General features: G+C 74.8%; 52 protein-coding genes and 1 other RNA gene (2 of these 53 cut by a window edge). 22 read left to right on the top strand and 31 right to left on the bottom strand.

Annotated features, from left to right (window positions below):
* The 4 genes from BM093_RS08540 to BM093_RS08555 all read right to left on the bottom strand — a co-directional run.
* A protein-coding gene (locus BM093_RS08540) for an ABC-F family ATP-binding cassette domain-containing protein (RefSeq protein WP_093339938.1) crosses the window boundary here: on the bottom strand, window positions 1-78 show its 5' end (the start). It extends 1,497 nt beyond the left edge of the window; only the first 78 of its 1,575 coding nucleotides appear in the window; it begins with the start codon at window positions 76-78; its stop codon lies off the left edge, out of view.
* 378 nt (window positions 79-456) lie between these two features.
* Window positions 457-1,371 (bottom strand): pseudouridine-5'-phosphate glycosidase, encoded by a 915-nt coding sequence (locus BM093_RS08545; RefSeq protein ID WP_093339941.1) that lies wholly within the window; start codon window positions 1,369-1,371, stop codon window positions 457-459.
* A 75-nt stretch (window positions 1,372-1,446) separates the two neighbouring features.
* A complete protein-coding gene (locus BM093_RS08550; protein WP_245773398.1) occupies window positions 1,447-2,115 on the bottom strand; it encodes an HAD family hydrolase in 669 nt (222 codons plus the stop codon).
* A gap of 105 nt (window positions 2,116-2,220) precedes the next feature.
* On the bottom strand, window positions 2,221-2,754 hold the full coding sequence (locus BM093_RS08555) for a GNAT family N-acetyltransferase (RefSeq protein WP_093339947.1): 534 nt from the start codon (window positions 2,752-2,754) through the stop codon (window positions 2,221-2,223).
* Window positions 2,755-2,876: 122 nt separating this feature from the next.
* Between BM093_RS08555 and BM093_RS08560 the strand changes: the two genes are divergently transcribed.
* Window positions 2,877-4,094, top strand: coding sequence for a cytochrome P450 (locus BM093_RS08560; protein ID WP_245773388.1), 1,218 nt, complete (start codon window positions 2,877-2,879; stop codon window positions 4,092-4,094).
* A gap of 16 nt (window positions 4,095-4,110) precedes the next feature.
* Window positions 4,111-4,740 (top strand): TetR/AcrR family transcriptional regulator, encoded by a 630-nt coding sequence (locus BM093_RS08565; RefSeq protein WP_093339950.1) that lies wholly within the window; start codon window positions 4,111-4,113, stop codon window positions 4,738-4,740.
* A 124-nt stretch (window positions 4,741-4,864) separates the two neighbouring features.
* Here the strand turns inward: BM093_RS08565 and BM093_RS08570 are convergent, their stop codons facing one another.
* Window positions 4,865-5,941, bottom strand: a complete 1,077-nt coding sequence (locus tag BM093_RS08570) for an ABC transporter substrate-binding protein (protein WP_093340145.1) — start codon at window positions 5,939-5,941, stop codon at window positions 4,865-4,867.
* A 109-nt stretch (window positions 5,942-6,050) separates the two neighbouring features.
* Window positions 6,051-8,015 carry a molecular chaperone HtpG gene (gene htpG / locus BM093_RS08575; RefSeq protein ID WP_093339952.1) on the bottom strand — a complete coding sequence of 655 codons (1,965 nt, stop codon included), beginning with the start codon at window positions 8,013-8,015 and terminating at the stop codon, window positions 6,051-6,053.
* A 178-nt stretch (window positions 8,016-8,193) separates the two neighbouring features.
* Between htpG and BM093_RS08580 the strand changes: the two genes are divergently transcribed.
* Both BM093_RS08580 and secD read left to right on the top strand, forming a co-directional pair.
* Window positions 8,194-8,568, top strand: a complete 375-nt coding sequence (locus tag BM093_RS08580; RefSeq protein WP_093339955.1) for a hypothetical protein — start codon at window positions 8,194-8,196, stop codon at window positions 8,566-8,568.
* 125 nt (window positions 8,569-8,693) lie between these two features.
* A complete protein-coding gene (gene secD, locus BM093_RS08585) occupies window positions 8,694-11,009 on the top strand; it encodes a protein translocase subunit SecD (protein ID WP_093339958.1) in 2,316 nt (771 codons plus the stop codon).
* Between the two features lie 152 nt (window positions 11,010-11,161).
* Here the strand turns inward: secD and BM093_RS08590 are convergent, their stop codons facing one another.
* Window positions 11,162-11,809, bottom strand: a complete 648-nt coding sequence (locus BM093_RS08590) for a hypothetical protein (RefSeq protein ID WP_425439125.1) — start codon at window positions 11,807-11,809, stop codon at window positions 11,162-11,164.
* Between the two features lie 137 nt (window positions 11,810-11,946).
* Here BM093_RS08590 and BM093_RS08600 point away from each other — a divergent pair, with 137 nt between their 5' ends.
* On the top strand, window positions 11,947-12,360 hold the full coding sequence (locus BM093_RS08600; RefSeq protein ID WP_093339961.1) for a VOC family protein: 414 nt from the start codon (window positions 11,947-11,949) through the stop codon (window positions 12,358-12,360).
* Between the two features lie 121 nt (window positions 12,361-12,481).
* The gene (locus BM093_RS08605) at window positions 12,482-13,405 is read left to right on the top strand and encodes an alpha/beta hydrolase (protein WP_093339964.1); all 924 of its coding nucleotides are present in this window, start codon (window positions 12,482-12,484) and stop codon (window positions 13,403-13,405) included.
* Window positions 13,406-13,477: 72 nt separating this feature from the next.
* Here BM093_RS08605 and rox read toward each other — a convergent pair whose 3' ends face one another.
* The 4 genes from rox to BM093_RS08625 form a co-directional block, all read right to left on the bottom strand.
* Window positions 13,478-15,049, bottom strand: coding sequence for a rifampin monooxygenase (gene rox, locus BM093_RS08610; protein ID WP_093339969.1), 1,572 nt, complete (start codon window positions 15,047-15,049; stop codon window positions 13,478-13,480).
* Window positions 15,050-15,246: 197 nt separating this feature from the next.
* Window positions 15,247-15,657: RNase P RNA component class A (gene rnpB, locus BM093_RS08615), an RNA gene on the bottom strand.
* A 199-nt stretch (window positions 15,658-15,856) separates the two neighbouring features.
* The gene (locus tag BM093_RS08620) at window positions 15,857-17,311 is read right to left on the bottom strand and encodes a protein adenylyltransferase SelO (protein ID WP_093339973.1); all 1,455 of its coding nucleotides are present in this window, start codon (window positions 17,309-17,311) and stop codon (window positions 15,857-15,859) included.
* Between the two features lie 9 nt (window positions 17,312-17,320).
* On the bottom strand, window positions 17,321-18,364 hold the full coding sequence (locus tag BM093_RS08625; RefSeq protein ID WP_245773389.1) for an AraC family transcriptional regulator: 1,044 nt from the start codon (window positions 18,362-18,364) through the stop codon (window positions 17,321-17,323).
* Window positions 18,365-18,624: 260 nt separating this feature from the next.
* Here BM093_RS08625 and BM093_RS08630 point away from each other — a divergent pair, with 260 nt between their 5' ends.
* On the top strand, window positions 18,625-20,115 hold the full coding sequence (locus BM093_RS08630) for an aldehyde dehydrogenase (RefSeq protein ID WP_093339982.1): 1,491 nt from the start codon (window positions 18,625-18,627) through the stop codon (window positions 20,113-20,115).
* 29 nt (window positions 20,116-20,144) lie between these two features.
* On the top strand, window positions 20,145-21,323 hold the full coding sequence (locus BM093_RS08635) for an LLM class flavin-dependent oxidoreductase (protein WP_093339987.1): 1,179 nt from the start codon (window positions 20,145-20,147) through the stop codon (window positions 21,321-21,323).
* A gap of 66 nt (window positions 21,324-21,389) precedes the next feature.
* Here the strand turns inward: BM093_RS08635 and BM093_RS08640 are convergent, their stop codons facing one another.
* Window positions 21,390-21,974: an NADPH-dependent FMN reductase gene (locus BM093_RS08640; protein ID WP_093339991.1), complete on the bottom strand. Its 585-nt coding sequence runs from the start codon at window positions 21,972-21,974 to the stop codon at window positions 21,390-21,392.
* Between the two features lie 149 nt (window positions 21,975-22,123).
* Here BM093_RS08640 and BM093_RS08645 point away from each other — a divergent pair, with 149 nt between their 5' ends.
* A complete protein-coding gene (locus tag BM093_RS08645; protein WP_093339996.1) occupies window positions 22,124-25,360 on the top strand; it encodes an ATP-binding protein in 3,237 nt (1,078 codons plus the stop codon).
* 193 nt (window positions 25,361-25,553) lie between these two features.
* Here the strand turns inward: BM093_RS08645 and BM093_RS08650 are convergent, their stop codons facing one another.
* Entirely contained in the window at window positions 25,554-26,516 is a 963-nt protein-coding gene (locus tag BM093_RS08650; RefSeq protein WP_177238346.1) for a bile acid:sodium symporter family protein, read from the bottom strand.
* 94 nt (window positions 26,517-26,610) lie between these two features.
* Here BM093_RS08650 and BM093_RS36565 point away from each other — a divergent pair, with 94 nt between their 5' ends.
* Window positions 26,611-27,375 carry a sulfite exporter TauE/SafE family protein gene (locus BM093_RS36565; protein ID WP_245773390.1) on the top strand — a complete coding sequence of 255 codons (765 nt, stop codon included), beginning with the start codon at window positions 26,611-26,613 and terminating at the stop codon, window positions 27,373-27,375.
* On the top strand, window positions 27,372-28,865 hold the full coding sequence (locus tag BM093_RS08655; RefSeq protein ID WP_245773391.1) for an SLC13 family permease: 1,494 nt from the start codon (window positions 27,372-27,374) through the stop codon (window positions 28,863-28,865). Before BM093_RS36565 ends, BM093_RS08655 begins: the two co-directional genes overlap by 4 nt.
* 415 nt (window positions 28,866-29,280) lie before the next feature.
* Here BM093_RS08655 and BM093_RS08665 read toward each other — a convergent pair whose 3' ends face one another.
* Window positions 29,281-29,466 (bottom strand): hypothetical protein, encoded by a 186-nt coding sequence (locus BM093_RS08665; RefSeq protein WP_093340008.1) that lies wholly within the window; start codon window positions 29,464-29,466, stop codon window positions 29,281-29,283.
* 198 nt (window positions 29,467-29,664) lie between these two features.
* Window positions 29,665-30,765, bottom strand: a complete 1,101-nt coding sequence (locus BM093_RS08670; protein WP_177238340.1) for a serine hydrolase domain-containing protein — start codon at window positions 30,763-30,765, stop codon at window positions 29,665-29,667.
* Between the two features lie 154 nt (window positions 30,766-30,919).
* Here BM093_RS08670 and BM093_RS08675 point away from each other — a divergent pair, with 154 nt between their 5' ends.
* The 3 genes from BM093_RS08675 to BM093_RS08685 are packed head-to-tail and all read left to right on the top strand — an operon-like array spanning window position 30,920 to window position 33,203.
* On the top strand, window positions 30,920-31,414 hold the full coding sequence (locus BM093_RS08675) for a DedA family protein (RefSeq protein ID WP_425439126.1): 495 nt from the start codon (window positions 30,920-30,922) through the stop codon (window positions 31,412-31,414).
* The gene (locus tag BM093_RS08680) at window positions 31,411-32,565 is read left to right on the top strand and encodes a sensor histidine kinase (protein WP_093340010.1); all 1,155 of its coding nucleotides are present in this window, start codon (window positions 31,411-31,413) and stop codon (window positions 32,563-32,565) included. The genes BM093_RS08675 and BM093_RS08680 overlap by 4 nt, the downstream gene beginning before the upstream one ends.
* The gene (locus BM093_RS08685) at window positions 32,556-33,203 is read left to right on the top strand and encodes a response regulator transcription factor (RefSeq protein WP_093340012.1); all 648 of its coding nucleotides are present in this window, start codon (window positions 32,556-32,558) and stop codon (window positions 33,201-33,203) included. The genes BM093_RS08680 and BM093_RS08685 overlap by 10 nt, the downstream gene beginning before the upstream one ends.
* Before the next feature lie 25 nt (window positions 33,204-33,228).
* Here the strand turns inward: BM093_RS08685 and BM093_RS08690 are convergent, their stop codons facing one another.
* The 4 genes from BM093_RS08690 to cobC are packed head-to-tail and all read right to left on the bottom strand — an operon-like array spanning window position 33,229 to window position 37,422.
* Window positions 33,229-34,425, bottom strand: a complete 1,197-nt coding sequence (locus tag BM093_RS08690) for a bifunctional RNase H/acid phosphatase (protein WP_218162713.1) — start codon at window positions 34,423-34,425, stop codon at window positions 33,229-33,231.
* A gap of 2 nt (window positions 34,426-34,427) precedes the next feature.
* Window positions 34,428-35,153: a zinc ribbon domain-containing protein gene (locus tag BM093_RS08695; RefSeq protein ID WP_093340017.1), complete on the bottom strand. Its 726-nt coding sequence runs from the start codon at window positions 35,151-35,153 to the stop codon at window positions 34,428-34,430.
* Window positions 35,150-36,328 (bottom strand): Nif3-like dinuclear metal center hexameric protein, encoded by a 1,179-nt coding sequence (locus BM093_RS08700; RefSeq protein WP_093340020.1) that lies wholly within the window; start codon window positions 36,326-36,328, stop codon window positions 35,150-35,152. The genes BM093_RS08695 and BM093_RS08700 overlap by 4 nt, the downstream gene beginning before the upstream one ends.
* Window positions 36,325-37,422 (bottom strand): Rv2231c family histidinol phosphate aminotransferase CobC, encoded by a 1,098-nt coding sequence (gene cobC / locus BM093_RS08705; RefSeq protein ID WP_093340023.1) that lies wholly within the window; start codon window positions 37,420-37,422, stop codon window positions 36,325-36,327. The genes BM093_RS08700 and cobC overlap by 4 nt, the downstream gene beginning before the upstream one ends.
* A 217-nt stretch (window positions 37,423-37,639) precedes the next feature.
* On the opposite strand from cobC, the gene BM093_RS08710 reads away from it, so the two are divergent.
* Window positions 37,640-38,041 carry a low molecular weight protein-tyrosine-phosphatase gene (locus BM093_RS08710; RefSeq protein WP_245773400.1) on the top strand — a complete coding sequence of 134 codons (402 nt, stop codon included), beginning with the start codon at window positions 37,640-37,642 and terminating at the stop codon, window positions 38,039-38,041.
* 12 nt (window positions 38,042-38,053) lie between these two features.
* On the top strand, window positions 38,054-38,911 hold the full coding sequence (locus tag BM093_RS08715; RefSeq protein ID WP_093340030.1) for a fructosamine kinase family protein: 858 nt from the start codon (window positions 38,054-38,056) through the stop codon (window positions 38,909-38,911).
* Window positions 38,912-38,932: 21 nt separating this feature from the next.
* Here the strand turns inward: BM093_RS08715 and BM093_RS08720 are convergent, their stop codons facing one another.
* A complete protein-coding gene (locus BM093_RS08720; RefSeq protein WP_093340033.1) occupies window positions 38,933-40,210 on the bottom strand; it encodes an SAM-dependent methyltransferase in 1,278 nt (425 codons plus the stop codon).
* Between the two features lie 29 nt (window positions 40,211-40,239).
* Window positions 40,240-41,640 carry an FAD-binding oxidoreductase gene (locus BM093_RS08725; RefSeq protein WP_093340036.1) on the bottom strand — a complete coding sequence of 467 codons (1,401 nt, stop codon included), beginning with the start codon at window positions 41,638-41,640 and terminating at the stop codon, window positions 40,240-40,242.
* 110 nt (window positions 41,641-41,750) lie between these two features.
* Here BM093_RS08725 and BM093_RS08730 point away from each other — a divergent pair, with 110 nt between their 5' ends.
* Window positions 41,751-42,455 carry a dienelactone hydrolase family protein gene (locus BM093_RS08730; RefSeq protein ID WP_093340039.1) on the top strand — a complete coding sequence of 235 codons (705 nt, stop codon included), beginning with the start codon at window positions 41,751-41,753 and terminating at the stop codon, window positions 42,453-42,455.
* Between the two features lie 315 nt (window positions 42,456-42,770).
* Here BM093_RS08730 and BM093_RS08735 read toward each other — a convergent pair whose 3' ends face one another.
* From BM093_RS08735 to BM093_RS08760, 6 genes are all read right to left on the bottom strand, one after another.
* The gene (locus BM093_RS08735; protein WP_093340041.1) at window positions 42,771-43,751 is read right to left on the bottom strand and encodes an aldo/keto reductase; all 981 of its coding nucleotides are present in this window, start codon (window positions 43,749-43,751) and stop codon (window positions 42,771-42,773) included.
* 85 nt (window positions 43,752-43,836) lie between these two features.
* Complete coding sequence (locus tag BM093_RS08740; RefSeq protein ID WP_245773401.1) at window positions 43,837-45,318, bottom strand: AbgT family transporter; 1,482 nt, start codon at window positions 45,316-45,318, stop codon at window positions 43,837-43,839.
* Between the two features lie 71 nt (window positions 45,319-45,389).
* Window positions 45,390-46,751 carry a CE1 family esterase gene (locus tag BM093_RS08745; protein WP_177238341.1) on the bottom strand — a complete coding sequence of 454 codons (1,362 nt, stop codon included), beginning with the start codon at window positions 46,749-46,751 and terminating at the stop codon, window positions 45,390-45,392.
* A gap of 186 nt (window positions 46,752-46,937) precedes the next feature.
* Entirely contained in the window at window positions 46,938-47,699 is a 762-nt protein-coding gene (locus BM093_RS08750) for a creatininase family protein (protein ID WP_245773392.1), read from the bottom strand.
* Window positions 47,696-48,358, bottom strand: coding sequence for a FadR/GntR family transcriptional regulator (locus tag BM093_RS08755; protein ID WP_093340047.1), 663 nt, complete (start codon window positions 48,356-48,358; stop codon window positions 47,696-47,698). The genes BM093_RS08750 and BM093_RS08755 overlap by 4 nt, the downstream gene beginning before the upstream one ends.
* A gap of 135 nt (window positions 48,359-48,493) precedes the next feature.
* A complete protein-coding gene (locus BM093_RS08760; protein WP_093340049.1) occupies window positions 48,494-49,609 on the bottom strand; it encodes an alpha/beta hydrolase in 1,116 nt (371 codons plus the stop codon).
* 84 nt (window positions 49,610-49,693) lie between these two features.
* Between BM093_RS08760 and BM093_RS08765 the strand changes: the two genes are divergently transcribed.
* Complete coding sequence (locus BM093_RS08765; RefSeq protein WP_093340158.1) at window positions 49,694-50,839, top strand: acyl-CoA dehydrogenase family protein; 1,146 nt, start codon at window positions 49,694-49,696, stop codon at window positions 50,837-50,839.
* Window positions 50,840-50,881: 42 nt separating this feature from the next.
* Here BM093_RS08765 and BM093_RS08770 read toward each other — a convergent pair whose 3' ends face one another.
* From BM093_RS08770 to BM093_RS08785, 4 genes are all read right to left on the bottom strand, one after another.
* Complete coding sequence (locus BM093_RS08770) at window positions 50,882-52,093, bottom strand: trans-sulfuration enzyme family protein (protein WP_245773393.1); 1,212 nt, start codon at window positions 52,091-52,093, stop codon at window positions 50,882-50,884.
* A gap of 83 nt (window positions 52,094-52,176) precedes the next feature.
* Window positions 52,177-53,109, bottom strand: coding sequence for an ABC transporter ATP-binding protein (locus tag BM093_RS08775; RefSeq protein WP_093340052.1), 933 nt, complete (start codon window positions 53,107-53,109; stop codon window positions 52,177-52,179).
* A complete protein-coding gene (locus BM093_RS08780; protein ID WP_093340054.1) occupies window positions 53,106-54,269 on the bottom strand; it encodes a FecCD family ABC transporter permease in 1,164 nt (387 codons plus the stop codon). Before BM093_RS08780 ends, BM093_RS08775 begins: the two co-directional genes overlap by 4 nt.
* Window positions 54,266-55,312 (bottom strand): FecCD family ABC transporter permease, encoded by a 1,047-nt coding sequence (locus BM093_RS08785; RefSeq protein ID WP_218162715.1) that lies wholly within the window; start codon window positions 55,310-55,312, stop codon window positions 54,266-54,268. The genes BM093_RS08780 and BM093_RS08785 overlap by 4 nt, the downstream gene beginning before the upstream one ends.
* A 142-nt stretch (window positions 55,313-55,454) precedes the next feature.
* Between BM093_RS08785 and BM093_RS08790 the strand changes: the two genes are divergently transcribed.
* The 4 genes from BM093_RS08790 to BM093_RS08805 all read left to right on the top strand — a co-directional run.
* Window positions 55,455-56,159, top strand: coding sequence for a dihydrofolate reductase family protein (locus tag BM093_RS08790; RefSeq protein ID WP_245773394.1), 705 nt, complete (start codon window positions 55,455-55,457; stop codon window positions 56,157-56,159).
* Window positions 56,160-56,290: 131 nt separating this feature from the next.
* A complete protein-coding gene (locus BM093_RS08795) occupies window positions 56,291-56,773 on the top strand; it encodes an Asp23/Gls24 family envelope stress response protein (protein ID WP_093340059.1) in 483 nt (160 codons plus the stop codon).
* A 2-nt stretch (window positions 56,774-56,775) separates the two neighbouring features.
* Entirely contained in the window at window positions 56,776-57,222 is a 447-nt protein-coding gene (locus BM093_RS08800) for a hypothetical protein (RefSeq protein WP_245773395.1), read from the top strand.
* A 21-nt stretch (window positions 57,223-57,243) separates the two neighbouring features.
* Window positions 57,244-57,316, top strand: the 5' end (the start) of a protein-coding gene (locus tag BM093_RS08805) for a hypothetical protein (RefSeq protein ID WP_093340061.1). It continues 263 nt past the right edge of the window; only the first 73 of its 336 coding nucleotides appear in the window; the start codon lies at window positions 57,244-57,246; its stop codon lies off the right edge, out of view.

The following is a 57,316-nucleotide window of genomic DNA, read 5'->3' on the forward strand; positions in this document are numbered from 1 at the left end:
GGTGTCGAGCCCGCGGAACGCGGGACGCCCGTCGGGCCAGGTGAAGGACAGGTTCGTCACGGTGACGGCTGCTGACACGGATCCTCCGGGAGGGAACGGGTACCCGGGGATCGACCGACGACGGGATCCGGCCACGGGCACCACGGGCGGGGCGGCTGGGTACGGCTTGCGGCGGGTGCGGCCGGGCGTGCGGCGGCGGGCCTGCGGCGAGCGCGATGTCAGGCAAACGCGGCGTCAGGCCAACGCGATGTCGGGCAACGCGGCGTCAGGCACGCGCGGTCAGCGGCGGATCAGCATGATGCGGGCACCGTACGGCGCGACGACCGCAGCGGCAACGGAATTGCCGCCGGCCCGGCGGCGCGCTCGTCGACACCGGGCCCGTGGGTGCGGGTCACCGCCCGGGCGGGCGGCGGGACCGCCGGCTGCCGGCCGCGGCGCTCACTCCGGGAGCGGTGATCACTCCGTGAGTGCCGCGGCGATCCGGGCGCCGAGTGCCACGTTGTTGCGATAGACCGCCACGTTGACCTCGAGGCTGCGGTCCCCGGTCGCGTCCCGGACCCGCTGCAGCAGGAACGGCGTCGTGTCCTGACCGGTGACACCGGTCTCCGCCAGCGCGGCCAGCGCGGTGGACAGTGCCGCGTCGTGCTCGTCCGGCGCCAGCTGCTCGGCGACCGGGACCGGGTTGGCCACCAGCAGCGCCGAGGGCAGGCCCAGATGGCGGGCGTGCCGCCAGGCGGCGGCGACCTGTTCCGGGGTCTCCACCCGCTGGGTCACCGGGTGCCCGGAGTCGGCGACGTAGAAGCCGGGGAAGGCGTCGGTCCGGTAGCCGGCGACGGAGATGCCGAGCGTCTCCATCCGTTCCAGGGTGGCCGGGATGTCGAGCACCGACTTCACCCCGGCGCTGACGACCACGACCGGCAGCCGGGCCAGCGCGGTGAGGTCGGCGGACTCGTCCCGGGACCGGTCGGCGGGCGGGCCCGTCCCGGCACCGCGGTGCACGCCGCCGAGCCCGCCGGTGGCGAAGACCCGGATCCCGGCCCGGTGGGCGAGGTGCGCGGTGGCGGCCACCGTCGTGCCCCCGCTGGCCCGGGCCGCACAGGCGACCGGGAGGTCGCGGGCGCTGAGCTTGACCACGTCCGGGTCGGACGCGAGCCGCTCGAGCTCCGCCGCGGACAGCCCGACCACGGCCTCGCCGTCGACCACCCCGATCGTCGCCGGGACGACCCCGAGGGACCGGGCGAGCTCCTCGGCCCCGGTGGCGACGTGCAGGTTGCGCGGGCGCGGCAGGCCGTGCGTGATGATCGTGGACTCGCACGCGAGGACTGCACGGCCCTGCGCGAGTGCCCGCGAGACCTCGTCGCCGACCCTCATCGACCACCCGTCCTCACGCCGCCCGTTTCCCCCACCGACGTGAGCGTAACGCCGCCGCCGGGAACCACCACCCGCTCAGCTGGGCAGGCCCAGCAGGGCCGGCAGGTCGGCCACCGAGTCGATGACCGCGTCGGCCCCGGCCGCGCGCAGCCGCGGCTCACCGTGCGCACCCCCGCGCACCCCGACCGCGAGCGCCACCCCGGCCCGCACCGCGGCGTGGATGCCCGCGGTGGCGTCGCCGGCGACCGCGATCCGGCACGTCGGCGCGCCGGCCCGCCGCGCGGCGGTCTCGAGCAGGTCCGGGTCGGGCAGGCCGCGGCCGTCGACGTCGGCCGGTGACAGCCGCACGTCCACCCGGGTGCCGAAGCCCAGGACCGCGATCAACCGGTCCCGCAGCTCCGGGTCGAACCCGCAGGTCAGCGCGATCCCCAGGCCGGCGTCGCGCAGCGCGTCGAGCGCCCCGTACACACCGGGCACCGGCCGCACCCGACCCTGGGCAGCGGCGGTCGTGAGGTACTCCGCGAACGCGGTGTGCGCGCGCCGGGCGCGGTACATGTCGCCGTCGAGCAGCTCGCCGAACACGGTGAGCGTCGACCGGTCCATGGTGGCGCGGGCCTGCCGGTCCAGCGCGGGGTACCGCGGACCGTCGGTCCGGACCCGGGCGGCACGCAGCCCCTGGCGCAGCGCGGCGAGCACCAGACCGTCGTCGGCCATCGTGGTGCCCGCGAGATCGAGGACCACCATCTCCACACCGGAACTCCAGTACCCGCGGATGTCGGTGGCCCGTCGGCGACCTGTCCGGTGGGTGAACCGCGCCGGTCGTTCCGGCGAAGGATCCCGGGCGGCCGGTCACCACAGCTCGCCGTCGCGCCAGTCGCAGACCAGCGGGAGCCCCGGATCGAGCCGGGCGCCCGCGGCGAGCACGAGCACGCTGCCCTGCTGATCGGGCGTGTCGACGACCCCGTGCGGGGTCAGCGCTGCGAGCGGCCCGGTCCAGGTCCGCCAGCCGAGCCTGCGGTACAGGCGTGCCGCCGGGCCGTCGGCCCCGAGCGCACCCAGCCGGAACCCCCCGCGGACCAGGTGCCCGACCGTCGTCATGACCTCGGCTCCGAGCCCGCGGCCCTGCGCCGACGGGTGCACCGCGACCGCCTCGACGTAGCCGGTCCGCAGCGCGGCACCGGCGTGCACGATCCGCCGCCCGACGACGGCCGCGTGCCCGACCGGCGCGTCCGGTGGCCCGGCCAGCACGTGCAGGCCGCCGAGGGCGTGGTCCCAGGCGTGCTCGTCGAACCCGGTGAACGCGGCGTCGAGCAGCGCGCGGAGCCCGCGCCTGCCCTCGCACCCGAGGTCGGCGGTCGGCAGGACGCGGAGTTCGGTGCGCACGCCGACGATCCTGCTACGGCCGGTGGTGGCGCCGCCCGGCCGGATGGAATGGAGAGCGCCCTATCGTTTCTTCGAGTAACGTCGAGGTGGACGCGCATCCGCGACCCGGAGGGCCCACCACCGTGACCGAGACCCCCGCCCGTCCCGCACCGCTGCCGCTGCACATGCGCCGGGACCGCTTCACCCCCGATCCCGAGCTCGACCGCTTCCGCGAGGCCGGGGACGTCCCGCTGGTGCGCGGCGCCTTCGGCACCCACGCCTACCTGGTGACCCGCCACGACGACGTCCGCGAGGTCCTCGGCGACGCGGACACGTTCTCCAACGCCGCGGGCGTCCGGATCCGCCGGCCCGAGGGGCCGCAGCTCTCCGACGCCGAGCTCGCCGAGATGCGTGCCGGGAACCTGCTGGCCCACGACCCGCCCGAGCACACCCGGCTGCGGCGGCTGCTGACCCCGGAGTTCACCCAGCGCCGGATGGCCCGGCTGGAGCCCCGGATCACCGAGATCGTCGAGGACCGGCTGGACGCCCTGGAGCAGGCCGGCCCGGGCGCGGACCTGGTGCAGGAGTTCGCGCTGCCGGTGCCCTCCCTGGTGATCTGCGAGCTCCTCGGTGTCCCCTACGCCGACCGGGACGAGTTCGCCGAGCGGTCGTCGCGGCTGCTGGACCTGTCGCTGCCCACCGACGAGCGACTGGCGCTGTCCCGGCAGAGCCGCGCGTACATGTCGCGGCTGGTCGACGGCGCCCTCGCCGAGCCCGGCGAGGACATCCTCGGGATGCTGGTTCGCGAGCACGCCGGGGACCTGACCCACGCCGAGCTGGTCGGCATCGCCTCGCTGCTGCTCATCGCCGGGCACGAGACCACGTCCAACATGCTGTCCCTCGGCACGCTCGCCCTGCTGGAGCACCCGGAGCAGGCCGCGCTCGTCCGGGACGACCCCGAGGCCGCCCGGCCCGCGGTCGAGGAGCTGCTGCGCTGGCTGACCATCGTCCACACCGGGGTGGTGCGGGTGGCGACCCGCGACACCGAGATCCGCGGCGTCGCGATCCCGCGGGACGGGCTGGTCCTGTGCTCGCTGCCGGCCGCGAACCGGGACCCGGGCGCCGGGGTCGAGGACCCCGCCCGGCTCGACGTCCGCCGCGGCGCGGCCGGGCACGTCGCGTTCGGGCACGGCGTGCACCACTGCCTGGGTGCGCCGCTGGCCCGGCGGGAGATGACGACCGCGTTCCCGGCGCTGCTGCGCCGGTTCCCGGCCCTCGCCGTCGACGGCGAGTCACCGCCGTCGGCGTTCCGGGCGTACCACTTCGTCTACGGCATGCACTCCCTGCCCGTGACCTGGTGAGCGCTACCGTTGCGCGATGAGCACCGCGCCCGGACCCGGCCCGGCCCGGCCGTTGCGCGCCGACGCCGCGCGCAACCACCGTCGTCTGGTGGAGGCCGCCGCGACGGCGTTCGAGACCGACGGCCCGGACATCGCGCTGGAGGAGATCGCGCGCCGGGCCGGGGTCGGCGTCGCCACCCTCTACCGCCGGTTCCGGACCCGGGACCTGCTGGTCCGCGCGGTGCTCGAGGCGGTGTTCGAGGCCGAGGTCGAACCGACCGCCGCGGCAGGCGACGGGGACCCGTGGTCCGACCTCGCCGGATCGCTGTCCCGCGCGGTCGAGGCGATCGCCGGGCGCCGCACCATCCTCACGCTGGCCCGCGAGGCGGGAGCGTTCGACGTCGAGTCGGTCCAGCGCTACGGCCGGGTCCTGAACCGGTTGCTCGACCGCGCCCGCGAGGCCGGAGCGGTCCGGCCGGAGCTGACCTCCCGCGACCTGTCCGCGGTGCTGGTCATGGCGCTGGCGGTCGCCGAGGGCGCCGAGGACGCCCGCGACACGACCGGCGAGGAGCGACAGCGCTTCGTCGCGCTGCTGCTGGACGGCCTGCGTCCGGGGCACCCGCCGCTGCCCGGCCCGGCCCAGCCGGCACCGCCGCCGGGCCCGTAGCCGCCCGGCCCTTCCGCCCGCCGCGCGGACGGGTTACGGTCTCAGCCGTCCGCTCGGCAACGGCGCCGGGCGGATGCTCGGCGTTCACCCCGCCGCTACCCCGATCCCGGTACGCGCCCGCCGGTCAGCCCATCCGGTCGGGGTGCAACCGGGCCGCCAGGGCCGCCACCGCGTCGGCGTTCCGGATCCCGGGGCTGACCTCGGCGAACGTCGTCGTGTACACCCGCCCGTCGCGCACCGCGGGCACCGTCGCGAGCGCCGGGTCGGTCCGCAGCTGCTGCGCCAGCGGCTCGGCCGCCTCCGGCCCCGTGTCCGCCCCGCAGCAGGCCGGGACGACGATGACGTCCGGCCGGGCCGCGATCAGCCCCTCGGCCGAGACGGTCCGCTGCCGGCCCGGGATCGTGTCGAACGCCTGGACGCCCCCGGCCGCCTCGATGATCGTGGTCGCGACGTCACCGGTGCCGAACACCCGCAGCTCCCCGGTGTCCGACGGGGCGTTGAGCATCGCCACCCGCGGCCGCTCGGTCACGCCGCCGAGGCGGCGCGCGACGTCGTCGAGGGTGGCCTGCATACCGGAGTTGATCTCCGCGGCCCGGTCCTCGGCCCCGAGGAGGCGCCCCAGGTCGGTGAGGTCGCGCTGCACGCCCTCGAACGTCACGTCGACGGCGCCGAGGGACTCCTGGGTGCCCCCGTCGGTGGTGGGGCAGTACGAGCTGAACAGGAACGAGTCGGCGCCCGCGTCGGCCAGGTCGGCACGGGTGCCGAGGCCCTCCCGGGTGAAGGCCCCGGTGAACCCGGAGACGACCAGGTCCGGTGCGAGCCGCAGCACCTCCTCGCGCGAGGGGTACTCGTCGGGCCAGTAGACGGGGCGGTCCTGCTCGGGGTGGAAGTCGGCGGCGAGCCCGGGCGGCAGCGGGTTGTCCAGGTAGGCGGCGCCGACGAGCCGGTCCCCCGCCCCCAGGGCGAGCACCGCCTCGATCCCGTTCTGGAACATGGCGACGATCCGCTCGGGGCGCTCCACCGGGACCTCGATGTCGCAGTTGAGCAGCGTCGCCGGGTCGGCCCCCTCCGGTGCGGTGCTGTCGGGGGCGGTGCCGTCCGGGGCGGGGGCCCCGGCACCGCATCCGGTGAGCAGGGTCAGGACGAGCAGCACCGCGGCCGGGACCACGGCACGCGAGAGGGCGGGACGGGAGCGGGGCACCCGCACACGATAGCCCCGACCCCCGTCCGATTCGACACCTGTTCAGTCGTTCACCAGTACGCGCCGGCCAGGGGGTCCCCGCAGCGCGGCGCCGCCCCGGCCGGGCGGATCACAGCGTCCGCTGCAAGCGCCCCGCCAGCAGCCCGACGAACCGGGACGGGTCGCCGAGCTCGCCGCCCTCAGCGAGCAGCGCCATGCCGTGCAGCAGCTCCGCGGTCTCGGCCAGCTCGGCGTTCGTCTCCGCGCCCTCGCCGGACTGCGCGTCCCGCAGCCCGGTGACCAGCGGGTGCGACGGGTTCAGCTCCAGGATCCGCTGCACCTTCGGCGGCTCCTGCCCCATCGCCCGGTACATCTTCTCCAGGGTCGGGGTCATGTCGAACTCGTCGCCGACCAGCACGGCCGGGGAGGTCGTGAGCCGCGAGGACAGCCGGACCTCCTTGACGTCGTCACCGAGCACCCCGGCCATCCACTCGCAGAGCCCGGCGAACTCGGTCTTCCGCTCCTCGGCCTGCTCCTTCTCTTCGTCGGTCTGGAGGTCGACCTGGCCCTTGGCGATCGAACGGAACGGGGTGCCGTCGAAGCCCTCCACGGCGTCCACCCACACCTCGTCGACCGGGTCGGTGAGCAGCAGGACCTCGTAGCCCTTGTCCCGGAACGCCTCCATGTGCGGCGAGGCCTCGATCGCGGCAGGCGAGTCGCCGGTCATGTAGTAGATCGCGTCCTGGCCCTCGCGCATGCGCTCGGTGTAGGCCGCGAGCGAGGTCGTCTCGGCACCCTCGGAGTCGTGCGTGGACCGGAACGCGGACACGCCGAGGATCGTCTCCCGGTTGTCCGGGTCGGAGAGCAGGCCCTCCTTGAGCGCGCGGCCGAACTGCTCCCAGAACGTCGTGTACTTCTCCGGCTGCTCGTCACGCATTGTGCCGATCGTGGAGAGCACCTTGCGCACCAGCCGGCGGCGGATCGCGGAGATCTGCCGGTCCTGCTGGAGGATCTCCCGCGAGACGTTCAGCGACAGGTCGGCGGCGTCGACGACCCCCTTGACGAAGCGCAGGTACTCGGGGACGAGCGCCTCGCAGTCGTCCATGATGAACACGCGCCGCACGTAGAGCTGCACGCCGCGGCGGGCGTCGCGCATGTACAGGTCCATCGGCGCGATCTGCGGCAGGAACAGCAGCGCCTGGTACTCGAAGGTGCCCTCGGCGGCGAGCCGGATGGTCTCCAGCGGCTCCTGCCAGTCGTGGCTGACGTGCCGGTAGAACTCGGCGTACTCCTCCTCGGTCACGTCCTTCTGGGGCCGGGCCCAGAGCGCCTTCATCGAGTTGAGGGTCTCCGGCGCAGCGGCCTGGGCCGCGGTGTCGTCGGCGGAGTTCTCAGCGGCATCCTCGATGGTGTCCCCGGCCTCGGCGGCGTCCTCGGCGGGCGCCTCGGCGGGCATCCGGATCGGCCAGGTGATGAAGTCGGAGTAGGTCTTCACGATCCGCCGCAGCACGGTCCGGTCGGCGTAGTCGTGCATCTGGTCCTCGGCGTCGGACGCCTTGAGGTGCAGCGTGACGGCGGTGCCCTGCGGTGCGTCGGCGACCGGCTCGATCGTGTAGGAGCCCTCGCCGTCCGAGGTCCAGTGCACGCCCTCGCCGGTCCCGGCCTTGCGGGTGGTCAGCTCGACCCGGTCGGCGACCATGAACGAGGAGTAGAAGCCGATGCCGAACTGCCCGATCAGCTCCTGGGCGTGCTCCGAGTCGCCGGCCTCCTTCAGCCGGGCGAGCAGGTCCGCGGTTCCGGACTTCGCGATCGTGCCGATGAGCTCCACGACCTCGTCGCGGGTCATGCCGATGCCGTTGTCGCGGATGGTGAGCGTACGGCCCTCGGCGTCCGGGACCAGCTCGACGTGCAGGTCGGACGCGTCGGCGTCGAGATCCTTGTCCTGATACGCGGCGAGCCGGACCTTGTCCAGCGCGTCCGACGCGTTCGAGATCAACTCGCGCAGGAACACGTCCTTGTTCGAGTAGATCGAGTGGATCATCAGGCGGAGCAGCTGGCGCGCCTCGGCCTGGAACTCGATCGTCTCCGTGGTCACGGGTCCTCCCCCTGTGGCGTACGTGCGTGTGGCCTCGGTGATTCTGCCGTGCCCCGGAGACGCCCCCGGCGCCCCCCGGCACCGTCCGGGCACGCCGGACCGGGCCGCTGCGCCCCGGGGCGCGCCGGTACCGTCGAGGACGAAACGCAGCTTCCCCCCGAACCGGACGGAACCGGACGTGAGCCCGACCCGCAGCCCCGCCGCACGCCTCGTCGCGCTGCTCGCGCTGTGCTTGGTCGCGGTGCTCGCCCCGGTCACCGGCCCGCCCGCGGAGCACCCGGCCCCGGTGCCGGCGTCGGTCGGCGACGACGGGACACCCGCCGTCGCCGGGCCGGCGGGCACGCTGCCCGGCCGGCTCGCCGCCGGTGGGCCGCTCCCCGGCGGCGACACCCCGGCCGGGCATCCCGGTCCGCTGCTCGACGCCCTGCTGCCCGCGCTGCCCGGTGTCGTCACGACCGGCCCGTCCGGGACGGCGGTGGTCCGCAGCGCGACCGCGGGACTCGACCCGGGGCACGGCTCCCCCACCGACCCGCGCGGACCCCCGCGGGCTTGAGCCCCCGGTGACCGGTGCGACCGCGGGTCCTGCACCCGCACCCACCGTCCGGTACCGGGCCGGCTCCGCAGCCCGCCCCTGCCCGCCGTCCCGGCTCCCCGGGACGCTCTCCCCCGAGGAACCCCGTGCCCCAACGCCCCGTCCTGTGGCGAGCACTCATCGCGCTGGCCGTGCTCGTCGCGTCCGGCCTCGTCGCGCTCACCACCGCCCCCACCCTCGGCCTGGACCTGCGCGGCGGCACCCAGATCGTGCTCGAGACCCGCGACACCGAGGAGGTGGCCGCCGACGCCGAGGCGACCGACCGCGTCCTCGAGGTGCTCCGCGGCCGTGTCGACGCGCTCGGTGTCGCCGAACCGTCGCTGACCCGCTCCGGCGAGAACCGGATCATCGTCGAGCTGCCCGGCCTGACCGACCCGACCGAGGCCGCCGACACCCTCGGCCGCACCGCCCAGCTGACCATGCACCCCGTGCTCGGCGCGGCCCCGGTGGGCGGCGGCTCCCCGCAGGCGCAGCCGACCGTCGACGAGGCCGGGCAGCCGCTGGTCCTCGCGCCGCCCGCGCTGCAGGGCGACATGATCAGCTCCGCGATGTCGGCGCCGAACCCGCAGGGGGTCGGCCACATCGTCGACGTGAGCTTCGACGGTGAGGGCCCCGCCCGCTGGCAGGCGCTCACCGGCCAGGCCGCCTGCGCGCCGCCCGGGGACCCGCAGCGCCGGGTCGCGATCGTCCTCGACGACCAGGTGATCTCCTCGCCGCAGGTCGACCCGCCCATCCAGTGCCAGATCGGGATGGTCGGCGGCCAGACCCAGATCACCGGCAACTTCTCCCCCGAGCAGGCCCAGGAGCTGGCCGTGCTCATCGAGGGCGGCGCCCTGCCGGTCCCGGTCGAGATCATCGAGCAGCGGACCGTCGGCCCGACGCTCGGTGCCGACGCGATCGAGGCCAGCGCACTCGCCGCGATCATCGGCTCGGCCCTGGCCGGGGTGTTCCTGATCGTCGTCTACCGGCTGGTCGGCCTGGTCGCGGTCGTCGCGCTCGGCGGCTACGCGATCACCGCCTACGCGGTGCAGACGGGACTCGGCGCGACCCTCACCCTGCCCGGACTGGCGGCGTTCGTGCTCGCGGTCGGCATGGCCGTCGACGCCAACGTGCTCATCGCGGAACGATCGCGCGAGGAGTACGCGGCACGACCACGCCTGGAGCGTGCCTCCGAGAACGGTTACCGGCACTCGCTGTCCGCGGTCGGTGACGCCGCGGTCACCTCGCTGCTGGCGGCGGTGCTGCTGTTCGGGCTGGCGTCCGGCCCGGTACGCGGGTTCGGTGTCACGCTGGTCATCGGTGTGCTCGTGTCGCTGTTCTCGGCGCTGGTGCTCTCGCGGCTGCTGACCCTCGCCGTGCTGCGGATCCCCGCGGTGCGCAAGCGCCCCGCGATCACCGGTATCGCCGCGATCGGCCCGATCCGCACCCGGCTCGAGGCCCTCGACCCCGGGTTCCTGAAGAGGTCCGCGCGGATCCTGGTCGTCGCGGGGGTGGTCGTCGCGGTCGCGCTCGGCGGGCTGCTCGTGCGCGGCCTCGAGCTCGGTGTCGAGTTCACCGGCGGGCGGCTGGTGGAGTTCACGACGACGAACCCGGTCTCGGCCGAGCAGGCCCGGGACGCGGTCGGCGCCGCCGGCTACCCGGAGCTTCAGGTCACCACCACCGGTGACGGCGCGGTCTCGCTGCGCGCCGGCGAGCTCGACGACGCCGCGGTCGGCGCGCTGCGCGAGGCCGTCGGCGCCGCGGGCGGCGGCGCGGAGGTGCTGCGGGACGAGATGATCGGCCCGAGCCTGGGTGCCGAGCTCGCCCGCGGCGGGCTCATCGCCCTCGGTGTCGCCCTGCTCGCCCAGTTCGCCTACCTGGCGTACCGGTTCCGCTGGACGCTCGGCGCGGGCGCGGTCGCCGCGCTGTTCGCCAACATCGCGGTGGTCGTCGGGGTGTTCGCCTGGACCGGGCGGACCGCCGACGGGGTCTTCCTCGCCGCACTGCTCACCGTTATCGGCTACTCGGTCAACGACACGGTGGTGGTGTTCGACCGGGTGCGCGAGCACTGGGCCCGGAACGCGAAGGTGCCGTTCCACCGGGTGGTCGGTTCGGCCGTGCTCTCCACGCTGCCGCGGACGGTGAACACCGGTGTGTCCACGCTGGTGATCCTCACGATGCTGCTGTTCGTGGGCGGTGCGACGCTGGCCGACTTCGCGCTCGCGCTGATCGTCGGCATCGTGGTCGGCACGATCTCGACGATCGTCGTCGCCGGGCCGGTGGCGATCCTGCTCGAGCAGCGGTGGACCGGGACGCCCCGTCAGGTGGGCCGGGCGAAGCAGCCGGTCGGCAAGGCCGGGCGCCGGCACCCGTCGCGCGCGGACCGGGCCCGCACCCGCCCCTCCGACGGCGCCGTGGTCTGACTGCAATGTCATGGCCTGCGAAGCCACGACCTGGGACGTCACGGCCTGGGACGTCACGGCCTGGGACGTCACGGCCGTGACACCCCGGAGGCGTGCGGCGCGGGCTCCCTCCTGCCCGCGCCGCACGCCCCGGCCCGCCGCGGCCGACCGGGTCACGAGTCCCCGGAGCGGTCGCCGCGCTCCAGTCGCTGCCCGCAGCGCTCGATGGCGGAGCGGATCATGTGCCCGTAGCCGTCGTCGCCGAGGGCGTCGCTGCGCTGCCGCGCCAGCTCCAGCTGCCGGCCCGCCTCGGCGTCGTGACCGAGCCTGCGGTGCACGTCGGCCAGGTTGAGGTGCAGTGACGGGTAGAAGCCCGCGATCTGCAGCGATGCGTGATGGGCCCGGACCCGTTCGTCGGTCACCTCGTCCGCCGCGGCCAGCGCCCGCCCGTCCCAGCGCAGCTCCTCGAGCGGATCGTCCTGTACGTCGGCCGCGTAGTGCGCGAGCACGCAGCGGTGGAACGGGTCGCCGGCCCCGGTGATCCGTTCCCAGAGCGCGGCGAACCGCTCCCGGGCGGCGACCCGCTCGCCGCCCCGCCCGGCCTCCACCGCGGCGGTGATCTCGGCGAGCACCGGGTCGGGGTCGGCGACGGGCGGGTTCGGGTCGGTCGTGGCGGCGTCGGTGGCGGCCGGGTCCGTGGCGGCGGGGCCCGTGGCGGCCGGGTCGGAGGCGGTCGAGCCGGTGGCGGTCGAGGCGGGCGGGGTCGAGTCGATCGAGGTCGGGTCGGGCGGGGTCGGGTCGGTGGCGGTCGAGTCGGTCATGGCAACTCCCGGGGGTCGGCGGCGCGGCCGATGATGGACCGCACCCCCGACACTTTCCGGGCTCCCGGCCGGCCCGATCCGCGCGCCCACCGCGAACCAGGACCGGACCTGTCCGCGAGGCCCGGCAGGCTCACCGCATGCCTCCCACGCTGCAGATCGCCTTCGACGCCACCGACCCGCACGCGCTCGCCCGGTTCTGGGCCGCCGCGCTCGGCTACGAGGTCGAGGACCACACCGAGATCGTCACCGGCCTGCTGGCCGCCGGGCACCTCACCGAGGAGGAGGCGGTGACCGACGGCGACCGGCGTTCCTTCCGCGACGTCGCCACCTGCCGCGGACCGGGCCCGCGGATCTTCGTGCAGCGGGTGCCGGAGCCGAAGGCGGCGAAGAACCGGGTGCACCTCGACCTGCAGGTCGGCCCGGACGACGCGCCGGGGGAGGTCGAGCGGCTCGTCGCGCTGGGCGCCGAGGTGCTGTGGGTGACCTCCGACCGCGGCCCGGCCACCACCACCCTGCGCGACCCCGAGGGGAACGAGTTCTGCGTGAGCTGATCGCGGCCGGACGGGGGTCGATTTCGGCCCGGGATCTCGTATCCTCGGCCGCGAAGGATCATCGTGTGAGGGCCGTCACGGCCCCGATCCGATCCCCGTCGGCCCGACCCCGGAGGCAGCGTTGCCCGTCCACCCCGAAGCCCAAGCCCTGCTCGCCGGTCTCGCCGAGGCCGGCATGCCCCCGTTCCCGCAGATGACCGTGCCCGCCGCGCGGGCGGCGACGAAGGGTTTCCTCGACCTGCAGGGCGAGCCGGAGCCGATCGCGGTCGAGGACCGCCGGGTGGACGGCCCGGCGAGCCGGATCCCGGTGCGGATCTACACGCCCGACGGCGACGGGCCGCGCCCGCTGGTCGTCTACTTCCACGGCGGTGGCTGGGTGATCGGCGACCTCGAGATCGTCGACCGGCCGCTGCGCACGATCGCGAACCGCTCCGGCGCCGTCGTCGTGTCGGTCGACTACCGCCTCGCACCCGAGCACATCGCCCCGGCCGCGTTCGACGACTGCTACGCCGCCACCGAGTGGGCCGCCGCGAACGCCGCGGAACTGGGCGCCGACCCGGCGCGCCTGGTCGTCGCCGGTGACTCGGCGGGCGGGCACCTCGCCGCCTCGGTCGCGCAGGCCGCGAAGGACCGCGGCGGTCCGGCGATCGCCGCCCAGGTGCTGCTGTTCCCGGTGACGAACTTCGACTTCTCCACGGCGAGCTACACCGACAACGCCGAGGGCTACCTGCTCACCCGCGGCGCGATGGAGTGGTTCTGGGCGCACTACCTGGGCGCGCAGTCCGACGACCAGGACTACCTGTGCCCGGGCCGCCGCGAGGACTGCTCCGGGCTGCCGCCCGCCTACGTCGCGACGGCCGAGTACGACCCGCTGCGCGACGAGGGCGAGGCCTACGCCGGGAAGCTGAGCGCCGCCGGCGTGCCGGTCACCAGCACGCGGTTCGACGGGATGCTGCACGACTTCCTGTGGACCCTCGGGGCCACGCCGTCGGGCGCCCCGATCCTCGACGGGATCGTCGACGCGATCGGCCGGGCCGGGTCCTGACGACGACCCGGTGATCGCCGGCCGTGGAGCGCCCCGCGTCCGCGGTGCCCCACGACCGGCGATCACTCCGGCTCAGGACCGCCCGGCCACGGCCCGCAGTTCGGTCGGAGAGGCCACGGCCGACGAGGCGGCGGCGGACGAGGCCGCAGCGGGCGAGGCCGCGGTGGACGAGACTGGGGTGGACGAGACTGCGGCGGGCGCGGCCGTACCGAACCACCGGCGCAGCCGGTCCTCCAGCTCCTGCTGATCCTCCCCGGCCCACACCACGTGCCCGTCCGGGCGCAGCAGCACGGCGGGCACGGCCGGCTCGGTGCCACCCTCGACGGCCTGGTTGACGACGTGGTCGACGACCTGGTCGACCCGGTCCGCCCAGCCGGCCACCGACAGGCTGCCGGTCCGGTCCAGCAGCAGCCCGCGGCCGTCGTGCATGCGCTCGTAGAGGCGCCCGCGCCCCAGCGGCACGTCCCGCAACCGCCGGCCGACCAGGTCGTGGTCGTCGCCGAGGTCGTAGCGGATCCCGATCGCGGTGATCTTCTCGGTCAGGTGCCGGTTCACGTCCTCGAAGGCCACCAGCTCGGTCATCAGCCGCCGCACCGCCCGGGCACCCGGTTCGAGCGACATCAGCTCGGTCTGCGCACGGGTGTTGTCCAGCACGGCGCCGGCCACCGGGCGCCGCTCGGCCTCGTAGCTGTCCAGCAGGCCCTCCGGGGCCCAGCCGTGCAGCTCGGCGGCCAGCTTCCAGCCCAGGTTGAACGCGTCCTGGACGCCCAGGTTGAGCCCCTGCCCGCCGACGGGCGGATGGACGTGCGCGGCGTCGCCCGCCAGCAGCGCCCGCCCGGACCGGTAGCGGGCGGCGAGCCGGGTGGCGTCACCGAACCGGGAGAGCCAGCGCGGCGAGTGCACGCCGAAGTCGGTGCCGGCGACCCGGCGCAGCTGCTCCCGGAACTCGTCGAGCGTCGGCGGGACCGAGCGGTCCGGAGCGAGCCCAGCGGCGGGCACGACGACGCGCCACACCCCGTCCCCGAGCGGGCCGAGCCCGAACCGTGTGACGGTCCGGCGGACCTCGGTCACCACGGCGGTCACCGTCTCCGGGTCCGCGGTGGCCCGCATCTCGCCGAGCAGCGTCTCGGCCCGGCTGGGTTCGCCGGGGAACCCGATACCCAGCAGCCTGCGGACGGTGCTGCGCCCGCCGTCGCAGCCGACCAGGAACCGCGCGCGCAGCTGCGCGCCGCCGGCGAGGTCGACGGTCACCCCGTCGTCGTCCTGGTCCAGGCCGGTCAGCTCGTGGCCACGACGGACCTCGGCACCGAGCTCGGCCGCGCACTCGGCCAGCAGCCGGTCGATCACCGGTTGCGGGATGCCGAGCACGTAGCCGTGCGCGGTGTCGAGGCCTTCGGGCGGCGGTGCCGGGAGGGCAGCGAAGAAGCCGCCGAGCGGGTGCCGGTTCCCGTGCGCGAGGAACCGCTCCAGCAGACCGCGCTGGTCCATCACCTCGATGCTGCGGGCGTGCAGCCCGAGCGCACGCACCACCTCGGTCGGCTCGGGCTCCTTGTCGAGCACGACCACCCGCACCCCGTGCAGGCGCAGCTCGCGGGCCAGCATCAGGCCGGTCGGCCCGGCACCCGCGATGACGACGTCGATCATGAACCCCCCACTCACCGACACTCCGGACGACCGGCCGGAGCCGGTCACGGCGGGAGATTCTGCGGCGCCACCGGGGTCTTGCCACAAGCCCCGGGGTCGGCTATAGCTTGAAGGTGGCGGGAGGAGTCTCCCCCACGAGATCTGGGAACGAGCGCCGGGCCCATGAGCGCCGAGTCAACGAGCGCCGGGAACGGGTGCGGACGAGCCGGTCTGTAAGCCGGATCCTGTTCCCGGGCACCTCACGGTGCACCGTTCGGCGACCATCCATCTCGGCCTGCCGTCGCCGGCAGGCTCCAGCGGTCCACCCGCAGGCTCGGGCGGGCAGCCCTCGAACGCCTGCGCAGCCGCACGCGTGTGCGGCCTCTCGACCTTGCTCCGGGTGGGGTTTACCGAGCCACCCCGGTCACCCGGGGTGCTGGTGGTCTCTTACACCACCGTTTCACCCTCACCGCCGATCCGGGGATCGGAGGCGGTCTGTTCTCTGTGGCACTGTCCCGCGGGTCGCCCCGGGTTGCCGTTGGCAACCACCCTGCCCTGTGGAGTCCGGACTTTCCTCGACGGGCCCCGGATCGGAACCCGGTTCCCGACGCGGCCGCCCGACCGACTCGTCCGCGTCACCGAGCATAGCCGCCGGCCGTGCCGCGCCGGCGCACGACTCCCCCACCGAGATGCACACCAGCGCGAATTGTCGATCACCACACGACGCTGGGCTGCATCTCGGCGAGGCGAGCGGGCGCGGCGGTGCGGGCGGGCGCGGCGGTGCGGTGCGGGCGCGGCGGTGCGGGAGGGTGGGCGGGCGTGCGGGGCTCAGGTCCCGCAGAACGTCATGAACGGCGGCGCGTCCGGCCCGGCCGGCTGCGCGTAGCGCTCGTACCCCTCGCGCTCGTCGTAGGGGTGGGCGAGCACCTGCAGCATCCACTGCACCGGCTCCAGGTCGCCGTCGACGACGGCCGCGCCGAGTGCCGCCTCGACGAGGTGGTTGCGCGGCACGTAGACCGGGTTGACCCGGTCCATCTCCTCGGGCGACGGGCCGGCCGCCCGCCAGGACGAGAGCCACTCGTCCAGTGCGGACGGGTCACCGACCAGCTCGCGCACCGGGCCGGCGTCGCCGCGGGCCGCGTCCGACAGCCGCCGGAAGAACAGCGTGTGGTCCGGCTTCTGCGCCTCGAGCAGCGCGAACAGGTCGGTGAGCAGCGGGCCGGCGTCCAGCCCCGCCGGCAGGCCGAGCTTGGCGCGGTACCCGTCGTCGCGGGCCGTGAGGTACTCCTCGGCGAACCCCTGCAGCACCTCGGTGGCCAGCCGGATCGCCTCGTCCTGGTCGTCGGCCAGCAGCGGGATCAGCGCTTCCCCGAAGCGGGCCAGGTTCCACTGGGCGATGCCGGGCTGGTTGCCGTAGGCGTAGCGACCGCCCTCGTCGATCGAGCTGTAGACGGTGGCCGGGTCGTGCGCGTCGAGGAACGCGCACGGGCCGTAGTCGATCGTCTCGCCGGAGATCGTCATGTTGTCGGTGTTCATCACGCCGTGCACGAACCCGAGGTGCATCCACTGCGCGATCAGCCTGGCCTGGACCCCGACGACGCGGCGGTAGAGCTCCAGGTACGGGTGGTCCGCACCGGCGCAGTCCGGGTGGTGCCGGGCGATCGCGTGGTCGGCCAGCCGGCGCAGCACGTCGGGGTCGCCGGTCGCGGCCGCGAACTGGAACGTCCCCACCCTCAGGTGGCTCGACGCCGTCCGCGCCAGCACCGCCCCCGGCTCCGGACCACGCTCACGCATCACGTGCTCGCCGGTCCCGACCACGGCGAGCGAGCGGGTGCTCGGCACCCCGAGCGCGTGCATCGCCTCGGAGACCAGGTACTCGCGCAGCATCGGCCCGAGCGGCGCCTTCCCGTCGCCACCGCGGGCGAACGGCGTCCGCCCGGACCCCTTCAGGTGCAGGTCGCGGCGCCGGCCGTCCGGGGTGACGAGCTCGCCGACGAGCAGCGCACGGCCGTCCCCGAGCCGGGGTGAGTAGTTGCCGAACTGGTGGCCGGCGTAGGCCTGCGCGACGGTCGTCGCGGACTCGGGCACCGCCGTCCCGGTGAGCAGGCCGAGCCCCTCGGGCGAGCGCAGCATCGCCGGGTCCAGGCCCAGCTCGCGAGCCAGCGCCTCGTTGAGCAGCACCAGCCGCGGTTCGGGCGCGGGCGCCGCCTCCCACGGCAGGTACAGGCCGTCCAGATCACGGGCGAAGGTGTTCTCGAACGTGATCTCCGTGGCTGCCGTCATGCCCCCAGGCTACGAGCCGGACGCCGATGGGGCCGGGCCGCGGCCGCGCAGGGTCTCGCGCGGCAGCTCCCCGAACCGCTCCCGGTACTGCTGGGCGAACCGGCTCTGGTGGAAGAAGCCCCAGCGCAGCGCCACGTCGGTGACCCGCACGGTGGCCGGGTCGCAGCGCAGCAGCTCCGCCCGCACCCGGTCCAGCCGGATCCGCCGCAGGTGGTTCATCGGCGACTCCCCCAGCTCCTGCTGGAAGGCCGCGTGCAGGGTCCGGATGCTCATGCACCCCACCCGGGCCAGCTCCTGCGGGGTGAGCGGGGTGTCGGCGTGCTGCTCCATGTACTCCAGGACCGGGCCGAGCCGCCCCGCCCGCACCGGGTCCGGCGGCGCGGCCAGCGCGTCGCTGTAGCGGTGGCGCCCCGCGTGCAGCAGCTGGGTCATCACGAACGCCTCGAGCTGCTCGCGGGCGATCGGCATCTCGGCAAGCCCGCCCGGGCGGTCGAGCTCGCGCGCCAGGAACTCGACCGACGCCAGCAGGGTCCGGCCCGCCGGGGTGGTGAGGTCGACGCCGTAGTCGAACTCGACGATGTCGTGGACCGGGCGGTTGAGCTGCTCGCTCAGGTGGGTCTCCAGGCTGCTGCGCGGGATCTTGAGGATCAGCTGTTCGGCGTCCGGCGTCCAGCGCACGGTGTTCTGCTGGTCGGGCAGCAGGACGATGCCCGACCGGCCCGCGGCCGTCCGGGCGCGTCCGCCGTCGGTGCGCTCGGCGCGGGTCTCACCGGCCACGGTCAGGTTGACGTGGTAGTTCTCCTCCGTCGCCGGCATGACCAGCTGCGCCGCCGACCGGTAGGTCAGGTAGCCGACCGTGAACACGCGGTCCGACGTGGCGTTCAGGGTCATCGCCACCCGGTCGTCCGCGGCGGTCAGCTCGTGGTCGAGGTAGATCCGGGTGACGGCGTCGCGGGCCTCCTCCAGCGACCGCGTGCCGAGCACCGGGTAGCGGGCCAGCGTCGGCACGTCGTGCGGAACCGCCCTGTCGTCGAGCCGGGTACGCGTCACCACCGACACCTCCTCGTGCCCCGCCGGTCCCGTCGTCGATCTCCAGCTTATGGCCGTCGTCACCGCCCCTACCAGCCGCAGAGTGCAGCGCGCCATCCGCGCAGTGCAGGTCCGGTGCACCTCCGCGCCCCACGCACGGAACGGCTGTCCCGCTGCCGTCGACGGATATCGGGTCCGTCGACGCCGTCCCTAGCGTCTCGCCGCAGCCGGGGCGCACCGCCCACGACGGGTCACAGACGGAAGAGCCGAGGACAGGAGAGCCGATGACAGGACAGTCGACAGGGGCGCTGGAGGAGTTCGGGATGTTCATCGGCGGGCGGTCGGTGGGCGCCGCCTCCGGCCGCGCGTTCGAGTCCCAGAACCCCTACACCGGTACGTCCTGGGCGCAGCTGGCCGACGGCGGCCCGGCCGACGTCGACGCCGCGGTCGCGTCCGCCCGGGCCGCCCTGGACGGCGAGTGGGGCGCGATGACCGGCTTCGAACGGGCCGCGATCCTGCGCCGCTGCGGGGACGCGATCGCCGCGAACGCCGAGCGCCTGGCCCGCCTCGAGGTGAACGACTCCGGCAAGCTGCTGCGCGAGATGCGCGGCCAGCTCGTCGGGCTCCCGCAGTGGTACTACTACTTCTCCGGGCTCGCCGACAAGATCGAGGGCCGGACCGTGCCCCCGGTGAACCCGAACTACTTCGGCTACACCGTGCGGGAGCCGGTCGGCGTCGTCGGCGCGATCACGCCGTGGAACTCGCCGCTGCTGCTGCTGACGTTCAAGCTGGCGCCCGCGCTGGCGGCCGGCTGCACGATGGTGGTCAAGCCGTCCGAGCACGCGCCTGCCTCCACGGTGGCGTTCGCCGAGGTGCTGCACGAGGCCGGGCTGCCCGCCGGGGTGCTCAACGTCGTCACCGGCTGGGACCGCTCCACCGGCGAGGCGCTCGCGCACCACCCCGGGGTCGACAAGATCGCCTTCACCGGCTCGACCGCCACCGGCACGGCCGTCGCGCAGGCCGCCGTCGCGAACGTCAACCGGGTCACCCTCGAGCTCGGGGGCAAGTCTCCCCAGATCGTGTTCCCCGACGCCGACCTCGACGCCGCCGCGAACGGGCTGGTCGCCGGGGTGTTCGCCGCCACCGGCCAGACCTGCATGGCCGGCTCCCGGCTGATCGTGCATGCCGACGTGCACGACGCGCTGGTCGAGAAGGTCGTGGCCCGGGCGAACGCGATCCGGCTCGGCGACCCGACCGAGGCCGACACCGAGATGGGTCCGGTGGCGAACCGCCCGCAGTACGAGAAGGTGCTCGGCTACCTGCGCGGCGCCGCCGACGAGGGCGCCGTCTTCGCCTGCGGCGGCGAACCGGACGCCGAGCGCGGCGGTCTGTTCGTCAAGCCGACCGTCGTCACGAACGTGACCCCGGAGAGCACGATCGTGCGCGAGGAGGTGTTCGGCCCGGTACTGGCCGCCTACACCTTCACCGACGAGGACGAGGCCCTGAAGCTGGCCAACGACACCCCGTACGGCCTGGCCGGCGCCGTCTGGACCAAGGACGTGCACCGCGCGCACCGCGTCGCCGGGAAGCTGCGCGCCGGCACCGTCTGGATCAACGCCTACCGCGTGATCGCCCCCAACATGCCGTTCGGCGGCGTCGGTGCCAGCGGCATCGGCCGGGAGAACGGCGTCGACGCGGTCCACGAGTACACCGAGAACAAGTCCGTGTTCGTCGAGCTGACCGGCGGCACCCGCGACCCCTTCCAGCTCGGCTGACCCCTTTCCCCGTTGTCGAAGGAGACACCGTGACCGTCACCGCCAACGAGCGCCTCGGCCTCAACCCCACCGACCCGCGCCCGGTCGAGGAGACCCGGCCGCTGGTCGACCGCACGCAGACCAACCCGCTGTTCGGCGACCAGAAGATGAAGCTGGGCCTGTTCGGCTCCAACTGCTCGCACGGGCTGATCATGAGCCACGCCCCGTCGACGTACGAGGTCACCTGGGCGCACACCAAGGAGATCGCGCAGCGGGCCGACCGGCTCGGCTTCGACGTGCTCGTCCCGGTCGCCCGCTGGAAGGGCTTCGGCGGCTCGACCAACTTCAACGGCAACTGCTTCGAGACCTACGCCTGGGCCGCGGGCCTGGCCGAGGCCACCGAGCGGATCGCCATCGGCGCCACCTCGCACCTGCCGACCGTGCACCCGATCGTCGCGGCCAAGGCCGCCACCACGATCGACCACATCTCGGGCGGCCGGTTCGCGCTCAACCTGGTGATGGGCTGGGTGCCGCCGGAGATGGAGATGTTCGGCCGCGAGCAGCGCGAGCACGACGCGCGGTACGACTTCGGCCAGGAGTGGCTCGACTTCGCCACCCGGCTCTGGACCGAGGAGGGCTCCTTCAGCATCGACTCCGAGTTCTTCACCGGGGACCTGCTCGAGGCGTACCCGAAGCCGCACCAGGCGCCCCGCCCGGCACTGCTCAACGCGGGCAACTCACCGCGCGGCATCGAGTTCTCCGCCCGCAACGTCGACATCAACTTCGCCTCGCTGGACACCCTGGAGAACATCAAGAGCTACACCGACGCGCTGCGGGCGAAGGCTCGTGAGGACTACCAGCGCGAGATCAAGGCCATGACCTACGGGCTGGTCGTGTGCCGCGACACCGAGGAGGAGGCCAAGCGGGCCTTCCAGCAGGTCGTCGACGAGGGCGACTGGGGTGCCGCCGGCAACGTCATCAAGATCGCCGGCTCCGGGGAGAGCCAGTCGTTCGACCACGCCGTGCGCGAGATGCAGGAACGCTTCATCGCGGGCTGGGGCGGCTACCCGATCGTCGGCACCCCGGAGCAGGTCACCGAGGAGCTCGGCCGCCTCCACGAGGCCGGCATGGAGGGCATGATCTTCGGGCTGATCGACTACAACGAGGAGCTCAAGTACTTCGGCGAGCGGGTCATGCCGCTGCTGAAGGAGGCCGGGCTCCGGCACTGAGCCCCCGGTTCCCCGGCCCGCCCCGGCTGCCCCCTCGTGCGCCGGGGCGGGTCGGCCCGCCCGGGATCAGTCGCCGACCGCGTACGGGACGCGCCCGCGGTGCGCGCGCAGCGCGTCCGACCACCAGACCAGCTGGTCGAGCATCCCCTTGGCCGCCCCGTGTGCGGCCGGGTCGTCGGTCCGGCCGTCGGCGTCGAAGGCCTCCCAGTAGTTGTGGAAGCTGACCGAGTTGCGGACGGTCGTGGCGTGCAGCTCGGCGAACACCAGCCGCAGCTGCTCCACCGCCCGCAACCCGCCGCCCAGACCGCCGTAGGACACGAAGCCGACCGGCTTGGCCGCCCACTCCGCGTGGAACCAGTCGATCGCCGTCTTCAACGGCGCCGGGAAGCTGTGGTTGTACTCCGGGGTGACCACCACGAAGGCGTCCGCGGTGTCCAGCCACGGCCCCAGGCCGAGCACCGGCTGCGGGAGGTCCCAGTCGTCGCCGGGCAGCACGTCGGGGAGCCCGGCCGTGGCCAGGTCGATGACGTCGACGCTGAGGTCCGCGCGCCGGCGGGCCTCGTCGGCGAACCAGTTCGCGACGGTCGGGGCGAACCGGCCGCTGCGGGTGCTGCCGATGATGACGGCCAGTCGGGTGCGCTTGTCGGGCATGAGGGTCTCCTGTGTCTCGCTGTTCCGGATCGACCCTTTTCGGATCGACCCCTTCCCGGATGGACGCAGCCCACCCTCGGCGCCGCTGCTTCGGGTCCGCTTCGGATCGGCTTCGGGGCCGGTTCGGACCGCGCAGCTACCATCCGGGCGTGCGATTCGGGGTCCTGGGGCCGTTGGAGGTCCTGGCCGACGACGGCACCCCGGTGCGGGTGCCCGAGCTGAAGGTCCGGGCCCTGCTCGCCGTCCTGCTCGTGCACGGTGGGACGCCGGTGTCGGCCGACCGGCTGGTCGAGGACCTGTGGGGCGAGCGGCTGCCGGCGAACCCGACGGGCGCGCTGCAGGCCCGGGTCTCCCAGCTGCGCCGGGTACTCGGCGACGCCGAGCCCGGTGGCCGGGACCTGGTCGCCTCCCGCGCCCCCGGGTACCTGCTGCACGTCCCGGCCGAGGGGCTCGACACGCACCGTTTCCAGGCACTCGTCGAGCGGGCCCACGCCGGCGCGGACCCCCGCACCCGGGCGGAACGGTTCACCGACGCCCTGAACCTGTGGCGCGGTCCCGCCTACGCCGACTTCGGCGACCAGGAGTTCGCCCGACCGGCGATCAGCCGCCTGGAGGAGCTGCGGCTGAGCACGCTGGAGGACCGGGCCGAGGCCCGGCTCGAACTCGGCGAGCACCGGACGCTGGCCGGCGAGCTGGACGAGCTGGTCGCGCGGCATCCGCTGCGCGAGCGGCTGCGGGCGATGCACCTGCGCGCGCTGTACCGGGCCGGACGCCAGCACGAGGCCCTCGACAGCTACCACGAGCTGCGCGAACGCCTCCGGGACGAGCTGGGCGTCGATCCCGCACCCGAACTCGCCGCGCTGTACCACGCCGTCCTCGACCACGATCCCGCGCTGGCGCCGGCCACCCGAGGGCCGGCGCCGGCCGCGGCACCCGCCCCCGGCCTGCCCGTACCGCTCACCGAGCTGATCGGCCGCTCGGACGCGGTCGCCCGCGTCCGCGACCTGACCGCCGCCGGGCGGCTGGTCACCCTCGTCGGGCTGGGCGGGGTCGGCAAGACCCGCCTGGCCCTCGCCGCGGCCCACGAGTCGGCCGCCGGGTTCGCCGACGGCGTCCGGCTGGTCGAGCTGGCCGGCCTGCCGGGTGCCGCCGACACCGCGGCCCTCGCCGAGTTCGTCGTCGCCGGCCTCGACATCCGCGAGGACCGGTGGTCCTCGCCGTCCACCCGGGCACCCGGCCCGGAACGACGGCTGGCGGACGCGCTCCGCCCGCAGCAGCTCCTGCTGGTGCTCGACAACGCCGAGCACGTCGCCGGAGCGGTCGCCGAGCTCGCCGCGCGGCTGCTGGCGGTGGCCCCGGGCCTGCACCTGCTGGTCACCAGCCGGGAACCGCTGGCGGTGCCCGGAGAGACACTGTGGACGGTCCCGCCGCTGGCGCTGCCCGATCCCGCCGAGCACGAGCCGGAGGCGCTGCTGCGCTCGGCCGCCGTCGCGCTGTTCGTCGCACGGGCGCGGGCCACCGACGCGGCCTTCGCGCTCACCACCGCCAACGCGGCCGCGGTGACCTCGATCTGCCGTCGCCTCGACGGCATCCCGCTCGCCCTGGAGCTCGCCGCAGCCCGGACGCGGGCGCTGGGCACAGCCGAGCTCGCGGCCCGGCTCGACGACCGGTTCGCGCTGCTGGGCGGTGGCGGCACGGCCGGTGGCCGGCGCGGCACACCGACCCGGCAGCAGACGCTGCGGGCGACCCTGGACTGGAGCTGGGACCTGCTCGGCGACACCGAACGCGCGGTGCTGCGCAGGCTGTCGGTGCACGCGGAGGGGTGCGGTCTCGACGCGGCCGAGCAGGTGTGCGCCGGGGACGGTGTCGACGGCGCCGACGTCCTCGACGCGGTGAGCCGGTTGGTGGACCGCTCGCTGCTCCACACCGTGGACGGCCCGGACGGCCTCCGGTACCGGATGTTCGAGTCCATCGCGGCCTATGCGACCGAGCGTTTGCACGAGGCCGGCGAGGCGCACCGGACCGCGGGCCACCACGCCGCGTACTACCTCGCGCTCGCCGAGCGGGCCGCACCGCGGCTGCGCGAGCGCGAGCAACGGCCCTGGCTCGCCCGCCTCGATGCCGAGACGCCGAACCTGCGGGCCGCGCTGGACCGGTCCGTCGCCGCGGGCGACGGGGAGACCGCGTTACGGCTGGTCGACGCGCTGGCCTGGTACTGGTACCTGCGCGGCCGGATCGGTGAGGGCCGCCGGGCGGCGGCCGCGGCCCTCTCGGCCGGGCACGACCACCCGGCGTGGCTGCGCGCCCCGGTGGCGACGTGGGCGGCGGGGCTGGCGCTGGTGGCCCGCGACGAACCCGCCGACGACGGGGCCGCAGCGCTGGCGCTGTACGACGACTCCGGCGACGCCGACGGCCTGGCCCGGGCACAGTGGTTCCTGGCGTTCACCCGCTGGGGCGCCGGGACGCTGACCACCGCCGAGGACCGTCTCGACCGGGCGCTGACCCGCTTCCGCAGCCGGGACGACCGCTGGTACGTCGCGGCGGCGGTGCTCACCCACGCCCAGTACGCGCTGGTGCGCGACGACCTGCACGCCGCCCGGCGCGACGTCGGACGCAGCGCCGAGCTCTTCGGCGAACTCGGCGACCGGTGGGGTGAGCTGCAGGCGACGGCACTCCGGGCCACCCTCGCCGAGATCGGCGGGGACCACCGGACGGCCCACCGGATGCACCACGAGGCGCTGCAGACCGCGGAGGCACTGGCGCTGTGGACCGAGGTGTCCGCCCAGCGCTCCGGCCTCGGCCGGATCGCGCTGCTCACCGGCGACCTCGACGCGGCCGACGAGCACCACGAGCAGGCCCGGCAGCTGGCCCGGGCGCAGTCCAACCACGGGCTCGAACAGTTCGCCCGGTTCGGCCTGGCCCTGACCGCCCGCCGCCGCGGGGACCTGGACCGGGCCGAGCAGCTGCTGCAGCACTGGCGGGAGGGGAACCTCGACTGGTTCGACACCCTCGCGCCGACCGCCGAGATGGGCTTCGTCGCCGAGCTGCGCGGCGACGCCGGCACCGCGCTGCGCCTGCACGCGGACGGCTACCGGTCGGCGTGCGCCGCCGGGGGCCCGCGTGCCGTGGCGCTGGCCCTGGAGGGGCTGGCCGGGGCGCGGGCGCTCGCCGGTGCGTACGCCGACGCCGCCGAGCTGCTCGGCACCGCCGCCGCGGCCCGGGAGGGCGCGGCCGCCCCGCTGCCCGCGGCCGAGCGGGGTGACGTCGACCGGATCACCGCGCGGGCACGGGAGGGGCTGGGCGGGCCGTGCTTCGACGCCGCGTTCGCCCGCGGCGGTGCCCGCCCGCCGGACGGCCACCTCGGCGCCACGTTCCTCGACGCGTGACGCGATCGGGGCGACCCCGGCCGGGGTGCGCCCGGAACACGGCGGTACGCAGCCGCTGCTCGGCGCGACCGGCGGCGGCGCTGAGGGCGCGATCGTGGCGGCCCGGCGGGCAGCCTGACCGGGCTCGGCCGGGCGCACGCGAGCCGCGACCTCGTGGCGGTATCGGCCGTGTCGGGTGGCGGCCGTGGCGGGGTCAGCCGCCGCGCGTCGTGCTGTCCTGCGGTTCCGTGACGACCGGGCGCCGGGACCAGTAGCCGGCCAGGGCCGCACCGGAGACGTTGTGCCACACCGAGAACACCGCACCGGGAAGGGCCGCCGCCGGTCCGAAGTGCACGGTGCCGAGGGTCGCGGCGAGGCCGGAGTTCTGCATGCCCACCTCGATCGCCACCGCCCGCCGGGCCCCGATGTCGAGCCCGAAGGCACGGGCGACGGCATAGCCGAGCGCGAGCCCCGCGAGGTTGTGCACGACGACCACCCCGACGATCACCAGCCCGGCGGTGAGCAGCGAGTCGGCCGCCCCGGCGACGACCGCCAGCACCACCGCGGTGATCCCGACGACCGACACCAGCGGCAGCGCGGGCGTCACCCGGTCGACGACGCCGCCCGCCCAGCGCCGCAGCAGGAAGCCGAGGATCACCGGTACCAGCACGATCTGCACGATCGAGAAGAACATCTCACCGGGCGAGACCGGCAGGAAGCGGCCGGCGAGCAACAGCACCAGCAACGGCGTCACGATCGGCGCGACCAGGGTGGACACCGACGTCATCGCCACCGACAGTGCGACGTCACCCCGGGCCAGGAACACCATCACGTTCGACGCCGTCCCGCCCGGCGCGCAGGCCACCAGGATCACCCCGACGGCGATCTCCGGGGGCAGGTCCACCAGCACGGTGAGCAGCCACCCCAGGGCGGGCATCACGACGTACTGCGCGCACAGCCCGATCACGAACGCCACCGGCCGCCGGGCGATGTAGGCGAAGTCGACCGGCCGCAGCGTCATGCCCATCCCGAGCATGATCACCGCGAGCAGCCACGGCACCGCGGGTGACCAGGACGCGAACGTCTCCGGCACCGCCATCGCGATCGCCCCGGCGATCAGGACGATGACCGGGAACCACCGCCCGACCACGTCGCCCACCTGCTCGATCCGCTGCATCGCTCGCACGGGCGCAGCCTTTCACCTGACCAGGGTGCGGGGGCACACGGGCCGTCCGGACGACGGACGGTGTCCGGCGGGTTACCGTCCGGTGGTGATCGACCTGTCGCAGCCGTGGGAACTGCTGTTCCTGCTCGTCGCCGGGCTGCTCGCCGGGGCGGTCAACGCCGTCGCCGGGGGCGGGTCGCTGCTGGTCTTCCCGGCGCTGCTGGCGGTCGGGTTCCCGCCGCTCGCGGCGAACGTCACGAACTCGGTCGCGCAATGGCCCGGCTACGTCGGCATCGTCCTCGGCGCCCGGCGCGACCTGCCCGGGCAGGGCCGCCGGATCGTCGGGACCTCGATCGCCGCGGCCGCCGGCTCCGGGATCGGGTGCGCGCTGTTGCTGGTCCTGCCCGCGTCGGTGTTCAACACCGTCGTCCCCGTCCTCGTGATCCTGGCCAGCCTGATGATGGCGGTCGGCCCGCGCCTCAAACGCTGGATCGGCGACCCGGAGAGCGCCCAGCGCGACCGCACCGTCGCCCTGCACGTGGCCGTGTTCCTCGCCGCGATCTACGGCGGCTACTTCGGCGGGGCGCTCGGCGTCGTCCTGATCTCCACGCTGGCCCTGTTCGCCCACGACGAGCTGCGCAGACTCAACGCCCTCAAGGGCGTCCTGTCGGTGGTGGTCGCGACGGTCACCACGGCGGTCTTCGCGATCGGCGCCCCGCTCGACTGGCTGGCGGTCGCGCTGCTGGCGCCGACGACGCTGGTCGGGGGCTACCTCGGGGCGCTGCTCGCCCGCCGTATGCGCGAGGACCTGCTGCGCTGGGCGGTCGTGCTGCTCGGTCTCGCCGTCGGCGTCGCGCTCTACCTGCAGTGAGCCTGCTGCTCGCGGTCGCCCTGCTGGCGGCGGTCCTCGTCGCCGCGACGCTGCGCCCGCCGCGGGTGCCGGAAGCCGTCGTCGCGGTGCCGGCCGCCGTGGTCGCCGTCGCCGCCGGGCTCGTCGACCCGGCCGCGGCGTGGGCCGAGGTCGGCGAGCTCGCGCCCACGGTCGGGTTCCTCGCCGCGATCCTGCTGCTGGGCCACCTCGCCGACACCGAGGGCGTGTTCCGCTGGCTGGGCGCGCAGCTGGCACGGACCTCGGCCGGGTCCCCGCGGCGGCTGCTGGCCTGCGTGTTCGCCGCGGCGGCCGGGACGACGGCGGTACTGAGCCTGGACGCGACGGTGGTCCTGCTGACGCCGGTGGTGCTGGCCACGGCCACGCGGCTGGGCGTGCCCGCGCGGCCGCACTCCTACGCCTGCGTGCACCTGTCCAACTCGGCCTCGGGCCTGCTGCCGGTGTCGAACCTGACCAACCTGCTGGCGTTCGCCGCGTCCGGGCTGAGCTTCCTCGGCTTCGCCGGGCTGATGGTGGGGCCGTGGCTGGCCGTGATCGTCGTCGAGTACCTGGTGCTGCGCCGGTTCTTCGCCCGGGACCTGCGAAGACTGGCCGCACCTGCGCGAGACCGGACGCAGGCGGACCCGCCCGGCCCGGCCGCCGGTGGCGCGCCCGACCCGGCAGCCGACCACGCGCCCGACCCGACAACCGGTGCAGGGCTCGACCCGTCGGCCGGTCCCGCGTTCGGCCCGACGTTCGGCGCCGGGCCCGCTCCGTCGGACGGAGCCGGGCTCGACCCGTCGCCCGGTCCCGGGCTCGGCCCCACGCTCGGCGCCGGCTTCGGTCCTCCGGACGGGGCCGGGCTCCGGCCGGAGGAGGCGGCCGCCGGACCCCCGCCGGTGGTCGCGCTCGTCGTCCTCGCGGTGACCCTGGTCGGGTTCGGGGCGTCCTCGGCCGTCGGGATCGGGCCGGGCTGGGTCGCCGCCGCCGGGGCCGCGGTGCTCGCCGTCCGGGCACTGGCCCGCCGCGAGACCGGCCCGGTCCGGCTCGTCGCGGCCGCGTCGCCGGGGTTCTGCCTGTTCGTGTTCGCGCTCGGTGTCGTCGTGGCGGGGGTGAGCGGGCAGGGACTCGCCGCGTGGCTCGGCGGACTGCTGCCGGACTCCCCCGACCTGGCCGGGCTGCTCGTCACCGCCGCGATCGCCGCGGTACTGGCGAACCTGGTGAACAACCTGCCCGCGACGCTCGTCCTGCTCGCCGCGCTGGGCCCGTCCCCGCACGCCGGGCTCGTCCTGGCCGTGCTTCTGGGGGTGAACATCGGGCCGAACCTGACCTACGCCGGTTCGCTCGCGACGCTGCTGTGGCGGCGGATCGCGACCGGTCACGGCGCCCCGCCCCGGATCGGGACCTTCCTCGGGATCGGCGCCCTCACGGTGCCCCTCGGCCTCGCCGCGGCGACCCTCGCACTGTGGGCGGCACTCGCACTCGCCGGGTGAGCCCGGATGCTCGAGTGGGTGCCCCGCCCGCCCGCCCGCCCGGCCCCGTGGTGATCGGCGAGTCGTGTCGGACCGGTGCCGGATCCGGCACCGATCCTGCACGACTCCCCGATCATCACGGTGGCGCGGCCGGCACGGCGCGGCGGGACAGGACGCGGCGCGCTCGGCGCGTGCCCCGGGCCGGCGGCGCCCACCGCCGGGGTGATCGGGGACTCGTGGCGGACAGGTGCCGGATCCGGCACCGATCCGACACGAACCGCCGATCACGCCGGTGGTGCGACGGAGCAGTGACCGGCGTGCGGCCGGTGCCCGGTGGTCGGCGCCCGGACACGCTGATGCGAGCAGGACGAGGCAACCCGGACGTGCGACGGCCCCGCACGGCGTGGTGCCGGGCGGGGCCGTCGGGAACATCGGGTCAGATCTCGTGGGCCATGTCGTGGCCGAGGTCGGTGTCCGGGTCCGGCTCGCGGGCCGGGACACCGAGCGGGCGGGACGTACCGCGCCGCTGCTGCGGCATCCGCGCGACCGTCTTCATCTCGTGGGCCAGGTCGTAGCCGTAGTCGTGCTCATGCGACAGCGCTCCAGAAGACCGCACCGACATCGTTGTCCCTCCGTTCCCCGCGACACCGAGACATCACGCTCCGTACGGGGGTCGACCCGCACGGTGCATGCTGATCATCGCCCGGGTGGGGTGCCGGGACAACGGTACGCAGTGGACACCGCCCGATCGGGCCATGCCGGGATCGATCCAGGACGTGCCCCGCGGCGACGCCGCACCGGTGACCCCGCACCCGGGCGGTCACGTCCGGGTCAGGCAGAAGGCCGCGGTCGCCACGGCGGCGAACCGGAGGAAACCGTCGTCGTCCGCGGAGGCCCGCAGCAGGGTGAGGGTCCGCCCGTCCGCACGACGGAAGGCGTAGGTCACGTAGCCGAGCAGCTCACCGCCGTGGCCCCACAGCGAGCCGCCACACGGCAGGTCGAACCGCTGGAGCCCGAGCCCGTAGTGGAACCCCGCTCCCATCGGGACCGTGGCGCGCATCTCGGCGAGGGTCTGCGGGGTCAGCAGCCCGCCGCCGAGCAGTGCATCGAGGAACGTGGCCAGGTCCGCGTGGGTGGAGATCATCTCCCCGGCCGCCCCGTCGAGGGACTCGTTCTGCTCGGTCACGTCCACCCGCCGGCCGTCGTCCAGGACCGTCTCCGCGCGGACGGCGGGCTCGGGCACGCGGGGGTCGGAGCCGGGCAGTGAGGTCCCGGTCAGCCCGAGCGGTTCCAGGATCCGCTGCTCGATCTCGGCGGCGTAGGGCCTGCCGGTCACGGCCTCGACCAGCAGACCGGCGACGACGTAGTTGGTGTTGGAGTACCGGAACCCGGCGCCCGGCGGGAAGTGCGGCGCCCGGGTGAACGCCTCCTGCAGGATCCGGGCCGGGGTGACGTCCCGGAACCGGTCGTCGCCACGCCAGCGGTTCGTCGACCATCCCGGCGAGCTCATGTGGTCGGGCAGGCCGCTCGTGTGCTGGAGGATCTGGCGGACGGTGATGAGCGCGCCGTCGCGGACGACCCCCGGCAGGTACTTCTCGATCGTCGCGTCGAGCGCCACCCGCCCCTCGTCCACGAGCTGCAGCACCACCGTCGCGACGAAGGTCTTGGTCACGCTGCCGATCCGGAACCGCTCGGAGCCGTCGAGCGGGCCCCCGGACGCGGGGTCCCGGACACCGTCCGCCCAGATGCGGCCGTCCACGGCGAGCAGGGTCGCCGACGCCTCGGACCCGGTGCCGGCGACGGACGCGAGCACCCGGTCCCGGGCGAGCACGAGGGTCGTCGCGCCGGCCGCGGCGAGGACGGCGAGCGTCAGGAGGAGGACGGCGAGCCGTCGCGCGATCATGGGCGTCTTCCCGGTCATGGGCAGGAATCCTGGGACGCCCGCGGTGCGGGGTCACTGCGGAGAACCACGCTGTTCGCCCGGTCCCCCGCACGACCGGAACTGAGGATCTCCGCACCCCGTCGCGTGGTCGTCCGCATTCCGGCGGGCGTGCCGGGTCCCTAGCGTCGTCGCGGTGACCACGGAGAACACACAGCTCGGCGCGATCGCCGAAGGGGCCGTCACGCTCATGGAGTTCCTGGGCGCGCCGGGGGCGGCGATCGCGTTCGCGCTCTACGGCCTCGGAGCGTGGTGGGGGGCCGAACGGCTGCGGCGGATCGTCGACCGGATACCGCTGCTGGCCGTGTCGGACGTCGACCGGGCCCAGGCCTGGTTCGCCCGCCACGGGTCGACGGCCGTGTTCCTCGGACGGATGGTGCCGGTCGTCCGGAGCCTCATCTCGATCCCGGCGGGCATCGAACGGATGCCGCTGCTGCGCTTCGGCGTGCTCACCACGGCCGGCAGCGCGGTGTGGAACACGGTCTTCGTCCTGGCCGGGTACACCCTCGGGGAGAACTGGGGGCTCGTCGAGCAGTACGCCGGCGTCGTCCAGAACCTCGTCGTCCTCGTGGGGGTCGTGGCGGCGGCCGGGTTCGTCGTGGCGCGCGTGCGGGGAAGAATGGCCTCATGATCGTCGCAGCGCCGGGGCGGGCACCCGGCCGATCGTCCACCGGGGCGCTCGCCGCCCTGGCCGGTCGGCACCTGGCCGGGGCCGTGCTCGGCGCGCTGTCGCTGCCGGCCGTGCTGGTGGCGCTGGTGGCCGCACCGGTGTCCGCGGCCCCGGCGCTGACCGTGGCCGGGTGGGAGCGGCGGCGCCTGAGCTGGGTCGACCGCCGGCCGAGAGCCCACCTCCCGCACCGGAGCCGGTTGCCCCGGCTGCTGGCGGCCCGGGCCGCGCTCGGCCTCCTCACCGTCGGGGTGCTCGGGTTGCTCGGCGCCGGGCTCGTGGTCGCCGCGGGCACGCTCGCGGGCGCGGTGTCCGGCGGACCGGTCGCCGTGTTCGACGCCGGGCCGGGGCAGGTCACGTGGGCAACGATCGGCTGGTTCGCCCTGCCCGGCCTGCTCCTGCTGTTCCTGTCGATCAGCGGCCTGGGCGGGATCGGGTGGCTCGACCGGCACGCCTGGACCGCCCTCGCCCGCCCCAGCGCCGACGAGCTGGAACGACAGGTGTCCCGGCTGAACACGACCCTGGCCGACGTCGTCGAGGCCGTCGACACCGAGCGCCGACGGATCGAACGCGACCTCCACGACGGCGTCCAGCAACGCGTCGTCGCGCTGTCCATCCTGCTCGCCCGGGCCGAGCGCACCACCGATCCACAGGAGCAGCAGGAGCTCCGGGCCCGGGCCACCGCGGAGACCCGCGCCGTCCTCGCCGACCTGCGGGAGGTGACATGGCGGATCCACCCCGCCATGCTCGACCGCGACGGTCTGGTGACAGCGCTGGAGTCACTGCGCGACCGCACCCCCCGCCCGGTCCGGCTCGACACCCCGACCCGCGAACGGTTCGGCCACGCGACCGAGACCGCCGCCTACTTCGTCGCCAGCGAGGCGATCACCAACGTGATCAAGCATGCGCACGCCACGTCGATCGAGGTCGGGCTGCGACGGCGGGCCGACGACGTCGTTCTGACCGTGCGGGACGACGGACGGGGCGGGGCCGACCCGACCGGCCCCGGCCTGAGCGGCATGGCGGCGCGCGTCGCGGCCCGCGGCGGACGGCTGCGTGTCGACAGCCCTGCCGGCGGCCCCTCCACCGTCGAAGCGGAGATCCCGTGCGGATAGCCCTGGCCGAGGACTCGACGCTGCTCCGCGAGGGACTGGCGCAGCTGCTGACCGCCGAGGGACACGACGTCGTCCACAGTGTCGGCACGGCCGAGGACCTGCTGCGCTCGGTCGCCCGCGACGCGCCCGACCTGGCCGTCGTCGACGTCCGGATGCCACCCGACTACGTCGACGAGGGCATCCGGGCGGCGCTCCGGATCCGGCGCGAGCACCCACGGGTCGGCGTGCTGGTCCTGTCCCAGCACGTCGAACGGCGGCACACGGGTGAGCTGCTCGAGGGCACCGGCGGCATCGGCTACCTGCTGAAGGACCGGGTGTCCGAGATCGCCGGGTTCCTCGACGCGGTCGAGCGGGTCGGTAACGGCGGCACCGTGTTCGACCCCGAGGTCGTCCGCCGGCTCATCGCCGTCCGGAACGCGTCCGACACCCCGCTCGGCCGGCTGAGCGAGCGCGAGCTCGCCGTGCTGGGCCTGCTCGCGGAGGGACACAGCAACAACGCCGTCGCCGACCGGCTCCACGTCAGCCGCAGCGCCGTGGAGAAGCACATCAACACGATCTTCGGCAAGCTGCGGATACCGGCCGATGCCGCCTACAACCGCCGGGTCCTGGCCATCCTGGAGTACCTCGGCACGGCGTGAGGTCACCGCCCGCGTATCCGGGCGTTCAGCCCAGGTAGGACGTGTCGTTGACCAGCCGCACCGAGGCGCCGCCGTCGGGGTAGAAGTCGGCGACGCTGGTGCACGCCAGGTCCAGGTGCATCCGGAACAGCACCTCGTCCCCGGCGCCGAGCGCCTCGCGCAGCAGCATCTTGATCGGCGTCACGTGGCTGACCACGATCACCGTCTCGCCGGGGAACTCCTCGACGATCCGCTCGCGCTCGGCCCCGACCCGCGCGCCCACCGTGCGGAAGCTCTCCCCGCCCGGCGGCTCGACGTCGGCCGAGCCGAGCCAGCGCCCGTGCAGCTCGGCGTCGCGGCGGCGCGCCTCGGCGAAGGTCAGGCCCTCCCAGCCGCCGAAGTCGGTCTCGATCAGCCGGTCCCGGACCTGCAGCGCGGCGCCGGTCGTCTCGCTGACCGCGGCTGCGGTCTGCCGGGCCCGGCGCAACGGTGAGGACAGCACCGCCGCCGGTGTCACCCCCTGCTTGCGCAGCCGGGCGGCGATCGCGCGGGCGGCGGCGACGGCCTGGGCCTGCCCGGCCTCGGTCAGCTCCGGGTCGCCGTGCCCGGAGTAGCGGCGCTCGATCGACAGCGGCGTCTGGCCGTGCCGGAGCAGGATCATCCGCACCGGCGTGCCGACCTGGCCGGTCCAGGCCGCAGCCGTGGCCGCCGAGTCCGCCGGGGTCGCGGCCGAGGCGCCGGACGGCTCCGATCCTCCCGGGAGCTCCGTGACCTCGGAGTTCTCGGTGGGGGCGCTCGCGGGCTTCCGGTCCGGCCCGGCCGCCACCGCCGGATCGAGCGACGGGTTCGACTCGCCGTCCATCGCCCGGTTGGCGAGCTCGTCGGCGCGGGCGTTGTCCCGGCGCGGGATCCAGGTGAAGGAGACGGCGTCGAACTGCTTGACCAGGTCGCGGGCCTCGTCGGCGAGCAGCTGCAGCGGCGGGTGCTTGATCTTCCAGCGCCCGCTCATCTGCTCGACGACCAGCTTGGAGTCCATCCGGGCGTCGACCTCGGTGGCGCCCAGCTGCCGGGCCGCGGCCAGGCCGGCGATCAGCCCGCGGTACTCGGCGACGTTGTTGGTGGCGGTGCCCAGGCCGTCGTAGACCTCGGCCAGCACCTGGCGTGCGCCGGCGTCGAGCACGACCGCCCCGTAACCGGCCGGGCCCGGGTTGCCGCGCGACCCGCCGTCCGCCTCGACGACCAGCTTCACTTGCCACGCACCAGGATCGCCCCGCACTCCTCGCAGTGCACCACGTCGTCGTCGCCGGCCGAGCGGACCTGGCCGAGGAACGTGCGGTCCAGCTCGAGCCGGCACGCTCCGCACCGTGACTCGCGCAGCGCGCCGGCCGCCACCTGCCCGCGTCCGCGGATCCGCTCGTAGTCGGCCAGCAGCTCCGCCGGCAGCACCTCGACCAGCTCCGCCCGCGCCCGCTCCCGGCCGGTCCGCGAGGCGTCCAGGTCGGCCTCGGCGCCGTCGCGCCGGCCGGTCACCTCGACGACCTGCTCCTCGGCGCTCGCCAGCTCCGCGCGGGCGTGGTCGAGCTCGGCGCCGACGGCCTCGCGCTCCTCCATGATCCCGAGCTGCTCCTCCTCCAGCACGCCCTGCCGGCGGGCCAGGGTGTCGAGCTCGTGCTGCAGCTCGCTCGCCTGCTTGGCCCCGATCCCGGAGCCGGCCAGCATCGCGTGGTCGCGCTCGGCACGCGTCCGCACGCCGTCGACGTCGCGTTCCAGCCGGGCGATGTCGCGGTCCAGGTCACCGGCGCGGGTCTCGGCACGGACGACGGCGTCGTGCGCGTCGCGCACCCGCTGCTCGGCCTCGGTGAGCTGCTGGTGCTCGGGCAGGTTCTTGCTCTGGTGGGCGAGCCGGCCGAGCTCGGTGTCCACCTCGGCCAGCTGGAGCAGCTTCGCCTGAGTCGTGGGGTCGGCCTTCATGAACTCGCCTCCGGGTCGGGTGAGGGGGCTGCGGTGGTCCAGGGGTCGGTGCGGCGCCCGGACACGGACACCGCGACGCTACCGCCGAGCGCCGCGCGCACCACGTCGGCTGCCTGCCCGCACCACGGCCACTCCGACGCCCAGTGCGCGACGTCGACGAGCGCCGGTACCGGCCCGTCCGGGCCCGTCCCGGCCAGCGCGTGCTCGACGGCCGGGTGGTGGCGCAGGTCCGCGGTCACGTAGGCGTCGACACCGGCCCGCGCCGCGGCCCCCAGCGCCGAGTCGCCCGCTCCCCCGCACACCGCGACGCGGCGGATCTCGCGCTCCGGGTCGCCGGCGCCGCGCACGCCCCACGCGGTCGCGGGCAGTGACCGCGCCACGCGCCGGGTGAACGCGGAGAACGGTTCCGGGGCGGGCAGCACCCCGGTCCGGCCGAGCCCGCGCGCCGAGGGCAGCGGCGCCATCTCCAGCAGGTCGAACGCGGGTTCCTCGTACGGGTGCGCGGCCCGCAGGGCGGCGACGACCGCGCGCCGCCGCGCCCGCGGCAGCACCATCTCCAGGCGGGTCTCGGCGACCCGCTCCAGCTTCCCGACCTCGCCGATCGCCGGGGCGGCGCCGTCGAGCGGGAGGAACTGGCCGGTGCCCGCGGTGGCGAACGAGCAGTGCGAGTAGTTGCCGACGTGCCCGGCCCCGGCCTGCGCCAGCGCGGCGTGCACCTGCGCGATCGCCGGGCCGACCGGTACGAAGGTGACGATCTTGTCCAGCGCCGGGGCGGGGTCGGGCTCCAGCGGCCCGTCGACCTCGAGACCCAGCGCGCCGGCCAGCGCGTCGGAGACACCGGGGTCGGCGACGTCGGCGTTGGTGTGCGCGGTGAACAGCCCGACCCCGGCCCGGATCAGCCGGTGCAGCAGCGCCCCCTTCGGGGTGTCGGCGCCGACACCGTGCACCCCGCGCAGCAGCAGCGGATGGTGGGTGACGAGCAGCTGGGCCCCCGTCGCGATCGCCTCGTCGACCGTCTCCGGGGTGGGGTCGACGGCGAACAGGACCTTCTCCACCGGGTCGGCGGGGTCACCGCAGACCAGCCCGACGGCGTCCCACTCCATCGCGTACCCCGGCGGGTACGCGGCCTCCAGCGCGTCGACGACGTCGCGCAGGGTGCTCACCTGCGGACTCATGCCGGCACCACCAGCGCGCGCAGGGCGGCGTCGAGCTCGTCGACCAGCCGACGGGCGAGCTCCGGCGGGCGCACCGCGACCCGCACGTGGTCGGGGCCGAGACCGGGGAAGGTGTCCCCCCGGCGGATCGCGATACCGGCCTCGCGCAGCCGCTGCCGCACCCCGTGCCCGGTGCCGTCGGGCAGGTGCAGCAGCAGGAACGGCGCGTGGCTCGGCTGGACGGCGACGCCCTCGATACCGGCCAGCGCCGCGGCCATCGACACCCGGTGCGCGGACAGCTCGCGGGCCTTCTGGTCGCCCGCGGAGAGCGCCTCCGGCTCGCAGCAGGCCACAATCGCCTCGAGCGCGGGCGTCGACACCGGCCACGGCGGGCGCGGGGCGGCCAGGCGTGCCAGCAGCTCCGGTGCACCCAGCGCGTAGCCGGCCCGCAGCCCGGCCAGCGCCCACGTCTTGGTCAGCGACCGGAACACCAGCAGGCCCTCGGTCCCGGCGTCGCCGGCGAGGCTCTCCGGCTCCCCCGGCACCGCGTCGGCGAAGGCCTCGTCGACGAGCAGCACCCGGCCGGGCCGGGCGAGCGCGCGGACGTCGTCGGCCGGGTGCAGCACGCCGGTGGGGTTGGTCGGGTTCCCGACGACGACGAGGTCGGCCTCGGCCGGTACGGCCCGCGGGTCGAGCGCGTGGCCGTCGGCCGGGTCGGTGAGGACCCGGGCGACCGGCACCCCGGCCGCGCGCAGGACGGCCTCCGGCTCGGTGAACCCGGGGTGCACGACGGCGGCCAGGCGCGGGCGCAGCGCCGGGAGCAGCGCGAACCCCTCGGCGCTGCCGGCCAGCGGCAGCACCTCGTCGGGGGCCCGGCCGTGCCGGGTGGCGACGGTCCCGCGGGCGTGCGCGTCGTGCTCGGCGCGCGGGTAGCGGCCCAGCCCGTCCAGGGTGGCGGCGATGCGGTCGCGCAACCACGGCGGCGGGCCGTCGCCGATCACGTTGACCGCGAAGTCGACGAGGCCGTCGGACGCCTCGGCGTCACCGTGGTGGCGCAGATCGTGGACGCCCGCGTCACCGGGCCCGCGACCGGCCGTGGGGTGATCGAACGGCATCCGGACACCCTACGGCGAACCCTGTGCAGGCTCCGGCCCCACCCGAACCGGGCGGGCGGGACGGACGGGCACGGGCGGGTCGGCCCGGCACCGCCGGATGGGGGACACTGGTCGGGGTCAGCGTCGACGCCCGTACCCGCGCTCCCCGGGAGGGATCAACGTGAACGTCGTGTTCGTCTGCAGCGGCAACATCTGCCGCTCCCCGATCGCCGAGAAGATGCTCGCCGCCGAGATCGCGGACATCGGTCTCGGGGACCGGGTCCGGGTGGCGAGTGCCGGCACCGGCCACTGGCACATCGGCGACCCGATGGACACCCGCGCCGCCGAGGTGCTCGTCGCGAACGGCTACGCCGTGGAGCACAGCGCCCGCCAGGTCGACGCCGAGATCCTCGCCGCCGACCTGCTCATCGCGCTCGACGAGGGCCACCTGCGGTCGCTGGAGCGCTCGGTCCCGGACCCGAAGCGGGTGCGGCTGCTGCGCTCGTTCGACCCGGCCGCGCCCGAGGGCGCCGAGGTCCCCGACCCGTACTACGGCGGCCCCGACGGTTTCACCGAGGTCTACGAGATGATCGACGCGGCGCTGCCCGGCCTGGTCGAGTACGTCAAGCGGCACGCCTGAGCCGGGTGCCCCGTGACGCGCTGCACGCCCGCTGACGTCGAGCGGCTCACCGGCCGCACCGTCGTCGCCGAGCTCGGCGGGCACCCGCCGTGCTTCGAGCTGGACGGCGGCGCGACCGTCGTCGTGAAGGACGGCTCCGGCGACCCGGGGTCGATCCCGGCCGAGGCGGCCGGGCTGCGCTGGCTGGCCGTGCCGGGCGGGCCCGCGGTCCCGCCGGTGTTCGGCCACGACCACGACCTGCTCGTCAGCGGGCACGTCACGTCCGGAGGGCCCACCGCGGCGGCCGCGGAGGACCTCGGGCGGCGGCTGGCCGCCCTGCACGCCGCCGGCGCCGATGCGTTCGGTGCCGCGCCGCCGGGCGGACCGGAGCAGGCCTGGATCGGGCACACCGGCATGCGCAACACCCCGCACGACGGCCCGTGGGGTGCCTGGTTCGCCGCCGACCGGGTGCTGCCCTACCTGCGCACCGCCCGCGACCGCGGCGATCTCTCCACCGGCGACGCCGCGCTGGTCGAGCGGGTGTGCGACCGGATCGGCGAGCTCGCCGGACCCGACGAGCCGCCCGCCCGGCTGCACGGCGACCTGTGGTCGGGCAACGTGCTGTGGGCCGCGGACGGTGCGGCCCGGCTGATCGACCCGGCCGCGCACGGCGGGCACCGCGAGTCCGACCTGGCGATGCTCGCCCTGTTCGGGCTGCCGCACCTCGACACCGTGCTGGCGGCCTACGACGAGGCCGCCCCGCTCGCCGACGGGTGGACGGAGCGGGTCCCGCTGCACCAGCTGTTCCCGCTGCTGGTGCACACGGTCCTGTTCGGCGGTGGGTACGCCCGTCGAGCCGTCCTGGCTTGTGAGTGGTTGTCGCGGCTCTGACCGCGACAACCACTCACGGGGTCAGTAGGCCCCGTGCGCGCCCCGCAGCGGGAAGTCCGAGCGCTTGTCGTCGTGCAGCTTCACACCCAGCACCTGGTGCAGCTGGATGTTGTTCAGCTCGAACCCGAGCCGGCAGGCGGCCATGTACAGCCGCCACACCCGGGCCCGGCCGATCCCGACCTCGGCCACCGCGTCGGTCCAGTTCCGCTCCAGGTTGGCGCCCCAGTCCCGCAGCGTGAGCGCGTAGTGCTCGCGCAGGTTCTCCTCGTGCCGGATCTCGAAGCCGGCCTCGTTCATCGCGGTCACCAGCGTGCCGACCGGCTCCAGCTCGCCGTCCGGGAAGACGTAGCGGCGGATGAACGGGTCGGTGTTGCGGTGGTCGGGCTTGTACGGCTGGGTGATGCAGTGGTTCAGCATCCGCCCGCCCGGGCGCAGCTTGGCCTGCATCGCCCGGAAGTACGAGCCGATGTTGGCCTTGCCGATGTGCTCGGTGAGCCCGATCGAGGACACCGCGTCGTAGACGCCGTCGGGCACGTCGCGGTAGTCGAGGTGGCGCACCTCGGCCAGGTGGGCGAGGCCCTCCCGCTCGATCGCGGCCTGCCCCCACTGCGCCTGCTCACGCGACAGCGTGACGCCGAGCGCCCGCACCCCGTGCTCGGCGGCGGCGTGGCGCACCATCCCGCCCCAGCCGCAGCCGACGTCGAGCAGCCGCATCCCGGGCTCCAGGTCGAGCTTGGTCGCGACGATCTCGTACTTGTTCGCCTGCGCCTTCTCCAGCGACGCGTCGGCGTCCGGGTAGGCGGCGCAGGTGTAGGTCATCGACTCGCCGAGCACGAACTCGTAGAACCGGTTGGAGACGTCGTAGTGGTGCGAGATCGCCTGCGAGTCCCGGTTCTTCGAGTGCAGCAGCCCCTTGGGCCGCGCCTCCAGGTCCGGCGGCGGCATCCGGTGCTCGCGCCAGTACGGCAGCAGCTGCCGGACCAGCTTGAGCTGGTCGCGGCGCGGGATCGAGTGCAGCGTGACGTCGGCCATCGCGCGCAGCGCGGTGTAGAGGTCGCCCTCGACGTCGAGCTCCTCGGTCACGTACGCCCGGGCCAGGCCGAGCGACCCGGGCGCGCTCACCAGCCGGGCCAGCGCCCGCGGCGATCTGATGTGCAGCGTCACCGGGGCGTCGGGCGGACCGGTCGTCGACCCGTCGAACGCCTCCACCCGCAGCGACGGCGCCCGGCCGATCACCCGGGACAGGATCCCCGCCACCGGTTCGGTCGTCGTCGGTCCCCGTTCCAGCACTCCCGTCATCACCGAACTCCCCTCCTCCGGACCGCCTCTCAGCGGCCGGTCACCTTCCGGTACAGATCGGGCGCACGCCCGTCCGGGTCGTACCGCTGCTTCACCGCGCGGTAGGCGTCCCCGTTGTAGTGCGCCCAGAACTCGTCCTCGCCGTAGTGCACGGTCGAGTACAACGACTTGTGCCCGCCCAGCTCCGCCACGACCTGCTCGATCCGCCGGTTGTGGGCCCACCGGTCCCCCGGGTGCTCCGCGACCGACGACCAGAACCCGACGTTCACGTAGAGCCGGCCCGGGGTCATCGGGTACAGCGGCCAGGACCGCTCGCCCCGCAGGCGCATCGGGCACAGCCACACCGGCGCGATGCCCACCTCCTCGTGGAAGAACTCCAGGAACTCGGCCAGTCGTTCGACCGGGACCTCGACGTCCTGCACGACCATCTCCTCGGCCGTCCCGCCCAGCGCCACGCGTACCCGGTTGGAGGCCCCGAAACGCTGGTCGAGCGCGACGAGCCGGCGGTAGACGTCCGAACGCCGGTAGCGGCGCGGCCAGAACCGGCGCACCAGCGGGTGCTGCACGCCGAACGCGCGCGAGCACCAGAACCAGTCCGGGTCCCAGCGCCAGATGTAGTCGTGGGCCGTCAGGTGGTCGACCGGGCGGCGCTGCAGCGACCGGTAGAAGACCTCCCGGCCGGTGTAGTCCGAGACCCGCGCCCCGGGCATCGGGGCGTCGACGAAGCGGGCGGAGGTCAGGTACTGCTCGCCGGGTCCGAACACGACACCGTCGAGGAAGTCCGGCTCCGATCCGGACAGCTCCTCGATCGCCGTCGCCGCCGCGTCCGCGGTCGGGTACCGGTGGTGGGTGAGCTCCACGAACGGCCGGACCGGCTGCAGCTCGACGACGAGGCGGACCGCGTAGCCGAGCGTGCCGTAGGAGTTCGGGAAGGCCGCGAACAGGTCGGCGTGCTCGCCGTCCGGGGTGACGTGCAGCAGGTCCCCGGCCGGGGTGAGCACGTCCATCTCCAGGACCGACTCGTGCGGGAGCCCGTGGCGGAACGACGTCGACTCGACGCCGAGGCCGGTCACCGCGCCGCCCAGCGTGATCGTCTTCAACTGCGGGACGACCAGCGGCATCAGCCCGTGGGCCAGCGTCGCGTCCACGATCGTCTCGTAGGTGGCCATGCCCTGGACCTCGGCGGTGCTGATGGGCGCTCCGCCCGCGCTCCGCGCCGGGCGGGCGGCCGGGTCGACGGACAGCACGCCGTCCAGCGCGGAGGTGTCCAGCCGGCGCGCCCCGCGGCCGGTGTCGCGGTCACCGAACCGGAACAGGTTCGACGACGGCTTCCCCAGCTGCACCCGCCCGGCCGCGGTCCGGGCCCGGCGCAGCTCCTCGACCGCACGGTCATGTGCGACACGGGATCCTGAGCGGACGGACGTCACCATGCCCGTGACGATAGACCTCTCTCGTTTGTAATGCTCAGGGATTTCGGCCCGTGCTCTTCCCCACATTCGCCGGCAGGCGGGGCGGTGGTACGCGTGGTGTCATCGCGCCCGTGACACACAGCAACGAGAACCCCGCGCAGAACGTCACCTTCCCGTCCGGACGCGGGACGGCGCACGGCTACCTGACGCTGCCCGACTCCGGTTCCGGCCCGGGCGTGGTCGTCATCCAGGAGTGGTGGGGGCTCACCGACCACATCGTCGACGTGGCCGACCGGCTCGCCGCGGAGGGCTTCGTCGCGCTCGCCCCGGACCTCTACGGCGGGCGCACCACGCACGACTCCGATGAGGCCGGGACCCTCATGGGCGAGCTGCCGGTGCAGCAGGCGGCCACCGACCTGGGCGGTGCCGTGCAGTACCTGCTCGACCACGACGCCGTCACCTCGGCGACCGTCGGCGCGATCGGCTTCTGCATGGGCGGCGGGTTCGTGCTGGTCCTGGCCGCGCAGCAGCCGGACAAGGTCAGTGCCGCCGTACCGTTCTACGGGGTCCTGTCCGAGGACTATCCGAGCTTCGGGCAGATGACCGCCACGGTGCAGGGCCACTTCGGGCGCGACGACGCGATGGCCGACCCGGCCTCGGTCGACCGGCTCGCCGATCGGATCGAGCGCGAGTCCGGCAGGCGCCCGGAGTTCCACCAGTACCCGGCCGGGCACGCCTTCTTCAACGACGAGAACCTGATGGGCACCTACGACAGGGAGCAGGCCGGGATCGCCTGGACCCGGGCCACCGGCTTCCTGCGCGAGCAGGTGAGGTAGCCGGCCCGGTCCTGCGCCGTGCTGCGCCGGGTCCCGGGAGCCGGTGCCCCGAGGGGCACCCTCGGGACACCGGGCGCCACCAGGGGGCCTCTCGGGGCACCCAGAGCAGAGCCGGGCCGAGGCCGAGGCCGGGGCCGGGCCGGGGCCGGTCACCCAGAACCCATTGCCGCCAGGGGCACCCTCGGGGCACCCGGCGCTACCAGGGGGCCCCTCGGGGCACGAGCGCGGCGCGGCTGCGGGGCGCGGGCGCGGGCGCAGCTCAGTCGGCGCCACGAACCGGATCGGCACCGCGAACCGGATCGGCCGGGAGCCGGGTCAGCGGCGAGCGAGCGCGTCCCGGGCCAGGGCCGGGAACGCTCGGGGCCCGGTGGTCCGGCGCACCTGCTCGGCGGCAGCGGTGAGCCCGGCGTGCTCGGCGGCGGTCAGCGCCAGGTCCGCGGCGGCCGCGTTGGACTCCAGCTGCGCGACGCTCGATGCGCCGGGGATCGCCACCGTGTTCGGGTGGTGCACCACCCAGGCCAGGGCGACCTGCGCGGGCGACGCCCCGTGCGCCGAGGCCACGTCGCGCAGCGTGTCGAGCAGCGGGCGCAGCGCGCGGAGGTTCTCCGGCAGCCAGGCGGCGTTGCGGCGCACCGGGTTCGACGGTCGGTACGACTCGTCGTAGCGGCCGGTCAGCAGTCCCTGGGCCAGCGGGCTGTAGGCCATGAGCACGCGGTCGTGCGCCGCCGCGTACGGCACCAGCTCCTCCGCCGGCGAACGCCGCAGCAGGCTGAACTCGACCTGGTCGGACAGCACGGGCGCGCCGAGCGCGGTCTCGGCGCTCCGCCAGCGGTCCAGGGAGTACGCCGACACCCCCGCGTCGCGGACCAGCCCGATCCGGCGCAGCGCCGCCATCCCGCGCATCGCGGAGCCGTCGCCGAGCACCGGATGCGGCTTGTGCACCTGGTAGAGGTCCATCGTGGACACTCCGAGCCGTTCGGCGGAGGCCACGGCGCGCTGCTGCAGCACCGGGCCCACCGGCAGGACGGGGAAGAACTTCGAGGCGAGGACCACGTCGTCGGTGCCCCCGGCGCCGCGCAGCGCGTCACCGAGGATGCGTTCGCTGCGCCCGAAGCCGTACAGCTCCGCGGTGTCGAACACCGTGATCCCGAGCTCGCGGGCACGGGCGACGATCCGGGCCGCCTCGGCCGCGAAGTCCGTGCCGTAGCCCCACTCGGTGGAACCGAACTGCCAGGTGCCCAGGCCGATCACCGACCAGGGCTTCGGCGTGGACCCGAGGCCGTCGAGATACCGCATGCCGCGATTGTCCCGGCGGCCCCGGCCCACCGCGCCCGCGGGACCGGGAGCGGCCCGGGAAGTGACCCGTTCGGCCGCTGCCCGTTCAGCGGACCGGGGCACCGGGCCCGAGCGGGATCCCCAGCATCCACCAGGCCAGGAACAACGCAGTCCAGACCAGCGTCATCGCGATCGCCAGCGGCAGCGTGTACGACGCGAGCGTCCCGATCCCCGCGGACCGCCGGTACCGCTGCAGGAACCCGAGCGCCATGACGAAGTACGGGCTCATCGGCGTGACCGCGGTCGAGCCGGAGTCGGCGATCCGGAACAGCGCCTGCGTCGTCTCCGGCGGGACGTCGACCAGCATGAGCATCGGCACGATCACCGGCGCCGCGATCGACCACATCGCCGACCCGCTGGTGACCATCACGTTCACCACGGTGAGCACCGCGAGCACCATCAGGAACACCACCGGGATCGGGATGCCCGTGGTGCGCAACGCGTCCGCGGCGACGACGGCGAGCACGTCACCGACGTGCGACCAGTCGAAGTACGCGAGGAACTGGGCGATCGCGAAGAACAGCGCCAGCACCGGTGCCATCTGCCGGATGCCGTCGGCCATCAGCTTCGGGACGTCGGCCGCGGCGGTGATCGTCCCGGCCCGGCGGCCGTAGACGATGCCGAGCGTGCCGAACAGCAACGCGATCACCGCGCCGATCCCCTCGATCAGCGGTGACTCGACGATCCCGCCGGCCTCACCGCGCAGCGGCGACCAGGACGGGAGCACCGCGGCCGTCAGCAGCACCAGCGCACCGAGCAGCACCCAGCCGGCCCGGTGCAGCCCGGCCCGCTCGGCGGGTTCGAGGCTGAGCCGGCCGAGGTCGTCGTCCGGGGCGTCGGGGTCGACGTCGAGGTCCGGCCGCTTCGCCAGCACCAGCCGGGTCATCAGGGTGATCACCAGCGCCAGCACCAGCGACGAGGCGATGTTGAAGAACCAGTTGCTCACCGGCGAGACCGTCACCGCCGGGTCCACGATCCGGGCGGCGGCCGTGGTGATCCCGGCGAAGATCGCGTCGTTCGGCGTGGGCACCGGGCTGGCGTCGTAGCCGGAGGCGATCGCGGTGTAGGCGACGACGATGCCGAGGATCGGCGAGCGCCCGACGGCCCGGAAGGCCAGCCCGCCCAGCGGGACCAGGATGACGTAGGCCGCCGCCGACGCGACGTGCGCGACGGTGCCGGCGAACGCGACCGCGAACACCACCAGCGACGCGGGGACCCGGGCCACCCCGACCCGCATCGCCGCGGCGAGCAGCCCGCTGCGCTCGGCCACCGCAACGCCCATGATCACTGTGACGATCGTGGCCATCGGCGGGAACTCGGCGAAGTTGTCGATCATCGAGGAGACGGCCATCGCGAGGCCGTCGCCGGAGAGCAGGTTCCGGACGGCCACGGGCTCGCCGTCCGGGGCGATCACCGACACGCCGGCGGCGGCCAGCCCGGCACTGATCACCGCGAGGATCGCCGAGAGCACCCAGAACAACCAGAACGGGTGCGGCAGGGCGTTGCCCACCCGCTCGACGACCGCCATCGCGCGGACGAGGCGCGGCAGCTGCTGCGTGTCGGGCTCGTCGGGCGCGCGGGTCGGTTCCGCGGGCGCGCTCACGACCGCACCAGCCCGAAGAACGCACCGATCAGCTCGGACGCGCGCACCGTCTGCGTCGTGTGCCCACCGCCGGAGTACGCGGTGGCTCCGGGCCAGGTGTGCCCGCCGCCGTCGACGGCGACGTGCCCGACCTGCCCGCCGCGCGCACAGCCCGCGAAGCGCTGCACCGTCACGTCGGGCTCGATCCGCCGGGTCGCGGGCTCGGCGCGGCAACCGTCCCGGACGGCCCACTCGGCGACCTTGTCCGGGATCGCCGGCAGCCCCCGGTCCGCATCGCCTGTGTAGGGGATGGTCGCGTCGGCGGTGCCGTGCACGAACAGGGCCGGCACCGGACGTCCGGGCGCGCACGGCGGTTCCTCGGCGCGGTAGTAGGCGCCCGCCACCGGCGCGATCGCCGCGATCCGGGCGGGCATCCGGCAGGCGAGGATCTCGGTGAAGCCCCCGCCGTTGGACTTGCCGGTGGCCTGGACCCGGTGGGTGTCGACGCACAGCGTGTCCTCGAGGTGGTCGAGCAGGTCGCCGGTGAAGGCGACGTCGTCCACGCCGGGCGCGGAGTACGGGGCGCCCTGCCAGGAACGCTTGCCCTCGCCGCCGCGGACGCCGTCCGGGTAGGCGACGATCGCGGGCAGCTCGGACAGCCCGGAGAACCCCTCGGTGGTCGGGCCGCTGTTGCCGCGGCCGTGGAACACCAGCACGACCGGCCAGGCCCGGTCCGCGGTGTAGCCGTCCGGGAGGTGGACGCGGACGGAGCGTTCGATCCCGCCGCTGGTCAGCGTGCGGTCGGCGCTGGTCCCCGGTTCCTGCGACGGCCGCGCGCCGCACCCGGCCGTCGGGCCGGTGAGGACCCGACCGGCCGGGACCGCGGCACGGTCGGCGCCGGTGCCCGGCACACCAGCCGCGGGCGCGGCGGGGTCGTCGCCGATGCCCGACACAACAGCGGCGGTCGCGGCGGGGTCGTCGCCGATGCCCGACGCCGCAGCCGCGGTCGCGGCGGGGTCGGCGCCGGCGCCCGAGACAGCGGTCGCGGCAGGGTCGGCCGCGGTGCCCGACGTCGCGGCGCGAGCGGCGGCAGTGCCCGTTGCGGCAGCAGTGCCCGTTGCGGCAGCAGTGCTCGTTGCGGAAGCCGACGTCGCGGCACCGGTGGCAGCAGCGCCCGAGGGCCCAGCCGTGGTCGGGGCACCGTCGGCGCTCGACGCCGCAGCCGTGGTCGCGGGCGCACCGCTGTGAGTCGTGCCGTGGGTCGCGCCCGGGATCGTGCCGGCCACGGCGGTGCCGGCGGCCGGGCCGGCCGCGGCGACGGCCACGGCCAGGCAGGCGACGGCGCCGCGCAGGCGCCGGGCTCGGGTCGTTGCGGACATGCTGGTTCCCCTTCGGGTCGGCGTCGTCGACGGCCGGGGCTGCCCCGCCGGGGTCGTCCGGGCAGGGTCGGTCGGCGACGGGCACGGGTGTGCCCGCCGCGGGGGTAGGAGGGGCCGGGTGCGGGAGCAGCCGGCGGGTGGTGGTGCGGCCGGTGGTGGTGCGGCCGGTGGTGGTCAGCGCCGCGGTCAGGCCTTCAGCCAGGCCGCCACGAAGTCGGTGATCCGGGCGACGATCGCCTCGACGATCGCCTCGCCGTGCTCCGGATCGGCCCGGCGCGGGTCCCCGAGGACCCCGTTGCCGGACAGCCGGTCGTAACCGGCGGTCAGTCTCGGCCCGCCGCGGCGCCGGACGAGTGCGCCGAGCGGGTCCAGTTCGGACGACCGCGTGGTGCCGGGCACCAGCCGGTCGGTGTGCACGAGGCCGGGGGCGAGCGCAAGCATCTGCGCCGTCTCGGCCTCGCCGCTGTGCCCGGTCACCTCGGACGGCTCGGCCGCCGCGACGACGTCGGACGCCAGCGCGGTGAGCGGGCTCCACGCGAACTGCAGCTCGGGCCGGGTGACCAGCAGGTCCTGGGCGACGGTGCCGAGCGTGGCGTCGTTGCCGCCGTGCCCGGTGATCACGAGGACCTTCCGCCAGCCGTGCCGGTACAGCCCGTCGAGGTAGTCGCCGAGCACCGCCGCGAACGTGGCGGTGCTCAGGCTGACGGTGCCGGCGAAGGCCAGGTGGTGCGGTGAGACGCCGACCGGCAGCGACGGCCCGACGACCGCGCGGCCGTCCAGCCGGGCGGCGACCCGGTCGCTGACCGCCTCGGCCCGCACCAGGTCGGTGGCGAGCGGCAGGCCGGGGCCGTGCTGCTCGAACGCGCCGGCCGGGAGCAGCACCACCGGGCTCTCGACGACGGCGGCCGCGGCCTCGACCGTCGTCATCTCGGCGAGCCGGCGGGTCACGCCCGCACCGCCGACCGGATCGACTCCAGGTGGGCCCGGGTGAGCTGTTCGGCCCGCCCGGGGTCGCCGTCGCGGACCGCGGCCAGCAGCTCGACGTGCTCGGCGTGGTCGCGTTCGCGGTCGTCGTAGCGGTGGCGGATCTCGATCTGGTCGCGCGCCCGGACGTGCAGCAGCGCCTCGACCGTCTCCCGCAGCAGCGCGTTGCCGCTGGTGGCGGCGAGCGCGACGTGGAAGTGCACCGCCGGGCGGAGGTCGCCGCGGGGCGGGTGCAGCGCGTTGGTGACGCTGTTCTCCAGCATCCGCAGGCCGTCGGCGTCGCGGGTGCGGGCCGCCGCGGCCGCGATCGGCGGCTCCAGGACCAGCCGCGCCTCGACCAGCTCGAGCGCCGCCGCACCGGTACCGGCGGGGCGGTGCGGGTTGGCCAGCAGCCGCCGGTCCACCCCGGGTGCGACGTAGGTGCCCGACCCGTGCCGGAACTCCACCGCGCCGGTGGCCTCGAGCCGGCGCAGCGCCTCACGGACGGTCGGGGTGGTCACCTCGAACCGCTTCGCGAGCTCCCGGGACGACGCCAGCTGGTCGCCGGGCGCCAGCCCCTCGGAGCGGATGATGCCCATGATGTCGTCGGCCAGCCGCTCCGACAGCGTCTCCGTCGCGCTCATAAAGTGACTAAATCACTTACTGACCTAGTCGGTCAAGGAACACCTCACACCCCTGCGCCCGGCGACACACCCGCTGCACCGGGCGTGCCGCGTCGCGACAGGGTGTGAGCCTGCGCCGTGCGGGTCCCGGGCGGGTCAGGTTCCGGCGACGGGTGCGGCGTCCGCGGGGGTGTCCCAGTCGGCGAGCGCCCGGTCCAGCTCCGGCCACGTGGTGTCCCGGGCCCGCCGGCCGGTGAGGACGCCGAGGTGCCCGCCCGGTGCGGTCGCGTAGCGCACCTCCGGGCTCCCGCCGAGCAGCGGGACCGCGCCGCGGACGGCCTTGAGCGGGGCGATGACGTCGTCGCGGCCGGCGACGACGAGGACCGGGACGTCGACGTCGGCCAGCTCCACGTCCCGCCCGCCCAGGCGCAGGCCGCCGGAGGCGAGGTCGTTGCTGCGCAGCAGCAGGTGGAAGATCTGCCCGAACACCCGGCCCGGGTAGCCGTGCATGTTGTTCATCAGGTGGTCGACGGCCTCGATCTGGGCCAGGCAGTCGCGGTCGTCGATCCGCGACAGCAGGGCCAGCGGCCGGGTGACCAGCTTGTCGACGGCCGTCAGGTGGAACGCCCAGCTCACCACCGGCGCGGGAAAGCTGCCGACCCCGCGGTAGATCGACGACACGACCCGGCCGCCGGCGACCTCGGCCAGCGGACGCAGCGGCGCCACCAGCGGGACCCGGGAGATGTCGACCGGGGTGCCGATCACCGAGATGCTGCGCACCGGGAGCGGCGCGCGGGACTGCACCGCGGCGGCGACGGTGAGCAGCGCGAAGATCCCGCCGAGCGACCAGGCGACGAGGTGGACGCCGGCCCCCTCCCCCGGCGTGCCCTCGCCGGAACCACCCTCGAGGGAGGCGACCTCGCGGATCATCGCGGGCAGCAGGTCGTCCACCCAGTGCTCGATGCCGAGCGAGCGGTCGGAGAACGACTTGGGGCCGTAGTCGATCAGGTAGACCGTCCGCCCCTGCAGCAGCAGGTGCTCGACCAGCGAGCAGCCGCGGCGCAGGTCGTAGGCGAAGTCCGGGGCGCCCAGCGGCGGCACGAGCAGCACCGGTGCACCGCCGGAGGGGTCCACACCGGACAGCGGCCGGTAGCGGTGCAGGATCCCGGCGGGCGAGCCGACGATCGCCTCGCGCGGCATCCGCTCGAGGTCGGCGAGATGCCCGACGACGACCCGGTCCCAGACGTTCGCGGCGGCGTCGACGAGGTGCACCCCGGGAACGCTACGGCACGCGCGGGTCACCGGCGGCCCGTGGGGACACCCGGGGTTACCGACGAGTATGTGAAACTCACCGCCATGCAGCGCGACATCTTCGACGACGAGCACGACGCGTTCCGGGACCTCTGCCGCACCTTCATCGCGAAGGAGATCACCCCGCACCACGAGCGGTGGGAGGAGGAGGGCCAGGTCGACCGCGAGATCTGGACCGCGGCCGGGGCGGCCGGCCTGCTCGGCATGGGTGTGCCCGAGGAGTACGGCGGCGGCGGGGTCGACGACTTCCGCTACAACGCGATCCTCGACGAGGAGCTGATCGGCGCCGGAGCCAGCGGGATCGGGTTCCCGCTGCACAACGACGTCGTCCAGCCCTACCTGCTCCGCCTCGCGAACGACGAGCAGAAGCAGCGCTGGCTGCCCGGCTTCTGCTCCGGCGAGCTCATCACCGCGATCGCGATGACCGAGCCCGGGACCGGCTCGGACCTGCAGGGCATCGCCACCCGGGCCGAGCAGGACGACAACGGCGACTGGATCCTCAACGGGTCCAAGACCTTCATCACCAACGGCATCCTCGCCGACCTGGTCGTCGTCGTCGCGAAGACCGACCCGGACGCCAAGCACCTCGGCTTCACGCTGTTCGTCGTCGAGCGCGAGATGGCGGGCTTCGAGCGCGGGCGCCGGCTGAAGAAGGTCGGCATGAAGGCCCAGGACACCGCCGAGCTGTCGTTCACCGACGTGCGGGTGCCGGACGCGAACCGGCTCGGTGAGGTCGGGCAGGGCTTCGTCTACCTGATGCAGAACCTGGCCCAGGAGCGCCTGTCGATCGCTGCCGGCTCGGTGGCGGGCGCCGAGGCCGCGCTGCGCATGACCGTGGACTACACCAAGGACCGCAAGGCCTTCGGCCGCCCGGTGGCGAACTTCCAGAACACCCGCTTCGAGCTGGCGGAGATGGACACCGAGGTGTCCATCGCGCGGATCTTCGTCGACCGCTGCATCCGCCAGCACGTGGAGTCCGAGCTGTCCGTTCCCGACGCCGCCAAGGCCAAGTGGTGGTGCTCGGACCTGCAGAACCGGGTCGTCGACCGCTGCGTGCAGCTGCACGGCGGCTACGGCTACATGCTCGAGTACCCGATCGCCCGGGCCTTCGTCGACTCCCGCGTGCAGGCCATCTACGGCGGCACGAACGAGATCATGAAGGAGATCATCGGCCGGACCGTGATCGGGTAGTGGCCTGTGAGTGGTTTTCGCGGTCCTGACCGCGAAAACCACTCACAGGCGCGACAGCGCCTGCTCCAGGTCGGCCACCAGGTCGCGCGGGTCCTCCAGGCCGACCGAGAGGCGCAGGTGCCCGAGCCGGCGGAACTCCTCCGGGAAGTGCGCGGCCCGGCCCTCGGCTCCCCCGGCGACGTGCACGATCAGCGACTCGTCGTGGCCGAGCGAGACCGCCGAGGTGATCACCTGCAGGTTCGCGACGAACCGGTTCTGCAGCTCGGGGGGTCCGTCGAGGGCGAAGGCGAGCATCCCGCCGAAGCCGCCGTCGAGTGTCCGGGCGGCCAGCTCGTGCTGCGGGTGCGAGGGCAGCCCCGGGTAGGCCACGTAGGCGATCCGCGGGTCGGCCTCGAGGAACCGGGCGACCTCGAGGGCGTTGGCGCAGTGCGCCCGCATCCGCATCGGCAGCGTGATCGCCCCGCGGGAGATCAGCCAGGCGTTGAACGGGCTGATCACTCCCCCGACGTCGACCTGGGCGTCCGCCCGCACCCGGTCGACCAGTTCGCGACGGCCGATCACTGCGCCGCCCATGGCGTCGCCGTGGCCGTTGACGTACTTGGTCAGCGAGTGCACGACCAGGTCGGCGCCGCGCTCCAGCGGCCGCTGCAGGACCGGGGTGGCGAACGTGGCGTCCACCGAGAGCAGGGCGCCGTGCTCGTGGGCGATCGCGGCGACGGCGTCGAGGTCGGTGATCCGGGTCGTCGGGTTGGCCGGGGTCTCGACGTGCACCAGCCGGGTCTCCGGCCGGAGCGCGGCCCGCACCGCCGCCGGGTCGGAGGAGTCGACCAGGGTCGCAGTGATGCCGTAGCGGTCCGGCAGCAGCTCGGTGAGCAGCCGGTGCGTGGCGACGTAGGTGACGTCGGAGGTGACGACGTGGTCCCCGGCCCGCAGGAACGTGAAGAACACCGCGTGCAGCGCCGCGACCCCGGACGCCAGTGCCACGGCCCCGCAGCCGCCGGGGGCCGTCCCGGCCGGGTCCTCCAGCGCGACGAGCTTCTCCTCCAGCCACGCCTGGTTCGCCCCGCCGTTGCGGGTGTAGAGCCGGGTGCCGGTGTCCGACCAGTCCAGCTCGGACGGGTCGTCGGGCAGGGCGTAGCTGTTGGCGGCGACGATCGGGCGGCGGATCGCACCGGTGCCGGGATCGACGTCGTTGCCGGCGTGCACGGCGCGGGTGGCGAGGTGGGGCGGGCGGTCGGGGTCGATGGCGCTCACCCCGTCGATCCTGCCCCAGCCGGCGGTGCCGGGCGGCCCGCCGACCGTCCGGCCGGGCGTGAGTCCAGCCACGGCCGGGCCGGTCAGCCCTCGGTCACGGCCTCCGGGGCGTGCAGCGACGGGCCGGCGGCCGGGACGACCAGCGGGGTGCCCGTGACCGGGTCGGGGATGACCCGCGCCCGCAGTCCGAACACCTCGGCCAGCAGCTCCTCGGTGATGACCTCGTTCGGCGCGCCCGCGGCGACGATCGCGCCGTCCTTCATCGCGACCAGCCGGTCGGCGTAGCGGGCCGCGAGGTTGAGGTCGTGCAGCACCATCACGACCGTGCGGCCGGCCTCGGCCTGCAGCCTGCGGACCAGTTCGAGCACGTCGACCTGGTGGGCCAGGTCCAGGAACGTGGTCGGCTCGTCGAGCAGCATCAGGTCGGTCTCCTGGGCCAGCGCCATCGAGATCCAGGCCCGCTGGCGCTGCCCGCCGGAGAGCTCGTCCACCGGACGGTCGGCGAGGTCGGACAGCCCGGTCCAGGACAGCGACTCGGCCACGGCCCGCTCGTCGTCCTTGGACCACTGGCGGTACCAGGCCTGGTGCGGGTGCCGGCCGCGGGCGACCAGGTCACCGACGGTCAGGCCCTCCGGGGCGGCCGGGGACTGCGGCAGGATGCCCAGCACCTTCGCGACCTCACGGGTCGGGGTGCGGTCGATCCGCTTGCCGTCCAGCACGACCTGGCCGGACCGCGCGGGCAGCAGCCGGCCCAGCGCGCGCAGCACGGTGGACTTGCCGCAGCCGTTCGGGCCGATCACGGTGGTCACCGCGCCGGGCCGCACCTCCAGGTCCAGACCCTCGACGATGGTCCGGGCGCCGTAGCCGAGCGAGACGCCCTCGGCGCGGAGCCGGACGGCACCGTTCGCCGGCGCCCCTGCCTGTGTCGCGGCCGGGGTCTCCGACGAGGTCTCCGACGGAGTCGCTGCCGGGGTCGCTGCCGGGTCCAGCCGTGTCGGCGTCGGGCGCGGGGTCATGCGCGGGCCTCCTGTCGGGAGCGGGCGAGCAGGTAGAGCAGGTACGGGGCGCCGAGCACCGCGGTGATGATCCCGACCGGCAGCTCGACCGACCCGAGCGCGGTCCGGGCGATGACGTCGGCGACGACCGTCATCGCGGCGCCGAGCACCATCGACACCGCCAGCGGCGGGGTCCCGGTGCCGCACAGCCGCTGGGCGATCTGGGGGGTCACGAGCGCGACGAACGCGATCGGCCCGGCCGCGGCCGTGGCCACCGAGGCGAGGCCGACGGCGACCAGCAGCAGCAGCGTGCGCGACAGGTTGACCCGGACGCCGAGGCCGCGGGCGGTGTCGTCGTCGTAGCGCAGCGCGCCGAGCACGTGGACCAGCACCAGCGCGGCCGGCACCAGCACGATCATGGTCACCGACAGCGGCAGCACCTCGTTCCAGCTGCGCGCGTTCAGGCTGCCGTTGAGCCACACCTGGGCCTGCGCGGCCTGGTAGACCTGCGCGACCGTCAGCAGCCAGTTCACCGCGGCGATGAGCACCGCGTTGATGCCGATGCCGACCAGCACCAGCCGGAACCCCTGGATGCCGCGCCGCCAGGCCAGGGCGTAGATGACGGTCGCGCTGACCAGACCGCCCGCCAGCGCGGCCAGCGGGATGCCGAGCGCGGCGAACATGCCGCCGACCCCGGCCACACCCCCACCGAGGACGATCACGAACACGGCCGACGCGGAGGCCCCGGCCTGGATGCCGATGATGTCCGGGCTGGCGAGCGGGTTGCGCGCGATCGCCTGGAAGATGCCGCCGGAGACCGCCAGCGCGGCGCCGACCAGCGCACCGACCAGGGTGCGCGGCAGCCGCAGGTCGAGCACGACGAGCTGCTGGCCGGCGTCGCCGCCGCCGAACAGGGTCGCGAGCACGTCGGTGATCGCGATCGGGTAGTCGCCACGGCCCAGGTTGACCGCGGCGGCGAGCACCAGGACGACGACGCAGACGGCGAAGACCACCACCGGGCGGACCCGCAGGACCATCGAGGCGTCCCGCACACGCAACGGCCGGCGGCCGGGGACGAGCGCGGCGCTTCCCGACGAACCGGCGCCCGCGGAGCCGCTGCCCGAGGAGCCGCTGCCCGACGTACCGCCGCCCGGCGGCTCCGTGTCGAGGCCGGTGCTCATATCGCCCCCAGCTTCCGGCGCCGCACGAGCGCGATGAAGAACGGCGCGCCGATCAGTGCGACCACGATGCCGACCTGCAGTTCCCCGGGCCGTGCCACGACCCGTCCGACGACGTCGGCCAGCAGCAGCAGCACCGCCCCGGCGAGCCCGGACGCTGGCAGCAACCACCGGTAGTCGGGCCCGGTGAACGAGCGGACGATGTGCGGCACGATCAGGCCGAGGAAGATGATCGGCCCGCACGCCGCCGTCGCCGCCCCGGCCAGCAGGGTGATGGCGAGGACGCCGATCAGGCGGGTCCGGCGCACCGAGTGGCCGAGCGAGGCGGCGACGTCCTCGCCCAGTGACAGCGCGTTCAGCGCGGGCGCGCTGGCCAGCGCGAGCACCGTGCCGACCAGGATGAACCAGATCACCTGGGTCGTGACGTCGGCGTCGCGCCCGGCGAGCGAGCCCACGTTCCAGAAGCGGTAGGCGTCGAGGCTGGTCTCGTCGATCAGGACCACCGCCGAGGTCAGCGCCTGCAGCAGGAACATCACGGCCGCACCGCTGAGCGCCAGCGACACCGGCGTCGCACCGCCCGGTGCCCGGGTGCCGATCAGGAACACCACGACGCTGGCCACGAAGGCGCCCACGAAGGCGAACCACACATAGCCGAACAGCGAGGTGACGCCGAACAGGTAGATCCCGCAGACCACGAAGAACGAGGCCCCGGCGTTGACCCCCAGCAGGCCCGGGTCCCCGAGCGGGTTGCGGGTGAAGCCCTGCACCAGCGCGCCGGCCAGGCCCAGCGCGATCCCGACCAGCACCCCGAGCACCGTGCGCGGGACCCGCAGCGCGCGGATCACCACGTCGTTCTCGGTGCCGGTCGGCGCGACGAGGGCGGAGAACACCTCGTCGATCGGAATGATCTTGGTGCCGACCGCGATGCCGGCCAGCACCGCGACGACCAGGGACACGGCCAGGGCGGCGAGGCCGAGCAGCCGGCGGCGCCGGCTCGACCTCCTCGGCGGCGCCGAGCCCCCCGCGGGACCGGGCCGGACGCGGATCGCGTTCACCTGAGTGAGGTCCCCCCTGCATCGTTCCGGCACGCACCCGATCCGGCGCGGCTCCGCTCACCATAAGTGAGCCTGCCCTACTGCAGAACACCCCGTGGCCCATGTCGCCGTCGTGGCGGGGCATGCTCGCCGCGTGCAGACGCGCCCCCGGGTCACCGCGATCATGGTGTCGTCACTGGACGGTGCGGTCGCGGCGGGTGGCGCCGGATCGCAGGGCCTCAGCACCCCGGCCGACCGCGAGCTGTTCCGCTCGTTGCGCCGTGCCGCGGGCGTCGTCCTGGTCGGGGCGGGCACCGCGCGGGACGAGGACTACCGGGGCGTGCGGCCCCGCCGCCCCACCGCCGACGAGCCGGTGCCCGGGCCACCCCCGCCGGTCGCCGTCGTCACCGGGTCGGCAGCGCTCGACCCGGCGGCCGCGCTGTTCACCGACACCGTGACCGCTCCGATCGTGCTCACCACCGCCGCCGCCCCGCCGGACCGCCGGGAGGCGTTGCGGGCCGCGGGGGCCGAGGTCGCCGTGCTGCCCGACCTCGCGCCGGGCACCCTGCTCGGCACACTCGCCCGGCGCGGGCTGCACGCCGTGCTCTGCGAGGGCGGCCCCACCCTGCTCGGCGCCCTGGTCGCCGCGGACGCCGTCGACGAGCTGCGGCTGACCCTGGTCCCGGTCCTGCTCGGCGGCCCGGCCGGGCGGATCGCGGCCGGGCCCGTGGCCGCCGCGCCCCCGCGCGGCATGCGCCTCGCCGGACACACCGCCGCCGGCGACGGCACCCTCCTCCTGCACTACGTCCGCCCCGGCGGCGCGGCCGACGCCCGAACAGTGCATCCGCCGAACGAGTGAACCTTCGTGAGGAGATCGCCGCTCGGGGCATCCCACGGGGGAACAGCACAACAACAGCACGACAGCGACAGCAGGGACGCCACGAGCGGTGGCGCGGACCCGGTCGCCGCTCGTCGCGAGAGGAGCAGGACATGACCTCCACCACCCCGGCCACCACCTCCGGTTCGAGCCCGGCCACGACCTCGGGCGGCACGAGCCAGGGCCGCACCACGATCGCCGCCTCGGTGGTCCAGAAGATCTCCGGGATCGCCGCCCGCGAGGTCTCCGGCGTCCACTCCATGGGTTCGGGCGCCTCTCGGGCGTTCGGCGCGCTGCGTGAGCGGATCCCGGGTGGCGGCTCCACCGGCGCGTCCAACGTGGCCGGTGTGAACGTCGAGGTCGGCGAGAAGCAGGCCGCCGTCGACCTGGACATCGTCGTCGAGTACGGCGTGTCCATCGCCGAGCTGGCCACCGCGGTGCGGCGCAACGTGATCGGCGCCGTGGAGCGGATGACCGGGCTCGAGGTCATCGAGGTCAACATCTCGGTGAACGACATCCACCTGGCGTCCGAGGACGACGACGCCGCCGACGGGTCCGCCCCGGCGGCCGCCCCGACCGGCCGCGTCGTGGAGTGAGCGTGCCGCGCCCCCCGGCGGGGCCCGGGTCGCCCGACTCCCCCGCCGCGGTCGTCACCGGCCCGCCCGGCCGGGCCGCCGCCGCGGCGCAGGCCGCGCGCGACCCGGAGCCGGCCGCACTGGCCGAGCTGGTCGCCGAGGCCGTCGTCGCGCACCCGTCGGTGGTCCGGCTGGACGGCGGTGTGTTCGGCACGGTCGCGACCTGGCTGTCGGGGCGCCGGCTGGTCGGCGTGCACGTCGGCGGCCCGGGTGAGCCGGTGGAGGTCGGGGTGGTGCTGCACCTCGACCGGCCGATCCCCGCTACCGTCGCCGCACTGCGCCGGTCCGTCGCGCCGCTCGTCGGCGCCGTCCCGATCGACGTCACGGTCTCCGACGTCCAGACCGCCGGCACCGGCGGAGCCACCGCAGAGGTCGACACCGCGGGGGGCGACGGTGCCGGCAGCACCTGACCGGAGCAGGCGGAGGTACGGATGGACGAACGGGACGCCCGCGGCGGCCTCACCCCCGAGCAGCGCGCGGCCTACCGCTCGTTCGTCCGCACCC

The organism is Pseudonocardia ammonioxydans (genome assembly GCF_900115005.1).
Classification (GTDB): Bacteria; Actinomycetota; Actinomycetes; order Mycobacteriales; family Pseudonocardiaceae; genus Pseudonocardia; species Pseudonocardia ammonioxydans.

Bases quoted from the DNA above. Each gene is read 5' to 3' on its own strand.
- BM093_RS08545 (WP_093339941.1), bottom strand. From the start codon at position 1,371: ATGAGGGTCGGCGACGAGGTCTCGCGGGCACTCGCGCAGGGCCGTGCA.
- BM093_RS08550 (WP_245773398.1), bottom strand. From the start codon at position 2,115: ATGGTGGTCCTCGATCTCGCGGGCACCACGATGGCCGACGACGGTCTG.
- BM093_RS08565 (WP_093339950.1), top strand. From the start codon at position 4,111: ATGAGCACCGCGCCCGGACCCGGCCCGGCCCGGCCGTTGCGCGCCGAC.
- BM093_RS08590 (WP_425439125.1), bottom strand. From the start codon at position 11,809: ATGACCGACTCGACCGCCACCGACCCGACCCCGCCCGACCCGACCTCG.
- BM093_RS08600 (WP_093339961.1), top strand. From the start codon at position 11,947: ATGCCTCCCACGCTGCAGATCGCCTTCGACGCCACCGACCCGCACGCG.
- rox (WP_093339969.1), bottom strand. From the start codon at position 15,049: ATGATCGACGTCGTCATCGCGGGTGCCGGGCCGACCGGCCTGATGCTG.
- BM093_RS08620 (WP_093339973.1), bottom strand. From the start codon at position 17,311: ATGACGGCAGCCACGGAGATCACGTTCGAGAACACCTTCGCCCGTGAT.
- BM093_RS08630 (WP_093339982.1), top strand. From the start codon at position 18,625: ATGACAGGACAGTCGACAGGGGCGCTGGAGGAGTTCGGGATGTTCATC.
- BM093_RS08640 (WP_093339991.1), bottom strand. From the start codon at position 21,974: ATGCCCGACAAGCGCACCCGACTGGCCGTCATCATCGGCAGCACCCGC.
- BM093_RS08650 (WP_177238346.1), bottom strand. From the start codon at position 26,516: ATGCAGCGGATCGAGCAGGTGGGCGACGTGGTCGGGCGGTGGTTCCCG.
- BM093_RS08665 (WP_093340008.1), bottom strand. From the start codon at position 29,466: ATGTCGGTGCGGTCTTCTGGAGCGCTGTCGCATGAGCACGACTACGGC.
- BM093_RS08670 (WP_177238340.1), bottom strand. From the start codon at position 30,765: ATGACCGGGAAGACGCCCATGATCGCGCGACGGCTCGCCGTCCTCCTC.
- BM093_RS08680 (WP_093340010.1), top strand. From the start codon at position 31,411: ATGATCGTCGCAGCGCCGGGGCGGGCACCCGGCCGATCGTCCACCGGG.
- BM093_RS08695 (WP_093340017.1), bottom strand. From the start codon at position 35,153: ATGAAGGCCGACCCCACGACTCAGGCGAAGCTGCTCCAGCTGGCCGAG.
- BM093_RS08700 (WP_093340020.1), bottom strand. From the start codon at position 36,328: ATGAGTCCGCAGGTGAGCACCCTGCGCGACGTCGTCGACGCGCTGGAG.
- cobC (WP_093340023.1), bottom strand. From the start codon at position 37,422: ATGCCGTTCGATCACCCCACGGCCGGTCGCGGGCCCGGTGACGCGGGC.
- BM093_RS08710 (WP_245773400.1), top strand. From the start codon at position 37,640: ATGCTCGCCGCCGAGATCGCGGACATCGGTCTCGGGGACCGGGTCCGG.
- BM093_RS08720 (WP_093340033.1), bottom strand. From the start codon at position 40,210: ATGACGGGAGTGCTGGAACGGGGACCGACGACGACCGAACCGGTGGCG.
- BM093_RS08725 (WP_093340036.1), bottom strand. From the start codon at position 41,640: ATGGTGACGTCCGTCCGCTCAGGATCCCGTGTCGCACATGACCGTGCG.
- BM093_RS08735 (WP_093340041.1), bottom strand. From the start codon at position 43,751: ATGCGGTATCTCGACGGCCTCGGGTCCACGCCGAAGCCCTGGTCGGTG.
- BM093_RS08740 (WP_245773401.1), bottom strand. From the start codon at position 45,318: ATGGCGGTCGTCGAGCGGGTGGGCAACGCCCTGCCGCACCCGTTCTGG.
- BM093_RS08745 (WP_177238341.1), bottom strand. From the start codon at position 46,751: ATGTCCGCAACGACCCGAGCCCGGCGCCTGCGCGGCGCCGTCGCCTGC.
- BM093_RS08755 (WP_093340047.1), bottom strand. From the start codon at position 48,358: ATGAGCGCGACGGAGACGCTGTCGGAGCGGCTGGCCGACGACATCATG.
- BM093_RS08765 (WP_093340158.1), top strand. From the start codon at position 49,694: ATGCAGCGCGACATCTTCGACGACGAGCACGACGCGTTCCGGGACCTC.
- BM093_RS08775 (WP_093340052.1), bottom strand. From the start codon at position 53,109: ATGACCCCGCGCCCGACGCCGACACGGCTGGACCCGGCAGCGACCCCG.
- BM093_RS08780 (WP_093340054.1), bottom strand. From the start codon at position 54,269: ATGAGCACCGGCCTCGACACGGAGCCGCCGGGCGGCGGTACGTCGGGC.
- BM093_RS08795 (WP_093340059.1), top strand. From the start codon at position 56,291: ATGACCTCCACCACCCCGGCCACCACCTCCGGTTCGAGCCCGGCCACG.